Consider the following 57671-nt stretch of genomic DNA (forward strand, 5'->3'; position numbering starts at 1 on the left):
GTTTTTTGTGTCATTTATTTTTACGAACGGTATTTTACCTTTTTCATAAAATATTTTATTTGTAGAATTTGGAGTTCCACCTTCTGAAGCAAAATTATAAAGATTTTTTGTCTTGTCTTGAAACCAAACAAGAGCAAAAAAAGCACAAATTTGTGCTTTTTGTGTATTTAGAACTTATTATATTGTCTAATCTAGTATTTGTTTTATTGTTTTAAAGTTTGTTTTTGCAACTTTAGAAATCTCTTCTTTTCCATAAAATTTTACAAATTCTTTTCCAAATTCAATAATTTTTGAACTGGCACCTAATGGAAAAGTTACATTATATTTTTGATTTTGTTTTTGCATTTCTAATAATAAAAAGTATCTAGCTAAAATACTTGCACAAGCTATGCTTAATACTTTATCTTCAGCTTTTGTTTCATAAATTACTTCATGTTTTGGTAGATTAAATCCTAAAGATGTTTTTAGTAATTTTTGTTCGTATTTTTTAATTGAGTTAATAGTTGAAAATTGATCAATAAAAGCTTGTTTATCGATTTGTTCTTGTAATTTATTAATGTTTTTGTAGTGAAACAATAATTTAATTTCATTAGCATTTAAAAATTTAGCAAGATTATTGTTTCCTTGTTGAGTCAAAATCATTTTAGAATATTTAGTTAATTTTTGAATTTGCGGTGCAATTTCTAAAATTTTTTTATCAGTGATTTTTTTTGAGTCTTTGACTCCTAAATTTATTATTTTTGAATAATTACTTTCCTCAATGTAAGCGGCAACAAAAACTATTGGTGTAAAAAAATCACCAACTCCAGTTTCATCACAACCTATGTAGTCACTATTCTTCATTAAAATGATCAGCTCCTACAATTTGTAGTCTTTCTTTATCTAATTCATTGTGAAATTTTTTAGCTTTTTTAATAAACTTATCAGGGTTATTTAAGAATTTTTCCATAAAATAACCTACAGCTCCATCTTTGTTTGTTTTTTTAGATAAATCACTTGCAAGTGCTTTGATGTAATCTTCAGCATTTGCAGGTGCCATTCCAACATTCGCAATGCTAAACATACTTGCATCGTTAAAACTATCACCCATAGCAACTGTATCATCGATATCAATATTGTAATAACGCATCATTAATGAAATAACATTTCCTTTTGTAACTCCTATACTTGTAATATCAAATACAGGGGTTAGTCCTTCACCTTTTGATCAACTAGAAAATTCACCTAAGTCTCCATAACGACGTTTTAGATAAATTAATAATTCAGTTACATTTGTTTCTGGTTTAACATCAAATACTATTCCTGTTGGTTTTAGAGGAAGTTTTGTTAGTTCAATACTTTCTCTAAATTTTGTTGCGCTATTGAAGTTAAAAACTTTTTCTAATGCTTCATCACGATATTTTAATTGGACTCAATCAGGCCCTTCAATTGCATAGTTTGAAATTTCTTTTTCTACTTTCGGATCACCTAGAATATATAAAACTTCATTTAAATCTAAATAACTTATAGTAGGTATAAAAAATGGATCATCAGGTGAATGAATGTGCGCTCCATTATAATTTCCAACAATTGAATTTAAACCAAGTTTTTCATAAATAGGTTTTGTTGATCTTCAAGGTCTACCGGTAATAATTGATACAATATGACCTTCTTTTACAGCTCTTTTAATTTGTTCTTCTGTTTTTGGGTGAATAGATCCGGTAGCACTGTTTGCAAGTAATGTTCCATCCAAATCTATTGCGAATAAAAATCTTCTTTGTTTTGAATCTCTATCCATATTAACTCCTTAAATATTTATTAAATTATAAAGGAAAGTTGAAAAAATGCAACTTATTTTATAAAAATATAAAATAAGCTTTCTACTTTAAAAAATATTTAATTAATTTATAATTTTAAATATGATTAATATAGTTTTATATGAGCCTGAAATAAGTCCCAATACAGCAAACATCATAAGAACATGTTTTAGCACAAATGCAAAATTACACATTATAAGGCCTATTGCTTTTGATTTACACCCACATTGAATGAAAAGAGCAGCTGCAGGTCGTTTTTTAAGTGATATACAGCATGAAATACATGCTTCGTATGCAGATTTTGAAAATAAGTATGGTAATAAAAACATTTATTACATTACAAGATATGGATTAGAAACTTATACTGATGTTAATTTTAAAAATGAGTTTAATTCAAATGAAGAAATATGATTAATGTTTGGAACTGAAAGTACAGGTATACCAAAAAAAATATTGCAAAAAAATGTACACAATTGTTTAAGAATTCCTATGACACCAGCTGCTAGAAGTATTAATTTAGCAAATAGTGTTATAGTTGTTTTATATGAAGTTTTAAGACAACTTGATTTTGTTCATTTATCAAAATTTGAAGTACAAAAAACAAAAGATTATTTATTAAAAGAGGATTAGTGGCTAAATATTCAATAGAACAAATTCAAAAACATAAATTCAATGCTACTTTAAATGGATATAATCCAGAAGAAGTAGATATTTTTATTGATGAATTGATTGAAGATATAAAAGAATATCAACAAATTATTGCTAAATTGCAAGAAAATAAGTAGGTAAACATGATTAATTGATTTCCCGGACATATGAAAAAAGCTTTTGACATTATCAAACAAAAACAATCTTTGTTTGATATGTTTTTAATTGTTTTAGATAGTAGAATTCCAATTTCATCATATAATCATGAATTTGATAAAATAGCGCCGCAAAAACCTCGTATTTTTGTTTTTACAAAAACAGATTTAACAAATTTAAATCGTTTTAATGAACTTAAAAAACTTTATAATAATGAAAATGATATTTTAGTTAGTGTAAATTTAAAAAATGCTAGTAAATCATATCAATTGATTACAAAAGCAATTAAAAAAGTTACTATGAATATAGCAAAAAAGAACTTAAAAAAAGGTTATAAAACCCCACCACCCAAAATAGGGGTTTTAGGTGTTCCTAATAGTGGAAAAAGTACATTAATTAATATTTTAGCACAACAAAAAGTAGCTAAAGTAGGAAATGAAGCTGGTGTTACAAGAAGTGAACAGTGAGTAAATTGTAAAGATCAATTTTTTGTTTTAGATACGCCTGGCTTACTTTGACCAAAATTTGAAAATCAAGATATAGCTATAAAACTTGCTATTATTGGTTCAATTAAAAAAGATAGTATCGATTTAAAAGAATTTGTTTATGAAGCATATAAATTAGTAAGTAAATACAAACCTGAGGCACTGAAATTTTTAAATTTAGAAGCTTCTGAAGATGAAGAAAAAATTTATGAAAATATCATTACTTTAGCAAGAATGAAAAAATATATTAATAATGATAAACAAGTACAGTTTAATCAGGTTTATGTGTTTTTGGTAAATTATTTTAAAAATTTAAATAATGTTATATACGATTAGGAGTTTCTATGAATTTACAAAATGAATTAGAAGACAAAAATGAAATAAAATTTGATTATTTTGAAATTAACAATAATCTAAATTACCTTGCTATAGGTGATGAATTTTCTGGTGGATTTAATTCAAAATTTGGTTTTTTGAGTTTAGGGAAATTTAACAAACAAGAAAATAAAATTATAGGATTAAGTTATCCAGCATTTTTTGCCAGAATAATTAATAATTTAAATCCTGGTTATTTAAAAGAATTTGATAATTTTAGTTTACCTAATATAAAAATTAAACAATATATTGAATTAATACAAAACACTAATTTGAGTCAAGATACTCAGAGAATTTTAAATTTTGCAAATATTTTTAACAATGAAAAAACTAATCCTTTTAAAAATCAATATGATCATTATTTAACAAACTTAACTAATATTCAAACAAAAATTAAACAAGCAAACCTAATTACAATTAATTTAGGAATGCATGATTTAATTAATTTTTTTCCACTTCAAGATTTAAAAGAACTTCAAAATCAAAAATCAAAAGAAAATATTGAAAAAGCACTTGAACAGCTTAATGCTTCATTAGCTTTAAGAGCTTCAAAAATAACAAAGTATATGGAAAATTTAATTAATGTAATTAAATCATTCAATTCTCAAACAAATATTGTTGTTATGGGATATTCTAAACCGTTTATTCATTTTGAATATTTAGTAAATGAAATATTTTTGAAAAATAAAATTCAAGATATTTCTATTATTGATATTTTTATGCAATATTTAAATTCAGCTTTAAAATTAGCTGCAAATAAAAGTGCTTGTATGTATATTGACAATGATGAATCAGATTTTCTATCAAAACACAAAGAATTTTTATATGAATCATATTTTGATATCCACCCTACTGAAAAAATGTATAAATTTATTGCACAAAATATGATTGTAAAATTAGGATTAGAAAATAAATTTGTAATAGATTCATATAAGAATAATAAAGAAAAAGTGTTGCATTATTTAAGAAGTATCAATCAGTACAAAAAAGATTATTTATCACACCGAAAAATATTAAATTTAGGTGATGATATGTCAGTTTTGGTGATGACATTAGGAATAAATCGTACTGATCATTTATTTTTAGATGATTATTATGAAACTGAAGTTTTAGATATATTAAAAAATAAAAATCAAATAGCTTGATACATAAGTCACTTAGAAAGTGATCTAAATTTAAATATTAAACAAGTAATTATTCAATTTATAGAAACTAAATTTTCTTCGCCAAATGAAAATTATAAAACAAAGGACTTATTGTTAGATTATTTACAGGAAAAAAAATGAGCTCAACAAATCATTTTACATATTTTAGCAGGGCAATCAGTTAATAATTTTTTAAATGCACTGCAAAATAATTTAAATACCTTGCGAAAATTTAGTAATCATTTTTCAATTGAAGATTTTCAAAATGCAAAACACAATACAATTAAAAATCAAAAATTAATTTATGCAATTATAAAAAATTTATTTAGTGCTTCTTTTATTTTGGAATCAAAAATTGAATTAAAGCAAATAAACTACACTTTTCTTACTGAACTTTTAACTACTTCATTGCTTGAAACATTAGTAAATCATAAATTAGATGAAAGATATAAATATTTAAGAAATTACTTATCAAAATTAGAAATTTTTAAAGAATTTGCAGACTTTTTATTTATGAATTTTTCAATAAATTTAAAAAATTATTCTGAGCTTAATATTTTTGATGAAGCATGAGAAAAATGACTAATTTTAAATCACTATAAAATAATTTATTATTTTGACAAAATTATAAGTGAAGTAAGTAGACAAGAAAATCAAAAACAAACAATAGAATTTATTAAATTAAGTATATTGTTAGTTTATAAAATTTTTGAAAACGATAATTTAGATACAAAAAAATTAGAACTAAAAATAGATAATATTATTTGATTAACTAATGAACATAAAGAAATATTAAATAAATACTTAAAAATACTTTTAAAAGAATTTCAAACATTTAGTATTTATGATTTCATATTTTCAAATGCTAAAGAACAAACTAAAAAAGAATTTAAGTTAAGATTGTTTAAAAAAATAAGATATGTAAACGTATTAAGAAAATTTATGTTAGCAATTTTTAGCTTAAAAGTAGAAATAAAAAATTTAAAAAAGCAACAAAAAATACAAAGTGAGAATAAGTAATGAAAGTTTTTTCAAAATCTATTAATATTTATAATGTTTTAAATTCAAATCATTCATTAGTTTCAACTAATTCTCCACACATAGGTTGAGATGAAGTAAAAAATGCCAAAAGCTATGCTGTATTAATGTTTGATCATGAAGCAGCGGGGGTTGTTGGTCTTAGTTTTGTTCACTGAGGTATTTTCAACATAAAAGAAAATTTTATTTTAGAAAATAGCTCAATTCTTGATAATAAAAATTATTTTCAAATTGAAAATTCATTATCACAGCATCCACAAAATCCTGTTTTGGATCATAATTTTTTGCGTAAAAATGCAAATTTATATACCGGACCTTTTCCGCCTGATCAAGACCATGTTTATATTTGTCGGGTTTATGCACTTGATTTTGAAGATGTTAAGGAATTATGAGACATAACTAAACCAATGTATATAAGTGATTTTTTAGAAATTATAAATGATCACACAATTGATCAAGGAGTTTTAACTTTTTCAAGCCCCCAAGCATATGTAGAAGATGGCAGAAATTATCAAAAAGAATCAACAACACACGGTTTATTTTATGTATATAATGAACACGATGAAATCTCAACATTAAAAGTAAATATTAAGGATATGATACTCGATGAAAATATTTATTATTTACCAAAACCATATTATTATGATGATGAAACTATTCAAAAAATAAATTTTAAGATTTCAACACCACAAATAAAAATCAAAAATCCTAAAAATGTTAAAGAATATGCGATTTTTATTTATGATTCTAATTCATTTGATGAGTGAGGAATGGTTGTTAATGAATTTAGTTGTTTAGGAATAAAAGCACAAAATAGCGATTGAACGCTTTTAAATAAAGATGATTTAATAAAATCTGACAAAAACAAGATTTTTATTAATAATTCATATTGAAACAATTTAAAAATTCCAGAAAAAACTAAAAAACTTATTCAATCAAAAAAATATCAATGGTCATTGTTTAAATCTAAAAAAAATGCTTCATATGAAAAATTTCATTGGATGGAAATTTATGCTTTAGATCAAAAAATTATTGATAAAGAAAAAATTAGTAATGTAGCAGATGCCTATCGTCATATAAAAAACAAGGTTATTGCTGAAAAAATTATTAAATTTAAATTGAAATAAAAAGATGCTTTATGCATCTTTTTATTTTGCTTTTATTTAACTACATTAGTTTTTAATTTCAATATTTTTGTTCAAAATAAACAAATTGAAAATGGTAAGGTAAATCCTACAACAATAAATAAAATATTTAAAACAATTTGTAAGCCTAATTGTTTGCCATGATAGAAAAAGGGATTTATAAAATCTAAAAATCCATAAATAACCACAGCGTTTTGTTGATTGTATTTGAAATAGTAGGTTGTTAAGTATAAAATTAAAGCAAAAATGAAATAAATCATGACATATATAACTACATAATATTTATCTTTTTTATTAAATAAAAGTTTATCTTTTCATATGAAAGCAAATATAAAACATATAAGTGGATTAATTAAATGTGTATGTAAAGATTTATATGATTCAAAAATATTTTTTCAATTAGATTGTCAAGATATTAATGATCAATAAATTAAAAATGTAATAGTTATTAAGACAATAGAATGAAAAAATAATTGTTTAATTTTATTATTTTCTTTTATTGCTAATGCAAGTAATGTTATTAAAGAAAATAAATTAGTTAAATTTGTAAAATAAAATATATTTGCATATCTTAAAAAAATATTTTCTAGTCCTTGACTCTTGGTATTGTTATTTATTTTCGTTTCGTCAACTAAACCAATATAAATTGCAATTATTGTTATAGTAAAAATTAATAAAAATGCAGTGATTGCAATTGTTATTGGTTTTCTATTTTGTTTAATTTTGTTTAAAAAATAAGTGTTTTTTGTGTTCATGATGGTAAATTATACTAAATAAATAAAAATTTACAACCATAAAAGATTGTAAATATAAATTTTTAAAATAGATTGCTTAATCCACCTATATTTCCTAAATTAAATCCACCACGACCACTTGACATTTCTTTCATTTGTTTTGCCATTCTTTCATAGTCTGTTACAAGCAAGTTATATTCACGAGCAGATCTTCCTGAACCTTTTAAGATTCTTTGTTTTCTTTCTGCTATTTTTAGCAATTTAGGATTTTTTCTTTCTTGTTTTGTCATTGAATTAATAAGAATTTGGTATGTTGTGAATTTTTGTTCTGCTTTATCTATTTGTTCTTCATTAATTTTGTTAGAAAGTCCAGGTATCATTTTTATTATCTTAGTCATTTTCCCTAGTTTTTTAATTTGTGCCATAGTTTCCATTAAATCATCTAAAGTAAATTGTCCAGATAAAAATCTCTGTGATATTTTTTTAGCTTTTGTTTCATCTATGTTGTTTTCAGCTTGTTCAATTAAACTTAAAACATCACCCATTCCCAAAATACGGTTTGCCATTCTGTCAGGGTGAAAAATTTCTATTCCAGAAATTTTTTCGCTTGTTCCTATAAATAAAATTGGAATATTTAATAAGTGAGTAATACTCAATGCTGCACCACCACGAGCATCAGAGTCTAATTTGGTAATTATTGTTCCATTTATTTTTAAATTTTCATTAAAAGTTTTCGCAACATTAATTACATCTTGTCCACTCATAGCATCAATTACTAAAAATATGTAATCTGGGTTTGTTTTCTTTTTAATTTTTATTAATTCATCCATTAAAGTTTCATCGATTGCTAGACGTCCAGCTGTATCTAGTATTATTGCGTCGTTTTTGTTATCCTTTGCTATTGTTAATGAATTTTGAGCAATTTGTACAGCATCATTGATTTTTTCAGTATAAAAATCAACGCTTATTTGTTTTGATAAACTTTCTAATTGATCCCTTGCTGCTGGACGATAAATATCAGCACCAACTAAAAGAGGATTTTCTATAATTTTTTTCTTTCTTAAATATGCTGCTAATTTCGCAGATGTTGTTGTTTTTCCACTACCTTGTAAACCAATCATCAAAATTGTTAGTGGTTTTTTTGTTACTTCAATTGAAATAGTTTTTTTTCCTAAAATATTAATTAACTCTTCATTAAATATTTTAATAACTGTTTGTTGAGCGTTTAAATTACCAATTTTACCACTTTCAAGAATTTTTCTTTTTACTTCTTTTGTAAAAGCTTTTACTACTTCTAGATTAACGTCAGCTTCTAACAATGATAACTTAATTTCTCTGATAATTTCTGTTATATCATCTTCAGTTATAATGGTTTTTTTATTCATTTTTTCAATTGATTTTTGTATTTTATTACCTATAAAGTCAAACATATTTTAATTATATTATATAAAAAGAAAAAAATCTTTTTCAAATGTTAAAAGTTTGTATTTTTTCTTTAAATTTTGCAATAAAAAATATTAAAAATAGCACTATTTTAAAAAGAAAAACTTATTGTTTTCAAAAACTTATATCTTATGATATAATATAAAATTATTTTGCTAATGAGGTACTATGTTAAATAAAGATAAAAATATTCAAGAAATAATCAATCATTTAAAGGTTTCAGGGTTTGTTTATCAAGACTCTGAAATTTATGGTGGAGTAATTAATACATGAGATTATGGTCCGCTTGCCACAAATATGTTAAATGCTTTAAAAAATCAATGAATTCAAAGCTTTATTTTTGAAGAAGAAAACAATTATCAAATCGATTCAAAAATTATTATGAATCCAATGGTTTGAAAAGCCAGTGGACATTTAGAAAATTTCAGTGATTTTTTAATAGAAAATAAAGTTAATCAAAAAAGATACCGTGCAGATCATATTTTAAAAGATCTTTTCAAAGATTTAGATGTCGAAAAAATGACTCATGATCAAATGGAACAAAAAATTAAAAATGAAGTTTTAGAATATGATGGAGTTAAATGTGATTGAACAGAAATTAGACCATTTAATTTAATGTTCAAAACACAAGCGGGAGCAATAGATAATACTGCAAGCACAACATTTTTAAGACCAGAAACAGCACAAGGTATTTTTGTTAACTTTAAAAATGTTTTAAGAACTATGAGGCCTAAATTACCTTTTGGAATAGGACAAATAGGAAAAAGTTTCCGTAATGAAATAACTCCAAGAGATTTTATTTTTAGAACAAGAGAATTTGAACAAATGGAATTAGAATTTTTCTGTTTTGAAAATCAAGATGAACATTTTTATAACTATTATATTCAAAAATGTTATGACTTCTGTTTAAAAAATGGATTAAAACAAGATTCAATTAGAGTTAGAGCACATGAAAAAGAAGAATTAAGTCATTATTCAAAAGGAACAAGTGATATTGAGTTTTTATTTCCGTTTGGATGAGGAGAATTAATGGGGATAGCAAATCGTGGTAATTATGATTTAAGTCAACATATTAAATTCTCAAACGAAAATCTATATTACTTGACTGATGAAGGTGAAAAAATTGTTCCTTATGTAATTGAACCTTCAATGGGTCTTGATCGTTTATTATTTGCTATTTTAGTTGATGCTTATGAAGTAGAAACATTAGAGAATAATGAATTGAGAACAGTTTTAAAAACAAAATATAAAGTAAGCCCTTATCAAGTTTGTGTTATGCCACTTGTTAAAAAACTTACAGATGAAAGTAAAAAAATATTTAAAAATTTAAAATCAAAAGGTATTCGTGTTTCATATGAAGAATCAGGTTCTATTGGAAAACGTTATAGAAGACAAGATGCAATTGGAACATATTTTTCAATTACATTTGATTATGATTCACTAGAAGATAATAAAGTAACAATCAGACATAGAGATACAATGCAACAAGAAAGAATTAGTATAGATGACATTGAAAAATATTTAGAAAGTTATAATGACAGATAATAACCAAAATATTTGAAAAAGTGTATTAAACCAAATAAATATAGTTGATATTATCTCTGAATATTGTAATTTAACTAAATCAGGAAAAAATTACAAAACAAATTGTCCATTCCACAATGAAAAAACCTCGTCTTTTATTGTTAGTCCTGAAAAACAAATATTTACCTGTTTCGGTTGTCATAAAACAGGAAACGCAATTAAGTTTTTAGAGTATAGATTAAATCTAACACCTATTGAAGTTTTAAAAAAAATCGCTTCTAAAATTAATTTTGATATTTCAAAGTTAAATAGATTTTCAACAAATACAACACAAGAACAAACAGAACTTTTTGAAGCAACAGAAGCTGCAAATAATTTATTTCAATATGAATTTCATAAATTTAAAAATCAAAATAATAATTTAAAAGACGTTATTTTAAAAAGAAAAATTACTGATGAAATCCAAAATCACTTTAAATTGGGGTTTAGTTCAAGTGAAATAAATTCTTTTCAATATTTACAAGATAAAGGATTTGACGAAACAACTTTATCAAAAATTTCAATTTCAAGTTCAAATAATAAAAATATTAATTTTTTTAATAATAGGTTGATATTTCCCATCTATGATTCAAAACTAAATTGTGTTGGTTTTAGCGCAAGAACAGTTGATGGTGATGATGTTAAATATTTAAATACTTCTGAAAATGAAATATTTAAAAAAAATTCTTTATTTTTTAATTGAAATAATGTAAAAGAAAATATAGCAATTGATAGGGATGTTTACTTAGTCGAAGGACAATTTGATGTTGTTGCTCTTTATCGCGTTGGTATCAATAATGCTTTAGCAGTTATGGGAACAACATTAACAGAAAATCATTTGTCTTTATTAAAAAAATGTACGATAAATTTATTTTTTGATGGTGATTTACCTGGTAAGAATGCAACAATAAAAAATTTAAAAATAATATTAAATAATTTAAAAAAATATGAATTAAATGTAAAAATAGTCAAAAATGATACAAAAAATGATCCAGATGAAATTTATTTTTTATCACAAGATGGTTCAATGTTAAAGGAAACAATTACAAAAAAAATAGGTTATTTAGATTATATTTATAATTTGATTTTTGAAAACCCAAATTATGGTAAATCATTAGAACAAAAGCAACTATTATTGGGAGAATTTAATGAATTCTGAAAGATTTTAGGTCAATACGACCAGGAAATTTTAAAACAAAAAGCAATTTTACAAAACAAATTAGACAGTGATTATTTCAAAAATCTTCAATTATTTTTAATACAAAATTATCATAACAATATGTATGTAGTTAATACAAAAAATAATTTACATATTCAGCGAAAAAGAAATTTTGGAAAAGTTATGGTGAAAAAAGATACACCACGAGCAGATTTTTATAAACTAGCAAGTTATGTAGCTGTGCAGATATTAAATAATATTACTTATTGGTATAACTTTCGTGAAGTTATTAGAAGTTCAAATAGTAAATGAAAGAAAATGATTTTAGATTTTGATGATACTAAAATTAATAAAAAGTCGCGAATAACAACATTAAAACAAACTAAAACAACAACTGATAAATTTACTAAAGATTTAAAAGATTTTATTAAATTACTAGATCCTAATGAAGTAATAGAAGAAAATTATTTAAAAGATAATTTATTTAAATTTAAAGATTTTTATAGCAATTTTCATAACGATTTAGATGAAAACAATGAGCAGATTAATGATGAACAAACATCATTTGATCAGCTTATGAAAATAATAGAAAAAACTCAAGAATAAAAAGGAGCAAAAATGAGTACAATAAAAGAAGATGAGCAAAAATCAGTTAAAGATTTAATAAAGGCATTTAAAAAATTATTAGCACAAAAACAAAAAACTGATAAAAGTAAAAAAACCCTAACACATGAAGATATCTATAAATTTTTAGATGACAATAAATTATTTTTAGACGCTGATGAAAGTGTGGAGATTTTTGATCTTTTAATTCAAGAAAATTTATTAGAAGATAATCTTTTAGAAGATGATGAAGAAGAAATAACAGAAAGTGATTTAGAGGATGCATTTCGTAAAGATTCTATAAAAAATAAATTAGAATTAGAAGACAGTGATGATTTAGATGATGAAGAACCTTCTGAATTTGAAGATTCTGATGACTTAGAAGATGATTCAGAACTTAATATTGATGAATTCCACGATGATTCAACAGTAAAAAAAGATGAAGATGATGATTCATTAGATGCAGATTTTTATGATGATACTGAAAAATATGTTGAATTTGAAGAATCAAATGACGATTATGATGAAGATGATGATGTTGTTAATTTATTAAAAGATTATGATGAAGATGATGATTATTATGACAAAGATTCAATTGAAGATGATTCACTTTCTAATAATCTTTCTGAAACAAATGATATTGTTAAATGATACATGCGTTGAATTGGTAAATATGGAAAATTATTAACACCAAAAGAAGAAAAAGATCTAGCTATAAAAATGGAAAAAGCACTTGAAGAAGGCAACGACAGAAAATACAAAAAAGCGCGTAGTACTTTAATTAATCGTAATTTACGTTTAGTAATTAATAATGCTAAACGTTATAAAAATAGAGGATTAAGTTTTATTGACTTAATTAGTGAAGGTAATGCGGGAATTTTAAAAGCAGTTGATAAATATGATTATCATAAAGGATTTAAGTTTTCAACATATGCTACATGATGAATTCGTCAAGCTATTACTCGTGCAGTAGCAGATCAAGCAAGAACAATAAGAGTTCCAGTACATATGGTTGAAACAATTAACAAAATTATTAAAATTGAGCGTGAATTACAACAAGAAAACGGAAATACACCAACAGATGAAGAAATTGCTATGCGTTATGGTGGCGATATGGATGCTGAAAAAGTAAGATATATTAGAAAAATAAATATCGACCCAATTTCTTTAGATAAATCAATAGGAAAAGAAGAAAATTCAAATTTTAGTGATTTTGTAAAAGACGAAAGCGTGATTAATCCAGTTGATTTTTCTTCACAAGAGGAATTATCTGTAATTATTGATGACATGCTTGAAAATTATTTAGATGAAGAAGATAGAGTCTTAATAAGAAAACGTTTTGGTGTTGGCAAAGACGAAAACGGTATACCATATAGAGCATATACTTTAGATGAACTTGCTCGTGAAAAAGGAATTTCAAAAGAAAGAGTAAGACAAATTGAAACAAAAATCTTAAGAAAACTAAAACACCCTCAAAAACGCAAAAAACTAAAAGATTTCTTTACAAGTTAAAATGAGAACAAAACACTTAATTGATAATTTATCAAAAGATATTAATTTAAATCTTAAAGAACCTTGAGATCCTGTGGGATTTTCTATTCCGCTAGCAGGGAAAAAGAATTTAAAAAATGTTTTAGTTTGCCATGATGTAACTTCAAAAGTTATTCAAGAAGCAATAAAAAATGATTGTAATTTAATAATTTCTCATCATCCCTTCATTTTTTATGAAAAAACAAAGGATTTTGAAATATATCCTTATAAAAAAAATCTATATAAAACATTAAAAGCACATAAAATTAATACTTATAGTTTTCATACTGCTTTCGATAAAAGTGATTTTTTTACAGTAAAAGGAATATTAAAACTTCTTAATTTAGATGATAAAGGTTTTAAACAAATAAATAGTGAATTTTCACTGAAAATAAACTGAAATAAAACACCCTTAGAACTTATAAATTTATTAAAAAACAAGGCAAATGTAAAGAATATTCAAACAAATATTAAACAACACGCTTTAGAAACAAAAATAAATAATTTTATACTTTTTCCAGGTTCTGGTTTTGTAGGTGATATAAATAAATTCAAAGGTGAAACTGATTTGATAATCACAAGTGATGCAAAATGAAGTGATTTTATAAATTATGATGAAATGAATATAAACGTTATTAATGTTTCTCATAATTTAGAAAAAGGTTTTATTTTCACAATGGTTGAATTGCTAAAAAAATATCTTGATGCAAATAAAATTTTTAGTATTTTCGAAGAAGACAAATTTTATAATATTTAAGGAGTAGTTATGATTAAAATAGGGAGTCATATTTCATTTAAATCTCCTAATTATTTAGTTTCTGCAGTTGAAGAATCTATAAAAAACAATGCAAATTGTATGATGATTTATTTAGGTGCACCACAAACATCAAAAAGAGTTGCAAAAGAATTATATAATTTATCTGAATATACTAAAAAATATCATGATGTAATAAAACCTGAAGACATTGTAGTTCATGCTCCATATATAGTAAATCCATCAAATCCTGAAAAATCTTTATTTGCTATTAATTTTTTAATTGAAGAGATTAACAGAATGAACTATATCGGAGCAAAATACTTAGTTTTACACTCGGGTGCATACACAAAATTTTCTTTACAAGAAAGCTTAGAAACTTTAATAAATTCTTTAAAACAAATAATTTCTTTAACGAAAGATGTTGTAATTTGTCTTGAAACAATGAGCGGGAAGGGTACTGAAATTTTTACTAATTTTAAAGATATGAAGTATATTTTAGAAACTTTAAATAGTGATAGAATACAAATGTGTCTTGATACATGTCACATTTGAGATGCAGGTTATGACATAAAAAAATACGAAGATTTTAAACAAGAATTAAGAGATTTTGATTTATTAAAATATATAAAAGTTATACATTTAAACGATTCATTAAATGATTTAAATTCACACAAAGACAGACATGCAAATATTAATCAAGGTTATATAGGGCTAAAAACATTACAAAAATTTGTATTTGATAGTGATTTTGATAATGTTCCCATTATTTTAGAAACACCTATCCCTGAACAAGGTCCAATTTATGATATTGAGATTGCTATGTTATTAAAACAATAAAATCAATTGAAAATATTTTTTTTAATTTATAATATAAAAGATATTTACTAAAAAAATTAACAGGAGGAAATATGCCAAGAGAAGGATTAATTTTAAGATGTGAACAATGTAAAATGGAAAATTACATTACAAAGAAAAATAAAAAATTACACCCTGAAAAAATGGAAACTAAAAAATATTGCCATAAATGTAATGACCATACAAATCACAAAGAAAAAAAATAATAAGGAAATAAAATGTTAAAACAAGAATTATTAAAGTCTTTTGATGAATATAATGTTGATGTAATTATTTCAGAAGCCCCAGAAACAAGATTATGAATGGCTGAAGTTTCAACAACTGATGGATATTTAGTAATTGAAAAAGAAACAGCTTATATATTTGTTGATGGAAGATACATTGAATATGTAACAAAAAATGCTAAAAATGTTGAAGTTAAATTATTAAAAGCTAATTCACTTAGTGAATTTTTAAAAGAAAAAAATTACAAAAAAGTAGGAATTGAAAAAGATTATTTAAAAGTTGAAACTTTAGAAACTTTTAAAAAAATATTACCAGAAGCAGAATTTATTTCTGTTGTAGGTCAACAATTCCGTATTAAAAAAGATTTACGTGAAGCGTCAATTATTGAAGAAGCATGTAAGATTTCTTTAGATGCATTTAATGAAGTTAAAAAATATTTAAAAGTAGGAATGACCGAAAAAGAAGTTAGTCATAAATTAGGTTATTTGATGAGACTTTTTGGTGCAGAAAAAGAATCTTTTGATTCAATTGTAGCTTTTGGAGCTAATGCAGCTGAGCCTCACCACCACCCTACAAATACTCAATTAGCTGATGGAGATATTGTAAAAATTGACTTTGGAGCTGAGTATTTAGGGTGAGCAAGTGATATTACTAGAACATTTTTCTTTGGAACACCAAAAGATAAAAAATTAGTAGATATTTTAGAAATTGTAAAAGAAGCCCAACGCTTAGGACGTGAAGCTGTTAAACCAGGAATCACAACTACAGAAATTGATAAAATTTGTCGTGACTACATCGTTGAAAAAGGATATGGTGAATATTTCACTCACTCAACTGGACATGGAGTGGGGATTAATGTTCATGAATTACCATATGTAAATTCTGTAAAATCAACAGTTTTGGAACCAGGTATGGTAATAACTGTTGAACCTGGAATCTATATCCCTGGTTTAGGCGGAGCAAGAATCGAAGATACAGTTTTAGTAACTGAAACTGGAGCTAAAGTTTTAAGTCGTCCTGAAGAAAATAATTAAAGTGCTTAAAGCACTTTTTATTTTGCAAAAAAATAACAACAAAAAACCCATTAAAAATGGTAAAATTTTCATATGAAATTTATTGACGAAGTAAAAATAACAGTAAAAGCAGGAAACGGTGGTAATGGTCTTATTAGTTTTAGGCGAGAAGCGCACGTTGAACGCGGTGGGCCAGACGGTGGAGATGGTGGAAAAGGTGGTGACATTTATTTTGTTGGAGATAGCGGAATAAATACACTTTTAAATTTTCATTATAAAAATAAAATTACAGCACAAGATGGTGAAAATGGCAAAAGAAAAAATGCTTATGGCGCAAATGGTCAAGACACTTACATAAAAGTTCCCTTAGGAACATTAGTATATAACTACGATAATTTAATTGCTGATATTGTTGATTCAAAACCATATTTAATTGCTAAAGGTGGTAGAGGTGGTAGAGGGAATGTTAAATTTAAGACTTCTCGTAATACTGCACCTAGATTATCAGAAAATGGTGAACTAGGTGAAAATCTAGATATAAAATTAAGTTTAAAAGTTTTAGCGGATGTAGGTTTAATTGGAAAACCTAGTGCAGGTAAAAGTACATTATTATCACAAATTTCAAATGCTAAACCTAAAATTGCTGAATATGAATTTACAACATTAGTTCCACAATTAGGCCTTGTTAAATACTATGATGATAGTTTTGTTATTACTGACTTACCAGGTTTAATTAATGGAGCAAGTGAAGGAAAAGGATTAGGGATTCAATTTTTAAAACACATTGAAAGATGTAAAATATTATGTCACGTAATTGATTTTGGTTCTGAAGAAAAAAATCCTATTCAAGACTTTGAAGATATTAATAATGAATTAATTAAATATAATATAAAACTTGAAAATAGACCTCAAGTAATAATTGCTAATAAATCTGATTTAAAAGCATTTGAAGATCATAAACAATTATTTAAAGAAAAATATCCTAATGTAAAATTAATTGATCATAGTTTAGAAACTTTAGAAAATACATTAGAATTAATTAAAAAAGAAATTTATGAAACTTTAAAAGAAGCTGAAAATATTTTAATAAATGAAGTAAGTAAAAATGAAGTGACAATTACATTAGAAGAAGATGACTTTGAAATTATTAGAGTTTCTTTTGATACTTATGAAATAAAAGGTAAAAAGATTAAAGAATTATACAATCGTATTCCTTTAATAAGTTATGATAACTTAATGCGTTTTAATAATAAATTAAAACACTTAGGAGTATGAGAAGAATTGTTAAAAAAAGGAATTGTAGCTGGTGATACAGTTCGTATAGAAAACTACGAATTTACATGAGATAATGAAAATTAATTTTTTTTGCAAAACTTAAAAAAATTGTGTATAATTATAAAGCAACTTAAATAAATGAGAAGTGGAGAAGTAGCTCAGCTTGGTAGAGCACTTGACTTGGGCTCAAGCGGTCGCAGGTTCGAATCCTGTCTTCTTCACCATTTATGGGGGGGTAGCTCACCTGGCCAGAGCGCCTGCCTTGCACGCAGGAGGTAGTGGGTTCGAGTCCCATCCTCTCCACCATGGCTCTGTAGCTCAGTTGGTTAGAGCGTCCGGTTCATACCCGGAAGGTCAAGAGTTCGACTCTCTTCGGAGCCACCAATTAGAATAGATTAGGACCTATAGCTCAGTTGGTTAGAGCAACCGGCTCATAACCGGTCGGTCACAGGTTCGAGTCCTGTTGGGTCCACCATGGGCAATTACCCAAGAGGCTGAAGGGAGCAGTCTTGAAAACTGCCAGGGGCTTCACGGCCCGCGGGGGTTCAAATCCCTCATTGCCCGCCATATATTTATAAAGTTATACCACTACTTTATAAATACCTAACATAGCGGAGTGGAGCAGTCGGCAGCTCGTTGGGCTCATAACCCAAAGGTCACAGGTTCAAGTCCTGTCTCCGCAACCAAATGGTCCAGTGGTAAAGTGGTTTAATACGTCTCCCTGTCACGGAGAAGATCGCGGGTTCAATTCCCGTCTGGACCGCCATGGCTCTGTAGCTCAGTTGGTAGAGCAACGGACTGAAGCTCCGTGTGTCGCTGGTTCGATTCCTGCCGGAGCCACCATATCAAGCTGATCGACCCCTATTGGGGTTTTTTATTTTTTTATGTAAAAATAAGTCATTTTTGTCTTAATTTGACATTTTTTCCTAGTTTTTTCCTATTTTCGGGCCTAAATGAACAAAAAAATCATTTTTTATTTTTATAATAAAAGCGGGGATTAGTTATAATCCCAATTGACTATTTTACGCTAGAGGTAAATATGAAAATATCGGAAAATAGACTTATAGACAGTCTTACACAGACTTTATATTCAAGGATAATGGTATATAGACAACAATGTGCATTATCTAAAAAACTATTTCACCAAGAAATAACAAATAATAAATTAAAAAGTCAAGATACAAAAGAAGAAAGTAAATTTAAAACATACCTTCCTATCATGGATTATTTCAATGAAGGTTTAACTTTTGAAGAAAGATTAATATTTTTTAACGAAATATGAAATGTTAATCCAAATAAAAAGTGATATGAAGAATATTTTTCAAAAACAACATATTATAAATATTTACACAGTGTATTAGATAGTTTGTGTATTTTTTTAAATGATTAATTACACATATAATATAAATCAGCAAGAAATCATAAAAAATTATCGTGAAAATCTTTATTTAAAAACTGAAACAAAAATTTTAGATGATTCTTTAAATCCTAATAATTTATTGAAACTAAAAATAAAAAGACATGTGCATAACGATGCAACTGTTTTAGAAATTAAATATAAACACACAACAAATCAAAAATTAGTTATAGGTATATTTATAAATAATAAACCACTACCTATTTCTCAGGTTTTTAATAATGAAATTAATTTTTCATTAATAACAGGGCTAAATAAAATTCCTAAATTTGATTTTGAAGAAATTAACCATGTAGCAATTACTGTATATAAGATAAATAATAATAAAATGAGTGAATATTTACACAGTCATGTCGAAATAAGACATAGTGATATAATAAAAACCTTTAATATTAGTAATTTTTACCAAGCATTTGATATTCCTTTGGAATTAGAATTTGAATTATATAGTGGAAATTACGAATGTGTAAATGATGAAAAAATTATAAAAAATATTAAGTATGCAAGAATAATTTTAATAAATGAAAAACCTAATCCTTATAAAAATTTAAAAAACATTTATTACTTAGCTGCTAATATAATTGATAAAAATAATAATATTTCAAAAATTCCAGTTGCAAATTTATCAAATATAAAAGCAAAAATAATGGCTCTTCCAGATATAAGCGATGCAATTGATTGTAATTTTAATTTAGAAACAAATGTTGTTAAATTTCAAGGTTATGATATTATTGGAAAATTAACATTAAATACTCACACTTATTTTGATTTTAATTTAAATAAAACAATTCAAGGGTTTAGTTTATACTCAAAAGATGGTTATGTTATACCTTATAACTTTAAAGGTTTATTTAGTCCTATATTAATAATTTCAATAAATAATAAGTATAAAAATATAGTTTTGTCTAAGATATATAATATAAAGCATCCTCTCTTAAATCAACAAGATGGTAGTGTTAAACTACAAATTTTAGAGGATATAAATATAAAAAATAGGTTAAATTGAATGACATTTGATAATATTGCAATTTTAAACATTATTGAAAACCAATATAGTTTAGATCAATTAATTGCACTTTCACGAGAACCACTTAATAAAATTGAAGAAGATATCGAAGTCTTATAAAAAAATATTTTTTTTGATTATTGTTGTATTATCATTAACGGGTATAATCACTCTAAGTGTAATTTACATGAGAAAAAACACACAAATTTCTAATATAACACACATTAATAACTCAACAAGCACAACAAATAAAAAAGAAAACACAAACTTAAAAACTGACACAAAAAACAACTCAGAAATAAATCTCACATCCGAAAATATTTTTCCTTCAGTAAATTTTACTGATTATTATTCTAAAATAAAAATTATTAATTCTGAACCTGTCATTGATGAAGATATGGTGGCATATATAATTCAGGATATTATAAAAAAAGTATCTGTAAATTACGGAAAAATTGATGTTGGTTATTTTCAACCTAAAAAAAATCAACTTCAATTAAAATTTATATGAAAATCAGAAAATCAAATTATTTATAAAAACTATTTTTTTAATTTATTTGATGATAACTTAAAAATATAGTAAAAATAATGGAACTATGAATTTGTCAAAAGTTCATAGTTTTTATTTTTTTCAGTACAATAATCAGTATTTTTTTAATATTTTTTAAATTTTTTTATTTTTTATAAAAATTAATTAAAAATTTTAAGCACTTTCCTTTTATAAAAATTATTAAATTATTATATAATAATAAAATTATGGAAAAGACAATGTATCAAAGCTTATTAGCGATTAAATCTAAATATGAAGATATTCAAAATTCATTACAAAAACCAGAAGTATATGAAGATATAAAAAAATATAATTCACTACTAAAACAACAAAATTCAATTAAAGACATTTATAAACAATTTTCAAATTATTTAGAATTAGAAATGAGTTATACTCAAGCAAAAGAAGTTTTAAAGACTGAAAAAGATCATGAATTATTAGAATTAGCAAAAATAGAAATGGATGAAACTCAAGAAAAAATGGCAGAATTAGAAGAGGAATTAAAAATTCTTCTATTACCTAAAGATGAAAATGACGAGCGCGATGTAATCATGGAAATAAGAGGAGCAGCTGGTGGTGATGAGGCCAATATTTTTGCAGGTGATTTGTTTAAAATTTATCAAAAATATTGTGATTCTGAAAATATGAAAATAAAAGTAATTGATTCAACTTTTGGTGCTGCAGGTGGATTTAGTCAATTAGTTTTTAGTGTGAGTGGAGAAAAAGTTTTTTCTAAACTAAAATTTGAACGTGGAGTACATAGAGTACAAAGAATACCTGCAACAGAAACTCAAGGTAGAGTTCACACCTCAACAGTTACAGTTACTGTTTTACCTGCTGTTGATGATGATGTTGAAGTAGAAATTAGAACTCAAGATTTAAAAATAGATACATTTAGATCTTCAGGGGCTGGTGGACAAAGTGTTAATACCACAGATAGCGCTGTAAGAATTACTCATATTCCCACAGGAATTATTGTAACTTCACAAGATGAACGTTCACAAATAGCAAACCGTCAACAAGCAATGAATTTATTAAAAGCAAAAATTTATCAATTAGAAGTTTCTAAAAGAGAAGCTGAAGAAAGTGCATTACGTAAATTAACAGGTAGCGGTGACAGAAGCGAAAAAATAAGAACATATAATTACCCTCAAGATCGTGTTACTGATCACAGAATTTCATTTAATGCTTCTTTAAAAAGTGTTGCTGATGGCAAATTGGATTTAATTATTGATGCTTTATTAAGTGAAGAAAAAGCACAAAAAATTAAAATGATTGGTGAAAAACAAGCAAATGATTAATAAAGAAGTTTTATTAAGAGAAAAATTAAGGTATGACTTACCGCTTGAAATTTCCAAACGTGAATTAAAATTACTAAAAAAAGATTATCCTGTGCAAAGAATTATCGGGTATTGTGAAATGCAATCTATCCGTGTTTTTTTAAATAAATTTACTTTAATTCCTAGATATGAAACAGAAGAAGTTATTTTAAAATGTTATGAATTTTTAAATCAAGATTCAGAAGTTTTAGATTTAGGGACAGGTACTGGTTTTATTGGTTTAGCAATCAAAAAAAATATCAATTGTAAGGTAACTTTAATTGATAAAAACAAAAAAGCACTAAAAATGGCTAAAAAAAATGCTGAATTTAATAATTTAGATGTAGAAATTTTTAAAAGCAATTGATTTTCTAATGTTTATAAAAAATATGATTTAATTGTTGCAAATCCTCCTTATTTAGATAAATCAAAACTAAAAAAACAAGATAGGCCAAAATTTGATCCTTCTTATGCTTTATATGCTAAAAATAATGGTTTAAAAGATTACATAAAAATTTTAAAAGATTATAAAAAATTTTTAAAACCTAACGGAATTTTAATTTTTGAAATTGATGATTTTGTTGCTCAATATTTTGAAAAATATTATCCAGATCAAGAAATTATTAAAGATATTAATAATAAAAAAAGAATTATTGTAATAAGATAATTTTTAGCACTCTAAACATTTTTGTGCTAAAATTAAGACTATGAGTAAAAAACGAGATTATTATGAAATTTTAGGTATTTCTAAAAATGCAACTGAAAAAGATATAAAAAGCGCTTATCGTAAATTAGCTATGAAGTATCACCCAGATCGGAACAAAGAAGCTGATGCAGAAGAAAAATTTAAAGAAGTTTCTGAAGCTTATGAAGTTTTAAGTGATGCAGATAAAAGAGCTAAATATGATAAATTCGGTCATGCAGCATTTGAACAAGGTGGTGCAGGAGGATTTGGTGATGCTTCTGATATATTTAGAAGCTTTTTTGGAGGATTTGGTAAAAGCTTTGGTGAGTCATTTGACTTTGGCGATATTTTTGGTTCTTCAAGAAACACAGGACCACAAAAAGGAAGTGATATTGAAAATCAAATTACCATTGAATTTTTAGATAGTGTTTATGGTAAAAAGATTGACGTAAAATTACCAAAAATTGAAACTTGTTACAAATGTAAAGGGACTGGAGCGGATACTCCGGAAGATTATGTAACATGTGATAAATGTTCTGGTTCAGGACAAGTAAGTGCTTCTATGTTAGGGTTTTTCCAAACAGTTACTACATGTGATAAATGCTCTGGTTCGGGTAAAATTGTTAAAAAAGTATGTTCTGTTTGTAAAGGACAAAGAATTACAAAAGAATATGAAACAAAAGAAATTAATATTCCAGCAGGTATTTTTAGCGGACAAACCATCGTTATTTCAGGATATGGTGCACCTTCAAAAAATAATGGACCTAAAGGTGATTTACATTTAGTTATAAATGTTAAAAAACACCCTTATTACAGAAGAGTTGAAAATGATATTATTATGGAAGTTCCAATTTCTATTAAATCAATAATTGCAGAAGAAACAATTGAAATTCCAACACCATATGGTAAAAAACCTTTAAAAATCCACTCTGATACAAAAGATGGTGATAAATTAATAATTAAAGATGCGGGTATTAAGTATTTAAATCGTAACATGATTGGTAAAATGATAATTATTGTTAAAACATACATACCTAAACTTTCTAAACAAGAAAAAAATTCCATTTTAGAAGCTTTAGAAAATAATAAAGATAAACATTACTCAAAATGAGTAGAAGATGTAATTAAAGGTTAATGTTAAAAACAGAGTATTTCTGTTTTTATTTTTAACGGGTTTTCTTTTTTTATTTTTATGTAAAATATCTTATAATAAGATATTATGATTAGCAGAAAAAAATATTGACAGGAATATCGGGATGAATTGAATTCACCCGTTTCACTTCAAAATGCAATAAAAAAAGAGAATAAAAATTTTAATAAAAAGAGCCAACAAATTCTTAATAATATTCCTGATCATGAAAAAATGTTAGAAGAATTAAATGGTGAATTAAATTTAAATTTTTTTTCAGATAATCATAGTTGAAATCATGAATGAAATTTTTCAGATGATGTTAAAATTGCTTTTTCAATTGAAAAAATAAAAGAAATTGAAGACCAAATTAACAAAATTATTAATGAACCATTAAATAAAAACGAACTTATAATTAAGGTTAAAAAGTTGATTTTAAATAATGAAATTTTAGTGATTCAAAATGATTTGAAACAAGAATTAGAAAATATAAAAAGAGGGATAAAAAATGACGAATAAACGAATTAACATAGCAATAGACGGTCCATCGGGTGTTGGAAAAAGTTCGGTAGCCAAATTGCTTGCAAAACAATTAGGGTTCTTTTTTATAAGTAGCGGTTCACTATATAGATTATCTGCTTTACTTGCAATAGAAAATAATGTTGATATTAATGACGCTGAGAAAATTATTTCATTATGAAATTTTGAAGATGTTAGAGTTGATTCATCAGAAAATTGATTTTATAAAGAAAGAAATGTTACATTAAATTTACGAGATGATGAAGTTTCAACGGTAGCTAGTAATATTGCAATTTTTCCTGTTGTAAGAGAGAAAATAGTTAAATTTTTACAATGATATTCTGAGTCATTTAAGGGAGTTATTATTGATGGGCGTGATGCAACTTATCGAATTTTGCCAAATGCTGAACTTAAAATATTTTTATGAGCAAAAGCAGAAATTAGAGCACAGCGTAGAATGTTACAAAATTTAGAACTTGGTCATTTATCAAATTATGAAGAAGTTTTATCACAAATAAAAGCAAGAGATTATCAAGATTCAACGAGAAAAGAAGATCCATTAAAAATTTCAGAAGGTTCAATTGAAATCGATTCAACAAATATGAGTATTTTGGAAGTATATGAAAAAATATATGAACTTGCAATAAATAAAATAAATGAGGTTAAATAATGAAAGATCTTGTCGCGATAGTAGGAAAACCAAATGTAGGAAAATCAACCTTATTTAATAAGTTAATTAATAAAAGAAAATCAATTGTTGATGATGCTCCTGGAGTTACTAGAGATAGAATTTACGATGAAGCATACTGAACTGGAACAACATTTAGAATAGTAGATACTGGTGGAATTACTGTTAGTGATGATGATAATATGCAGTCACAAATAACTATACAAGCACAAATAGCAATTGAAGAGGCAAGTATTATTATTTTTATTTTAGATGCTACTCATGATTTGACTAAAGAAGATTATTATGTTGCTGATTTACTTAGAAAAAGTTCAAAAAAAATTATTGTTGCCTTAAATAAATTAGAAGGACAAAGAGGTGAATTTGATCCTATTTTCTATAGCTTAGGTTTTGATGACATATTCCCTATTAGTAGCATTCATGGTGAAGGTATTGGAGAAATGTTAGATAAAGTCACTTCTTTAATTGATAATTCTAATAATAATGATTCAAATATTTTTAAACTTTCTATTATTGGAAAACCAAATGTAGGAAAAAGTTCACTTTTAAATGCACTAAGTGGCAAATACCGTTCAATAGTTTCTGATGTTAGTGGAACAACTCGTGACAGTATTAGCGAACTAATTGATATAAATGATGAACAATTTGAAATAATAGATACAGCGGGTATAAAAAGAAAATCTAAATTAGTAGAAAGTGTTGAACATTATGCACTTATGCGTGCAATGCAGAGTTTAGAAGATAGTGATTTAACTATTTTGATGTTAGATGCAACTGAAGATATTCATCATTTTCACTTAAGAATTACAGGTTTCGCATATGAACAGAGAAAACCATTAATCATTGTTGTTAATAAGTGAGATTTAATTGAAAAAGAAACTAATACAATGATGCAATTTAAAAAGAATTTATATGAAAAATTTAAATTTGTTGATTGGGCTCCAATTGTCTTTATAAGTGCTAAAACTACACAAAGATTAGAAAAACTAAAACAAAAAATTGTTGAAGTTAAAGAAAATATTTCAAGAAAAATACCAACAAATAAATTAAATAGTTTTTTAGTTGATATTCAGATGCTAAAACCTGCCCCCTCTTTTAAAGGTAAAAGATTAAGTATTTCGTTTATCCAACAAGTTGAAGCAAAAATACCAACATTTGTAATGTATGTAAATAATCGAGAATATGCGCATTTTAGTTATTTGAGATACATAGAAAATCAAATTAGAACATATTTTAATTTTGAAGGAACACCTATAAATTTATTATTAAGGAATAAAAATGAAACAAAATACTAGTGAAAACATTACAATTATTGGTTCAGGTTCAATGGGAACCGCTCTTGCAAAAGTTTTATTTAATAATGGACATAATGTAACTATTTATGGAATAGATTCACAAGAATTATCTGAATTAAAAACAGGTAAAAATACAAAATATTTTCCCGAAACAACATATTTACCTTGTTTTAAAACTACAAATAACTTGCAAGAAGCTTTAAAAAATACAAATTATGTTGTATTTGCTGTGCCTTCAAAGTTTATGGATGATGTTTTTAAAAACACAATGGAAAATCTAAGTTCAAAAGTAATACTTATAAATGTTGCAAAGGGATTTTATCCACAAACAATAACTCCATTACACACACAATTTAAAAATTTAACAAAAGATAATCAAGATGTTTTAGGTGTAGTTTCATTAATTGGACCTAGTCATGCTGAAGAAATTGTTAAAGATTCAATTACTGTTGTTGATGCCGTTGATGAAAATCTAGAAATTGCAAAAAAAGTTCAAAAGTTATTTTCAAATAATTATTTTAGAGTTTATACTCAAAAAGACGTAATTGGTGCTGAAATAGGAAGTATTTTTAAAAATGTTTTAGCGATTGCAAGTGGAATTTTATATGCAAAAAATTATGGAATTAACACAAGGGCTGCTCTTATTACAAGAGGTCTTGTGGAAATGAAAAAATATGCATTATATAATGGCGGAAAATTAGAAACTTTATTCGGATTAACGGGTATAGGTGATTTAATTGTTACTGCATTTAGCGAATTTTCACGTAATTTTAGTTTTGGAAAATTATATGGTGAAATAGGAAAAGAAGCACTTAATACTCAAAAAACAGTTGAAGGTCTTACTGCGCTTAAAGCAATTTATGATAATTTAATTAAAACCAATGTAATGGAATTACCTATTACAAATAGTTTGTATCAAGTAATTTTTAATGATCATGATATTAATGAGATGTTAAATAAATTAATTACAAGAGATTTAAAAGACGAATAGCATGAATAAAAAACAATTATTGCAGGAAACCTCAAAAAGGTTAAATTTAAATTATCAAGATGTTGTGGATATTTTTGATACTATTGAAGAAATTATTTTAGAAGGTCTTAAAAAGAATGAAAAAATTGCAATTAGCGGTTTTGGCACATTTACTACTCAATTTAAAGATCGGAAAGAAACAATCAATAAATTTTCACACAAACCATTAACTGTTCAAGCAAAATATGAACCCAAATTTAAATTTTCAAAAGTAGTTAAGCAAAAAATTAATTAATACAATTTATATAATCTAAAATACCTGGAAATATCAAATGGATTTTTTTGGAAATTTTTGTCGCTTCCTCAAAAGAAAGCGACTTTTTATTTTTTCAAATTTTGTCCATTTCTAAACAATTTATATACAAAAAACAGTCAAATTGTTTAAAAAATATTATATAAAAACCAATTCCACCAAATTGTGTAATGTCTAATAAATATTTATGTTGATGTTTTTTTATGTTACTTAATGAAAATAATTTTGAATCTGTTTCCTTTGCCTCAAAAGCAATAAATTTACCTTTATAGACACCATAATAATCTACTGTACTTTTAGAAAAAATTTTTGCATCCTTAAGTTGTAATTTGTCATTTTTATTTAAGACTTTTTTAAACTTGATATTTAACTCTTTTTTTTGAAAAAAAGCAACCTGATTTAAATAATATCTTTCATTTGTTTTGTTAATGATGCTTTCTAGTAACATTCCGCGATTTTTTTGCATTTATCCTCCTTATTATTAAAAGTAAAAAGATAGAATAAAATATAAATATTTTATTAAAGTAGCCCCAAAAATTAAAAATAATTTATAATTAAAATATTATGAATAAAGTTGGAATAGATATCACTTCAATTAGTAGATTTTTAAATAAAACTGATGAATTTGCAAAAAGAATTTTATCTAACGAAGAATTTACAGAATATCAAAAAATTAATAATAAAGGCAAATATTTAGCTACAAGATGAGCAATTAAAGAAGCGATTTTTAAAGCTGATAATGCATTTAATACTTTTTCCAACATAAATATAAAAAAAAATCAAAAATACTACTTTGATAATTTCGACATTTCAACAAGTAGTGAGGGTGATTTTGTAATTGCGATGGCAATTAAACTTAAGGAGAAATAATGAATATAAAAATAAAAATGATTTTGTTTAGTCCTCTTTGATTATGAAGATTTTTTAGAATAATTTCAAGATCTAATACTTATCGCCGTAACCCAACATTGTATGGTGCACAAGAAAGACATGATTATGTTTTAAAAAGAGCTAAAAAATTAATTAAAACTTTAAACATTAAATTGGATATTAAAGGATTTGATAAATTACCACAAACAGCAATTTTGTACCCAAATCATGTATCTAATTTAGATCCTTTAATAATTTTAGCTGCATTAGAAAAACAAAATAAGGATAAATCAATTAAAAATAAAATTGTAAATTTCTTAGCAAAGCAAGAATTAGAAAATGATTGAAGAACAAGAATACCTTCAAATTTCATCGATACATTTTATTTAAATAGACAAAATCCAAGAGAAGGCTTAAAAACGTTAGACTCATTCGGAACATTTATAAAAGAAAATAAATCATTAGGTGTTATTTTCCCTGAAGGTACAAGATCTCATGATGATAAACTTTTAGATTTTAAACCTGGAGCATTTAAAATACCAAAATCTAAATTTGTATCTATTGTACCCGTGACAATTAATAATGCAGGTCAAGCATTAAATCCAAAAAGATCTAAAAAATTAATAGTTGAAGTAATTTTCCACGATCCAATTGATCCATTTAGAATACAAAATTTAGAAACATATCAAATTGCACATATTGTAAAAAATACAATTGAATCAAAATACAAAAATCAAGAAGTTTATGTTTCTAAAAAATCTTTAGAACCTAAAAAAGTTTCAAATAAATTAACTTACGCAGAAAAAAGAGCTAAAAAACAAGCAAAATTAGAAGCCAAAGCAAATAAATATAAGGATTTTTAGAACATGCAAGAAACTCCTAATCAAAATTTTGAAATTACATTTAATTTAAAAAATTTTAATGGTCCACTTGATTTATTAGTTACTTTGATAAAAGAAAAAAACGTTGATATTTTTGACATAGATTTATCTGAACTTGCAAGCCAATACTTAAAAATTATTGAAAATTTAAACAAAATTGATTTTGATATAGCAAGTGAATATTTAGTTATGGCTGCTAATTTAATTCATTTAAAAGCAAGAATAATTTTACAAAACCCTCAAGAAGAGGAAGAAGTAAAAAAAGAAAAAGTAAGGCTTTTAAGTCAAATTGCTGAATATCAAAAATTTAAAGAAATATCAGTGACATTAAGAAGTCAAGAGCAATTAAGAAAACAATTATTTCAAAAAGCCCCTAGTGATTTAACATCTTTTGTTAAAAAAATTGATGAAAGTGTTTTAGATGGCCATTCTTCTTCAACCAGATTAACAATAATTTTAAGAAAAATGTTTGAAAGAACATATGCTGAAGCTTTAAAAAATATTTCTCTTCAAACTAAAAATATCAGTCCTGAAGAAATGAAAAAAGTTATACTAAATTTATTTAAAGATAAAGATATCTTAAGTTTCGAAGAAGTGTTTAGTGTACCAAGTATGGGTCACTTTGTGATTAGTTTACTTGCTTTACTTGATTTATCCAGACAGCAAAAAGTTGTTATTGAAGCAAATAATGAATCAGAAATTATTACAATTTCAAAAGGTATAAAATATGAATAATTACACAAAGATAATTGAAGCATTGATATATGTTCAAGGTGATGAAGGATTGAGTAGTAAACAATTAAAAGAATCACTTAAATTAGAATCAATTACTTCAGCAAGAACATTATTAAAGAAATTTGCAGATGAATTTAATAATCAAGATAGAGGAATTAAAGTTCATGAATTCAATGATATATTTAAATTTTTAACTACAGATGAATCTAAAGATGCTATTAGTGAATTAGTGACAGTTGCAAGAAGACAAAATCTTTCACAAGCAGCAATTGAAACAGCAGGGATAATAGCATATAAACAACCAATAACAAGATCAATGATAAATAATATACGAGGAGTTGCAAGTGATCACATTGTAGTCACACTTTTAACTAAAGGTATAATTGAAGAAGTTGGAGTTGCTCAAACTCCTGGACAACCTATTCTTTATGGAATTACAGATAAATTTTATGATTATTTTAAAATTAAAAGTTTAGCGGAATTACCTCCTTTTCCTGAATTTAATAATTATTCAGGTGAAGGAAATTTAAATGAAGAGGAATTTGATTTATTTAACAGTCAAAGACAAACAGAAAATTCAGATGTTGAACAACTATCACAAGAAATGGAAGAACATGAAACAATTTAAAGCAACAGCAAATGATCAAGGACGTACATTATTTAAATTCATTGTAAAAAGAGCAGATAATGTACCTATTTCTAAAATCGAAAAGGTATTTCGTAAAAAAGATATAAAAGTTAATAATATAAGAATAAACGATAAACAATATAAAATCCAAGAAAATGATGTTGTTACTGTTTATGGAATTGAAGATACTACAAAAGATAGTGAATCAACATATAAAAAAGCCAATATAACTTTTAAAAAAGTGTATGAAGATGATGATATTTTAATTGTTGATAAAAAAGCAGGAATAGCTATGGTTAATGAAGAAAATTCATTAAATGATCAGGTTTTAACATATTTAAAATTTAAAAAAACCGATAGTTTTGTACCAGATTCAATTGGTAGATTAGATAAAGTTACAAGTGGATTAGTTATTTATGCTAAAAATTATCAGACACTAGTAGAATTTAAGGAAAAGCAAGAAAATTTTATAAAAATATATCAATTTGTAAGTGATATAAATGAAGATAAACTTGTAACAGTTAAACTTGTAAAAGACATAGAAAAACAAAAAATGAAAGTAACAGAAGACAAAAAAGGTGTCAAAGCAGTAACAAGATTTTTTGTTGAAAATAACAAAAAATATGCAGAAATTAAAACTGGTAAAAAACATCAAATTAGAGCAACACTTGAGCATTTAGGTTATCCAATTTTAGGTGATACAAAATATGGAGCAAAAAAATCTCATCGAGTTTTTTTGCATGCATATAGCATTACTATCAGAAATTTAGATAAAAAATGAGATCACTTAAATGATCAACAATTTATAAGTTACCCAAAATGATAGGAGAAAATAATGGAAAAAGAAAAAATGATTAGCCTAGCACGCAATCTTCTTTTTGAACCCAAAGAAGAACTTTTTCAATTCATGAGTCAAGAGCACGAAGAAATTAAAAAACAATTAGCATTGCTTGATAAGTTTGATTTAACAAATATTAAACCTATGACACATATAAATGAAGAATTAATAAGTTTTGATTTTTTAAGAGATGATATTCCCTCAAAAGGTTTAGATAAAGAAAAATTACTTGCAAATGCTAAAATCCATGATGAAAATTTTGTGATTATAAGAAAGGTTATTAATGATTAAAAAAGGAAACTTAGATAAAGCTATTTTGGATGCAAAAAATGATGATAATAATGCTGTTTCTTATGTTTATGAAAATGCTAAATTAAATAATAATGGTGTGCTTGCTAACACCGTTTTTAGTTTAAAAAATAATTATGCAACTAAGGACTCTGTATCACATGCATCTAGTTGTTTTTTAGAAAATTTTTATCCTAATTACGATGCAACTATTGTTTCATTGTTAAAAGAAGCCGGTGCAACCTGTGCATTTAAAACTCATTTAGATGAGTTCGGATTAGGTGGAACTGGTACTTTTTCTCATTATGGACTTATTAAAAACCCTTTAAATAAAGATCACTATGTAGGTGGTTCAAGTTCAGGTTCAGCTGCGACTTTAAACGATAATCTTTCATTTGCAATTGGTTCAGATACTGGTGATAGCGTTAGAAAACCAGCAAGTTATGTAGGAAAAGTTGGATTTAAACCTTCTTATGGAGCGGTAAGTAGGTATGGATTATTTGCTTTTGCTTCTTCACTTGATACTGTTGGATGAATGACCCACAATGTAAATGACTCATTTAAAATCGCCAATGTGCTTTTTAAACAAGATTTCAAAAATGATAATACATCAAAAAATTTAGAATTTTTAGCAAGTGAAATTATCGAAAAAAAACCTGAAGTTGTTTCTTATCTAGATTGTTTTGATTTTCTAAATAAAGAAGTTGCTAATAGTTACAAAAAATTGCTAGAAAAATTAAAAGCAGATAATATTCAATTACAACCTATTGCAGTTGATGAAGATCTTCTTAATTCAATTGCTGTTGTTTATCAAATCATTGCCTTTACAGAAGCTTCTTCAAATTTGGCTAATTTAAGTGGAATTCATTTTGGAAAACAAATTTCAGATGATAATTGAGAACAAACATATATAAAAACCCGCCAAACAGGGCTTGGATTAATGGTACAAAGAAGAATATTATTAGGTAGTTATTATTTAGAAAAAGAAAATCAAGATAGATATTTAAAAAAAGCGCAAAAAATGCGTCGTTACATTGTAAATTATTTTACAAACATTCATAATAATTGCGATATTTTTATTTATCCAGCAACAAAATCATCAGCTCCTGCTTTTAATCAAAAATTAGAAATTAGCTTTATGGATGATATTTTAACAAATGCTAATTTAACAGGTAATCCATCAATTACAATCCCACTTGGAAAAGAAGAAAATAATCTTCCTTTTTCAATTTCAATAGATGCAAAAAAATTTGAAGATGTAAAAATGCTACAACATGCTTTATATGTTGAAAAAATTATAGGAGATAAATAATGAATTATTCAGATTATGAACCAGTTATTGGAATTGAAATTCACCTTGAACTTTCAACAAAAACTAAGATGTTTTCATATGCTGAAAACAATTTTAATTTAGAAGCAAATACATCTGCTAGTGTTGTTGATCTTGCTTATCCGGGTACATTACCACTTTTAAACAAGCAAGCTGTTATTTATGGAATAAAATTAGCAAAAGCTTTAAATATGGAAATAGACCATGAACTACATTTTGATAGAAAAAATTATTTTTATCCAGACCTTCCAAAAGGTTATCAAATTACTCAACAATTTAGACCAATTGGAAAAAATGGAATCCTTCCAATTGAAATAAATAATAATATAAAAAATATTGCAATTGAAAGAATTCACTTAGAAGAAGATACAGCAAAACAGATTCATGAAGGTGATAAAACGTTTTTAAATTACAATCGTGCGGGTGTTCCTTTAATTGAAATTGTTTCCTATCCAGTAATGCGTAGCGCAAAAGAAGCTGCTGAATATGTAAATACAATTAGATTAGTTGCTCTTAGTTTAGGGATTAGCGATGCAAAAATGAATGAAGGATCTTTGAGAGCTGATGTCAATATTTCTGTTAGAAAAAAAGCTGATGAAAAGTTTAACACAAGAGTTGAAATAAAAAATTTAAATTCTATTTCAAATGTTGAAAAAGCAATTGAATATGAATTTAAATGACAAGTTGAAAAATTAGAAAATAATGAAGGTTTTGAACAGCAAACAAAACGTTTTGATGAAACCACACAAACAAACAAAAAAATGCGTTCAAAATCTTCTGCAATTGATTATAAATATTTCCCAGAACCAAACATTCCTATTATTCAATTAACAGATGAAATTATTAATTCAATAAATTTAGAAGAGTTACCATGACAAAAAAAATCTAGATATATTGAAAATGGTTTAAATAAGGTTCAATATGATCAACTATTAAAAAACTTAGAGTATGCTGATTTTTTGGATAAATTATCTGCAAAGTCACAAACAAATTTTAAAAAAGTTACAAATTTATTTTTTAGTGATGTTGTAAGTTTTTTAAATAACCATAATTTAAATATTAAAGATTTAAAAATATCATTAGACAGTTTATCAAATACTATTGATTTTATTGATCAAGGAAAAATTCAAAAAAATTCACTTACTGTTATTTTAGATAAAATTCAAAGTAATCCTTCTTTAGATATTGAAACAATAGTTAAAGAAAATAATTTAAAACTAAAAGATTTAAGTAGTGAAATAGAAATATATATTGATAAATTAATCTTAGAAAAACCAGAAATTTTTGATGAATATAAACAAAATTCTGATAAGGTTACTAAGTTTTTAGTTGGTCAAGTTATGAAAAACTTCAAAGGACAAGCAAATCCTATGATAAGCAAAGAAATAATTGAAAAAAAATTAGATAAATAACATGTTAAAAAAACCAAAAACAGGCTGAAGCAAGCACAAAAAAATCAAATTTCAAAAAATTAAACATAATATTAATTTGTTAAAATTTAATTCATCTTCAAACTGAATAGAAAAAATTATAAGGTTTGTAATTTATTTTATTTTAAAAATTTCACTTAAAAAATACTTAAAAAACGAAAATGAAAAAACACATTCAATTGTTCTAGAAACACATAAAAAATTACATAGTCATGAATTTGCATTTATTCCTTCGGGTTTTTCTTTATATTTATTTATGAGCTTTATTCCTATTCTTTCGATTATTTCATCAATAGGATATATAAATGAAGAATATAATGATACTATTCATTTTGTTTTGGGTAAAATAATTCCAGGAATTGAAAATATTATTCCTAATTTCTTCGGAACTGGAAATTCAGTTTCTAATACTGATATTTTTGTTGGGGTATTTTTTATCATATCTGCATTTTGAATTTCTAGTGCGGGATATTCAAAATTTGTACAATCAAATAGTATTTTATATGAACACAAAAATTTAGGAAATTGAGCTAGAAATAGATTAAAAGGTTTATGGATTGTAATTTGCATGACAATATTGCTGTTTTTGGTTTTTTTAATGTTTGTGTCATTTTTAACATTTCTTAAAAAAAGTGCGGGATATTCATTTTCAGATTGACAATTTAGTTTAACATTTTATTTAATTTTGCCTTTTTTAATTTTTAGTTTCTTTTTCGTTGTATATATTTTACTTTATCATTATGCGCCTTTATTTAGACTAAAATATGCATATATTATGCCAGGTGTGTGAATTAGCACAATACCAACTAGCATATTTGTAATTATTTTTGGATTTTTAACTTCACTTTTTAATTACAAAAAATTTGGATTAATATCTTCATTTATGTATATTGAATTATTTTTAATAACAATGAGTTATTTTACTTATACAGGGGTGTTGGTTAATGTTTCATTTTATAAAACATTTATTTCCACGCAAACAATTGACAAAAAATTAAATAAAATCAAAAAACATAGTTAATATGTTAATTTATATATAAATTTTATATAATTTTAATATATTAAATTTAAGGAGTATTTATGGATAAAATTCCTGGCGGTGTAAAACATTATATTAGTTGATTAAAAAGTCAAACACACATTAATTTCAGCAAATGAAATTCAAAAAAGATAGCTTTTGTTGGTGTTTTAATTGCAATAAGTGTTGTTTTTTTTATCATTAGTGTACGTATTGTTCCTATAAGTGCTTTACCAAGTTTTAAATTTTCTTTCATTGGTTTACCAGTAAAAATTACAGGATTTTTATTTGGTCCTTTTATAGGTGCTATTACAGGCATTTTAGCAGATTTAATAAGTTTTGCTTTAGTACCTACTTACTATAATGTTTTATATACTCTAGCAGTTGCAATTGCCGGGATTATTCCTGGCTTAGTTGTATGATACTTCTTTAATTTAGGTGGATTATTATTTAATTACCGTTACAAAATTTATAAATATAAACAAATTATTTCTTTTTATAATAAAAAGCATAATGATGCATTAAATGCTGGTAATTTTAACGATGCTCAAGCATATTCAGAAAAAATTGCTTTTTATGAAGTTAAGTTAATTTTAATTGAATCAAAATCTAAACCAACAAGTTTGATTAATTTTTCATATATTTCAACAGTAATTATTCTTTGTATTCAAGTTTTAATAATTGTTATTACTTTATTAAATATTTCAGATAGTGTTTTTCAAAATAATAGATTTGTTAAAAATAAATGATTTTATATTATTTTAACAACAAGTGGTTTTGCTTCTATGATTTTAGGGGTAAGTATTTATAGATTCTTTTTAAGAAGAAAATACCAAAGATTTATGGATATGATGGCCATTGTAACATTTTGTGGAATTTTAGAATTTACTAATGTTATTTTGTTATCATGAGGAGATTATCAATCATTAAAAACAGATTTTTGAATCAATTTAACTTCACATACTCTATTAAGTCCTGTCAAAGTTTGGTTTAATTTAATTGTTATTTTTACAGCTTATCGAATTATTGCACCATTAATAAACACAAAAACAATTACAGGTTATTAATGAATCTAGATAAAAAAATTATTCTGGAATCGATAAGTTTAGCTAATTTTGATAAAAAAAATCACCAAATATATTTTGATGAGCTTGATTTTCAACTAAGACAAAATAGCATTTTGTCTTTAGTGAATAAAAATAATCATATTCAAAATAAAATTTTCAAAGCCTTGACATTTGAAAATAATTTTCAAAATTACCAAGGTTTTTTAATTTATGATAATAATGTTTTAAATACTAATAAACAAAATGTAAAGAAGTTTTTAAATGATATAAGTTATGGATTTCATTTTGATATTATTGAAAATAATTATTACAACAGAAGGTTAAGAGAATATATTGAAAAAAGATTTGATTTACTTATTCAAAATAAACCTAACCTGCAAACTGAATTTAACAAAAAACATCTAGAAATTATTAAAGAATATCACGATGATCTTGAACTAATTTATTTAAATTCATTAACAACATTTTTTAAAAATGAAAATAAATATATGGGTGATTTTTTAGAAAAATACAACAAGTTTGAGTTTGCTTTAAATTCTACAAATTTTGATGAGTGATTAAATATTATGAATATTTTAATTACAAAATCTATTAACAATATTCAAGATATTGAACAAAATTTAATTACAAACTATAAAAATTACCGTAATTTAATAAATAATAATATCTTATTTTTTAATCGTCAAGAAATTTTAAAGCTAAAAACTACCATTACAGAAAATCAAAATAATGAACAAAAATTTATATTTAAATGAAAAAAATACTTAACATTTAGAAAACAAGTAAATATAAATAACTATAAAAAAATAAAAGTTTTAACTAAGACAGTGAATGATATTCAAATAAAAAAATTAACTTATTTGCACAAATTTAAAATTGCTACTCAAGTAGATGAAAAAGAATATTATCAAAAAAAATACATATCCTTAAAATTATTATGAAAATTTTTAATATGAAATGTTTTTAAATTCCGTTGATTGGAACCTGAACAAATTAGACAATTTTTAGAAGAATTAAAAAAATTTATAAGTGATTTTGAAACTTTATCGATTTTTGATAAAAAACAAAAGCGTAGTAAAAAAATTCAAAAACAACTTATTTTTTCAATGAAAAATCAAATAATTACAATTTTTGATGAGTATAACAAAATTGCGCAAAAAAATAAAAAAGATTATTTTAATTCAAGAAACGCAATATTTTTAACACTTCTCTGAAATTGGTTTAAAAATATTTTTAAAAAAACAGATAATATTTGAAATTTTAAAAATAATACTGAAATACACAAACAGCAATTACAATTAAGAGAATTAGAATTAGATTTCGAATGAAATAAAGAACAATTTGAAATAAAACATAGTAGATTTAAAGAAAAAATAGAATTTCAATTAAGAAAAGAATCTAATTCATTTACTAAAAATTATGAAAATATTCAAAAAATTGTTCAAAAATTTGAAGTAAAATTCAATAATTGATTATTAAAAAATAAACAAATAAAAACTGAAGAAGTTTTAATAAAAAATTTAACAAAAAAATATTTATATCTAAAAAAGCAAAAAGAACATTTAATTTATTATCGAGAAAATCTTTACAAAATATTTGATGTTATAAATAATAAAAAATCATCACAGGAACCAGAAAAAGTTTTTTTACTAAAGCAATTTATTTATGACTTTTTAGATAAATATAAACTTCCTAAAAACATTTTAGAAAAAAGAATTCCAAATATAAATAATGATGTGTTAATAAATTTAGAATTATTTGAACTTTTTTATTTAAAACCCAAAATAATATTAATTGGAAGTTTGATAAATAATTTAAAACAATCAGAAAAAGAATATGTTTTAACAACTACAAATAAATACATTTTAGATAACAAGATATCAGCAATGTATTTTTTAGATGATATTAATTTAGCATCTAAATATTCAATGGATACGGTTATTTTTGATAATGAACAAATTATAGAAAAAGGAAAAATTTCTGCAATTATAAAAAGTCCTATTCATCCCTTTACAAAGTACATTTTAAAAAATAACATAAATAAAGAAATTTTAAATAGTTATTTTTTAAACTCTAGTAAATTTTTATCTAAACAATTTTTTAGAATTGATAAAGGACATGAAATATTTTGTAATTGAAATAATTTAATTTCTTGATCAACACAAGAACAAATAAAAGATAAAAAAATATACAATCTTTTATTTAATGTAGAAAAAAAATCACAAAATAACATTGAATTTAAAGATGGCTATGAATTACAAGAAGTTATAATTGCTAATTTCAGTACTAAAGAACATGAGGAGAAACAAAAAAATATGGAAAAAGTATTTAATCATAAATTAGTAGAAAAAAATAGGTATGAAAAATGAGTTGAGTCAAAAATATTTGAAACTCATGATAAAACCAAACGGCCATTTACAATTATTTTACCACCTCCTAATGTTACAGGTGTTTTACATGTTGGGCACGCTCTTGATACTTATATACAAGACACTGTAATAAGATTTAAAAAAATGCAAGGTTATGATACTTTATTTTTACCTGCAAAAGATCACGCTGGAATTGCAACTCAATCAAAAGTTGAAAAATTATTACATGAACAAGGAATTTCAAAACATACTTTAGGTAGAGAAAAATTTATAGAAGAAGTATGAAAATGAAAAGATAAACATTCACATTTAATTGATGAGCAATGAAAAACACTAGGATTAGCTTTAGATTATTCAAGAGAGCGTTTTACATTAGATGATGAAGCAAATAAGGCTGTTTTAAAAGTATTTGTTACTTTATATAATAAAGGTTTAATATATAGGGGAACAAAACCAATTTATTGAGATCCAATTCAAAAAACTGCATTAAGTAATATTGAAGTTATAAATGAAGCAACTAATCAAAAAATGTATTACATTAAATATCCATTTAAAGATAACGAAAATGAATATTTAGAAATAGCTACAACAAGAATTGAAACATTATTTAGTGATGTTGCTGTTGCTTTTAATCCTGATGATTCAAGATATTTAAAATATTTAAATAAAACTCTTATTCATCCGTTAACAAAAAAAGAAATTCCAATTATAAGTGATGAATATATTGATATATCATTTGGTAGTGGTCTTATGAAAGTATCTGCTCACGCAGTTGAAGATATTAACATTATTGAAAAAAATAATTTACAAATTAATGAATGTATTAATGATGATGGATTATTAAATGATTTAGCCAATGAATTTAAAGGGTTAGAAAGAATTGCTGCACGTGAAAAAATAGCTAAAAAATTAGAAGAAGAAGGTTATTTAATCAAAGTTGAAGACACTGTGTCAAATGTTGGTATTAGTGAAAGAAGTGGGGCTGTAGTTGAAGTTTTAGTTAGATCACAATGATTTTTAAAGATGGAAGATATGTCTAAAATGTTATTAGAAAATCTTGAATCTGAAAATGCAGTTGAATTTATTCCACCAAGATTTAAAGAAGTAATTAAATCATGAATGGAAAAAACATATGACTGAACAATTTCAAGACAATTATGATGAGGACATAGAATTCCCGCATATTATAAAGGAAATCAAATTATTGTTTCATTAGAAAATCCTGGCGATGATTGAGTTCAAGATTCCGATGTTTTAGATACTTGATTTAGTAGTGGTTTAAGTCCTTTTGTATTTTTAGGATGACCAAATGAAACTGAAGATTTTAAATGCTATTTTCCAACTCAGCTTCTAGTAACTGGATATGATATTATTTTCTTCTGAGTTGCTAGAATGTATTTTATGAGTTTAGAATTTAATAAACAAATACCATTTAAACAAGTTTTATTACATGGATTAGTGCGTGATGCTCAAGGAAGAAAATTATCAAAAAGTTTAGGTAATGGAATTGATCCAATTAAAGTTATTGATGAATATGGAAGTGATGTATTAAGAATTTCTTTATTATTTAATTTAACTGCTGGTCAAGATATTCATTACTCAGATCAAAAATTAGAATCATCTAAACTTTTTGTAAATAAATTCTGAAATATTGCAAGATATGTTAAAGGTTTATCGATTGAAAATAATCAAGAAACAAAAAATGATGCTTATGATAATTGAATTTTAGAAAGATTAAAAGAATTTGAACAAAATCTAACAAACAGTATGAATAAATATGACTTTAGTGTAAGTTATAAATTTATTCAAAAATTCTTAGTAAATGAATTTAGTGGTTGATATTTAGAATTTGCTAAATTTAAACAAAATACTCAATTAATACACACAATTTTCAAAAAAATATTAATTTTAATGCATCCATTTTTACCTTTTACAACTGATTATTTATATGAAATAATGTATAATGAAAATATTTTAGAAATCGAAAATCCAAAAATTAAATATCCAAGTACAAAAAATACAAAGGCAGAAAAAATTATTGAAATAATTACTGAACTTAGAAAATATCGTGAAACTAAAAATATTTCTAAAGCAAAAGTTTTATTTTATGCAACTTCTTATTCTAAATTAACAAAAAATGATAAATTAATTATTGAAAAACTAGCTAATTTCCAATATAAAGAAAATTCAGATACTTTAATTCAAGCTTCAGATTTTACAATCAACATATTATTAGATCAAGAAACAAAAGACTTAGAAATTAATAGATTAAATGATTTAATTAAACAAAATAACATAGATATTGAATTTGCATCAAAAATGTTAAATAATCCAAAATTTATTGAAAAAGCAAAACCTGAAAAAGTACAAGAAATTAAAGAAAAATTAGCAATTTTTGAAGCTAAACATGCTTCATACACTGAAGAAATTAAAAAATTACAAAACTAAAATATAAAAAGTTCAAGGTTAAATCTTGAACTTTTTTATTATCTATAAATCCTAAAAACCGTTTTCAAATATAGCTGTATTAGTTTTTTTATCACTAAATCCTTCTGGGTATATTTTCTTTAAGTTTTGACGATATGAAGCAATTTGTGCTGGGTATTTGTCTTTATTAGTACCATCGATTAAATTGTAAGCTTTAATTGTATTATCTGCTAAAGTATAATCTTGAGAAAGGAGCAATGGAGTAAATGAAGCACTATAACTTAAATCACCATGCTTAACATTACTACTTACACCACTATAAATACCAATAATTTGTCCAAAATCATTATAAACCACTGAACCTGATGCTCCATAATATAAAGATGAAAAATTGATTGTATGAATAAATCCATAGAAATCAGCAAGTGTTTTACCAAATACAGTTGTATAAGGTTGAAAGTTATTATTTGTTACTTTTTCTTCATAACTTCTTGCTGCAAGTCCAAAAGCATCTTTATTTTTTGGTGCTCTTGAATTTCATTTTTCGTCACCATTTCTTTCAATTGGGTTATTTTGAGTTCAAGTTGAAAAATGTGATTCATAGGCGGGGTAACCACCGATATAAACGTTTTGAGAATTTGTTAGATTATTTGAAGCATCCTTTTCTGCACTCACATAATCAGTTGTTAGAGTATAAGAAGAAATATTTTTATCTTGATTTGGTGTTTTTGCTTCTTTATTTCTTTTAATATAATTATCTAAACTAATAATTGCATCTTTAAATCAATTTATATATTCTTGATTTTTTAATTTAGAAAAATCAATATCAATTTCAAAAACTGCAAAGTCTGTATAAAATGGTATGTATTCTTTTTTATCTAGTGTATTTTTAAGTATTCAAAGGTTACTGCTTTTGTCATTTATATTTTCAGAACTATTATTTTCTTGTTGTAATCTATTTAGTTGTTCTTGAACTTTTCTTTTTGCTTCTTCCTGAAATTTATTTATGTATTGATGATCAATGAAATCATAACCAGCAAAAATTAATTTAGGAGCTGATATAGCATCGTTTACAAATTCTGTTCTTATTGCATCTTCATCACTTTTGTGTAAAAATTTAAAATATGCATTATTAGCAATTCATTTTACTTTGTAATCTGAATTATTTTCATAAGCAAATTTATTTTCTTTAGCACTAAAATCGTTTATCTTGATATTTGTTTTTCCTATTGAAATAGAATTTGCTGTATATTCTCTTTCATCCTCATAATTTAGTTTTTTTGCAATTTCGGGATCTAGGGTGTTTGATAATAAACCTGCTACGTGTAAATTAGTTGCAAAAAATAATTTGTATTTATTGTCATTTTCTTTGTGATAATCCAACAATCAGCTTGTTCCCGCTGAAGTTGCCAAGAATGAGTCATCCTTATTCGGTTCTAAATTTACACCAAATTTAATTGCAAAAGTTCTATCGTAAATTTCTTTATAAATATTTTGTGCTTCTAATTTTTGATATTTAGATACATCGTGAGAATATTGATGATTTGATTTGTTTAAATTACTGAAAAAATCAGGCGGCAATGAAGGAAAATTTGGATTGAAATTTTGATCGTTTTTGTTATCTTCTTGTTTTTTATTTTCAGTTTCAGTTTCTTTATTTTCTTCTTTGGTATCTTTTGCAATATTTTCATTTCCATTGTTATTTTCATTATTATTTGTAGAATTATTGTTTGGATTTGAATTTGTATCAGGAGTATTGTTTTTGTTTTCTTGAGTATTTTTTTCAGTATCTTTGTTTGTGTTTTGTTTATGAATTGTGTTTGCATATGAATCTTTTTTATTATTTAAATCAGTTGTTTTATTATATGAACAAGATACAGTAGTTATTGCAGGAATTGTTGTAATAAGTAAAATTGGTAATATTTTTTTATATTTCATCATCTTTCTCCTTGTGATTTTGTCAATTTATTTTATTAATTTTATATCAAAATTGGATTTTAAAAGTAATTTTATATTTTTTGATAAATTTATTAATATTTTTGTTGTATTTTAACTATATTTTATATAAAAAATATCAAACATGAATTTGCTGTTTGATTATTCAATAGTTATATTATCTTTATGAGTTTTTAAATAATTTTCAATTTCTGTTACTTTATTAGTTCTTTCTCAAGGTAAATTTAAATCATCTCTACCAAAATGTCCAAAATAACTAGTATCTCCAAAAATAGGTTTTTTAAGATCTAGTTCTTTTATTATTGCCTGTGGTCTTAAATTAAAAATATTTTCAATAATTTCTTTTATTAAAGATACATTTCTATTATTATCTGTTTTAACATTTATTGAAACTGGTTTAGCAATTCCAATTGCATATGAAACTTGAATTTCAATTCAATTACATAATCCTTTTACTGCAATAATGTTTTTTGCGATTCAACGACAAGCATAAGCTGCTGAACGATCAACTTTAGTTGCATCTTTACCACTAAATGCTCCACCACCATGACGACCATATCCACCGTATGTATCAACGATAATTTTTCTACCTGTTAAACCAGTATCACCTATTGGTCCACCAATTACAAAACGCCCTGTTGGATTGATTAAAATTTTATTAGGTGTTTCTAAATTAAATTTATTTAAAACATATTTTATAATTTTTGTTTTTATAAATTCTTTAAATTTAAAATCATCGTAATTTTCATCGTGTTGTATTGACATTAAAATTGTATCTACTTTTAGATGTGTTGAATCGTTTTCATCATATTCAATTGTTACTTGACTTTTCATATCTGCTTTTGCTCATTTAAATTCACCATTTTGACGTAATTTATCAGCACATTTTACAAGTTCATGAGCTAGCGTTATACCTAATGGCATAAAGTTTTTTGTTTCATTACTTGCATATCCAAACATAATACCTTGATCACCTGCACCAATTTCTTGATCTGCTAAAATAACTCCTTGACTAATGTCAGGACTTTGTTTTTTTATGTCTGTTATAAATTTAACATTATCAATTGGATAATTTAATTTTTGAAATACTTCTTTTGCAATTTGTATAGCGTCTACATTAGCATTGGATGAAACTTCGCCTGCAATTAGTACTATATTTCCAGAAGCCATTGTTTCAATTGCGGTTCTTGAGTTTGGATCTTGTGCTAAATAAGCATCTAAAATACGATCTGATATTTGATCACAAACTTTATCTGGATGACCTTGTCCTACACTTTCTGATGTAAATAAAATTTTATTTTCTTTATTTTTTTGCATATAAAAACTCCTTATGAATAACATAAGGAGTTTAAAAAAGTCAAACATGTTGGAAAAATTCCCTGACTTTCCACCTTCCAAAAAAATGGGGTTGGCATGCCTCAACGCTGTCAAGCTAAGCAACTCGATATGTTATTTTGATACAATTATACACTATTTATAATAGTTCTATAAAAGTTTTGATATTTTAAAATTTAATTATAAAAAATAGCAACTTATTATTGCTATTTTTTAAATTATTTATGTATTTTAATTAAAATGATTCAATTAATTTTTTGAATTCATCAGCGCGTGTTTTAGCATAAGCTTTTGTATCTCCGTTTGCTAAAGGAGGTACTTTTGTTCCATTAACTTGAATGAAGTTAATTGATTTAGCTCCTACAAATTTAAATACTGAACGTAATCATTGAACTTGTAATGATTCTGTGTTTTCAGTTTGCGGACTACCTTGTGATGTAACTAAAACAACATTTAAATTATTTAATAATCCAACTGGATTTCCATCTTTTGATTGTTTGTATGAGAATGTTAAATCTGCGACTGCAATAGCATCAATAAAGTTTTTAACTAATGTAGGAGTTGTATAGTTAACTACTGTTGATGATAATACTAAAACATCTATTTCTTTTAATTTATTAATTAATTCAACTGCTCCAACTTCATTTCAGTATGTTGAAATATTTGTTTGTGATAAATGAGTTTTATTGAATACTGAATCAGAAAGGTTAATTCTTTCTGGTTTTTCCATAATTTCATGGAATTCATTCATTAATGCTGTTGTATATGAGTTTTCATTTGTGAAAAATGATCCGTCTACAAATAATGCTTTTTTCATTTTTATTCCTTTCTTCTTGGCGAATTATTATTTTATATTATATAATAGAATGAATTTTTCTTTCAAATAAAATCCTTTTTAAATTTCACATTTTAATAAATATTCAAATTAAGATTAAATAGTAAAAACGCTCTGTAAAATAACTTTTATTAATTTAAAAAATAATATAATTATTAAAGTAGATTAAAAGGATATATAATGAATGAAAAACTAAGAGAATATTTAGAAAAAACACCAAATAAAGAGGGATTTTTTGGAGTATACGGAGGATCTTATCTTCCTGATGATCTGCAAGTATTATTTAATGATATTGCAAATAAATATTATGAAATTGCACAAACAGAAGAATTTAAAACTGAATTAAAAAAATTACGAAAATATTTCCAAGGACGTCCAACACCAATATATTATTGTGAAAATTTATCAAAAAAATATGGTAATGCTCGAATCTTTGTAAAAAGAGAAGATTTAAATGAAGGTGGAAGCCATAAAACAAACCATTGTTTAGCAGAAGCTTTATTTGCAAAAATGATGGGTAAGAAAAAAATAATCGCAGAAACAGGAGCAGGTAGTCATGGTGCTGCAATTGCTCTAGCAGCAGCTCATTTTGGTTTAGAATGTGAAATTCATATGGGTGCTGTTGATATTAAAAAACAACAACCAAACGTTGAAAAAATGAAAATTTTAGGTGCTGAGGTAATTTCAGCAAATCATGGTTCACAAACATTAAAAGAAGCTGTTGATTCTGCATTTGAATCTTATAAGAAACAATCTGACGTAGCAATTTATGCAATAGGTAGTGTGGTAGGACCCCATCCTTTCCCTATGATAGTTAGAAATTTTCAAAAAATTATCGGTGAAGAAATTAAACAGCAATTTAACAGTGAATATAATAAAAACCCCGATTATTTAGTTGCTTGCGTTGGTGGTGGTTCTAATGCAATTGGAGCATTTACAGAGTTTTTATTTTCAGAAACTAAATTAATAGGTGTAGAACCACTGGGTCATGGACCAAAAAGGGGTCAACATGCATCAACATTAGGTTTTGGAAAATTAGGAATATTGCATGGGTTTAAATCACTTATTCTTTCAAATGAACAAGGTGAACCAGATGAAGTTTATTCAATTGCTTCAGGATTAGATTATCCGGGTGTAGGGCCTGAACATGCTCATTTAAAGCAACAAAGATTAGTTGAATATGTTTCAATAAATGATAATGAAGCATTGGAAGCATTTTTAATTATGTCTTCAACTGAAGGGATAATCCCTGCGCTAGAATCATCTCATTCTATAGCTCAAGCAATAAAAATAGCAAAAGAAAACAGTAATAAAAACATTGATATTGTTATAAATTTATCTGGACGCGGTGATAAAGATTTATCATATGTTTTAGCAAATTACAAAAAAGAAATTGAAGAATTTAGAACTAAAAACAATTTAAAATAGATAACAAAAAATCCGGAAAAACGGATTTTTTAATTTACATAATATTGAATTCTTTGTTGTACTAAGATTTTTTTGTCTTTTGAAACAAAATTAAAATCAATAACTAGCAAATTACGTTCATTTTTTACTGTATATTTTACATAATCTTCATTATCTGATTTGGTAATGTCATAATCTTTTTCAGGGAAAAGATTTGGTCTATTTTGATTTGCTATTTTTTTAAATCATTCAAAAACATTGTTTTTAAATTCTTCTGAACTAAAATAATTATTTTCACTTGATTTAGGGCTTAAAATTATATCTTTTAATTCTGATTTATATTCTTCAAATGTTTCTTTTAATTTTTGATCATTTTCATAATTAAATGAGTTATTTCAAATAGGTATTTTTATGTCTGTTGCTTCTAATTTTTTGAATTTATGTTTTTTATCTTGAACACTATAATTTACCATGATGTGTTGTGAATCATCTTCATTAAATTTTAAATCAGTAAATAAGATGTCGATATTTTGTACTTGTCTTGGTGTTAAATTAATATTAACGTATTGTAGTACAAAGTTATTTATAATACCTTTAGGATTTTTTTCTTTTCAATTGTTGAAATTATTAAAAATTTGTTGTGCAGATTGGGAATTTGCATAAGATGAAGGGCTTAATTTTATTTCATTTTGATCTTTTTCATATTCTTTTTTTGAATACTTTTTTAGGTGAGTTATTTTTGCGTTGTAATATACATAATAAACAACACCAGAAACAGCAGCAAGAGAAAGAAGGGAAATTAAACCTATTATTAAATATTTTTTATTAAGTATTTTTTTCATATACTATGATTTCTTTTTATAAAATCTTCTCTTTTGTGGAGCTGTTTCATCTGATTTTGTAAATTTACATTTGGGAAAATTTTCACACCCTATAAATCTTTGTTGATTTGATTTTTTGTATCTAAATAATAATTTATTACCACATAATGGACAATTTTCACCTGTATATTGAATATCTAAAGTACTTATTTCTATATTTTTAGATGCTTCATCAAAAGTTTTTGTAAAACTTTCTCAAAAACTTATCATAAGATCATTTTTGTGTTGTTTACCTTCTGCAATTTCATCTAATTGTTTTTCAACTTGACTCGTGTATTTTTCATTAATTATTTTTTTAAAATTAGTTACTAGTTTTTGATTAATAACTTTTCCAAATTCTGTAGGTTTTAAAATATTTTTTGTACTTTCAACAAATAAACGTTTTTTAATAACATTAATAGTTGTTGCAAAAGTAGAAGGACGGCCTACCTTAATGTCATCTAATGTTTCAATAAGTTGACCTTCACTATATCTTGCAGGTGGTTGAGTTTGTTTTTTTTCATGAACATATTTTTGCACTGGAATTTTTGAACCCACTTCATAAACAGGGATGCTTTTTGAATCTTCTTCAGTTTCTTTTATAATACTATAACCTTTAAAAATCATTTTTGTAAATGACATTTTGTAGCTAAAAGCATTATCTAAAAGATCATATGAATAAATTTCTCTTACTGGTGCATTCATAAGTGACATAATTGTTTTTTTATAAATTAATTCATATATATATGCTAAATAAGTATTTAATTCATATTTAACTTTTGCTTCTTCAGGAGTTAGTTCTAAATCAGTTGGTCTTATAGCTTCATGGGCATCCTGAGAACCAGAAAATCCTTTTATTTCTTGCGCAACAAATTCTTTTCCATATTTTTTTTCAATAAATTCTTTAGAAGAAGATACAAATTTATCATTCATTCTTGTTGAATCTGTTCTTGGGTATGAGATAAGTCCATATTCAAAAAGTTTTTGTGCTGCATCTTGTACAATTTTTGAAGAATATTTAGCTTCACGATAAAGAGCAGATTGTTTAAAAGGAGTAATTGTTGCATCTTTTCTAGTAGATACTTTATAGTTTACAACTTCTAAGAAATTACTTTGTGATTTAATTGCTTGGTCTGCAATTTCAGGTGTTAATCATGTATTTTTTGCTAAAATAGCAGGTTTTAAATAAAGTTCAGCGTTAACATTTTCTGAAATTTGTGCTGTTATAGTTTCATATTTTGTGGGTATAAAATCTTCAATTTCTTTTTCACGATCACAAACCAGTTTTAATGCGATTGATTGCACACGACCAGCACTTGGATTAGTTGGTCTATTCTTTGTAGTTTTAACCATAAGTTTAGATAATTTAAAACCAATAATTCTATCAAGCATTCTTCTTGCTTTTTGTGCTTCTACTAAATTTTTATCTACTTTATGTGGATTATTTATTGCGTCTAAAATTGCTTGTTTTGTGATTTCATTATATGTAATTCTATGATATTTATTTTCTATATCCAAACAATCTATTAAATTTTGTGCAATTGCTTCACCTTCACGGTCGGGGTCAGTTGCAATCAAAACATCAGAAGCTTCTAATGCAGCTTCTTTTAAATTTTTTATGATAGTTTTTTTATTGCTTTCAATTTCATATTTAGGTTCTCATGTATCAAAATCAATACCAAATTGTTCTTTTCCTTTGGTGGATAATTTTAATATATGACCTTTTGAGGCCAACACTTTATATTCAGATCCTAAATATTTTTGAATTGTTTTTTCTTTGTTTGGTGATTCGACGATTACTAATTTATACATAATATAAATATTATTATATTTGCAGCTTTTTTTGTGAAAAAAAACAAAATAAAAATAGCTTTTATCAAATAGCTATTTTCGTTATATCTAAAAACATACAATAAATTATTATTTTGTGTTTTTAATTTCTTTAAGTCTTGCAGCTTTACCTTTAAGATCTCTCATGTAGAATAATTTAGCTCTACGAACTTTATTTTTTCGTGTAATTTCAACATGTGAAATTAATGGTGAGTTGTATTTAAATACACGTTCAACACCAATTCCGTAACTATTTTTACGAACTGTGAAGTTTTTAGCAGTTCCTTCTCCACTTAATGCAATAATTAAACCTTCAAATACTTGAATACGTTCTTTGTCACCTTCTTTAATTCTTACGTGAACTCTAACATTGTATCCAACTTTTAATTCTGGTAGATCATTTCTAATTTGCTTTTGTTCTGCTAGTTCAATTAATTTATTTCTCATTTTTAATCCTTTCAATAAGATCTGGTCTATTTTTTAAAGTCTTTTGATATTTTGCTTCATCTCTTCATGCTTTAATCTTTGCATGATCTCCATTTAATAACACCTCTGGTACTTTAAAACCTTTATATTCACTAGGTCTTGTGTATTGAGGAAAATCTAATAATCCATCACCTTCAAAGCTTTCTTCAAGGTGTGAACTTTCGCGTATAACACCAGGACTTAACCTAGCAATAGCATCAACTATCAACATAGCAGGAATTTCTCCCCCCGTTAAAACATAGTCACCGATACTAATTTCCTCATCAACAAAATTTAAAATTCTTTCATCAAAACCTTCGTAATGCCCTGCTACTAATGTAATTTCATTTAGTTTCGCAAACTCTCGTGCCATTTTTTGAGTAAATGTTTTTCCTTGAGGACTTAGTAAAATTTTTTTACCTCCAACCGTTTGCAATGCTAAGTCTATTGGTTGAACTTGTAAAAGCATTCCTTGACCTCCACCATATACTTTATCATCAACTTTTTGATGTTTTTCGGTTGAAAAATCTCTTCAATTAACGATATTTATTTCAATATGGCCTAATTCTATTGCTCTTTTTATAATAGAAATTTGCTTGAAACCTTCAAAATATTCTGGAAATAAAGTCAAAATATTAAATTTCATACTTATTTACTACGATTTTTTGTGTAATTTTGATAGAAATTATTTGTTTTTAAAAGTGTTCTAACTGTATCGCTAACTTGAGCACCTTGATCTAATCATTTTGTTATCAATTCTTCGTTTAATTTAATTTCTTTGCTGTGTGGGTTATAAAATCCTACTTCTTCTATAAAACGTCCATCACGTGGTGAACGTGAATCAGCTACAATTATTTTGTAAATGGCATTAAATTTTTTACCATTTCTTTTTAATCTTAATTTAACCATACTTGGTCCTTTCTTTTTGAATGTCTTTAAATAGTAATTATTATTTTACCACAAAATTTTAAATGTCAAGCAAAAATGCTTGACACTTTTTAAATTAATAAAAAAGCCAGTAATGACTATTTTATTAATTCTGGTTTTAAAGTTCCTATGTATGGAATATTTCTCATTTTTTCATTTCAGTCAAAACCAAATCCAACAATAAATACATTAGGTACAACAAATCCGCAATTATCAACTTTAAAATCATTTGTTCTACCTGCTGGTTTATCTAATAATGTAAGGACTTTTAATGATTTAGGATTTCTGTTTTTTAAAATGTCAATTGTTTTAGAAATTGTTCTACCTGTATCCACTATATCTTCAATTACTAATACGTCTTTATTTTCTATTTCATTTGCTAAATCTAAAACAACTTTAACTGAACCAGAAGATTTTATGCCCCCATTATATGAACTAATTGTCATAAAATCTAATACAAAGTCAACATTAATAGTTTTAATTAATTGTGCCAAAAACGGAATACAACCTTTTAAAATACCAACAATAATAAGATCTTTAGAATCTTTATATGTTTCATTAACTCAATAACTTAATTCTTTTATTCTTGTTTCTAATTGTTCTTGGGAAAATAAAATTTCATCCATTCTACTATCTATTTCCATACATCTATCCTTATTTAAATTTTTTTGCTTGTTGATCAATTATTTCAATTACTTTTTCGCTTAATTCTTTTTCATTTAAATCATTTGCATCAATGACAATATGATTTAAATTAAATTTTTCAACTAATTCTGAAAAAATTTCATAGTAATGGGTGTGAAGTTTTTTAAAATATTCGATATTTTTATCTCAGTTGTCAACTTCTGTCTCTCTTCCTCTTTTAAAAATACGTTTTTTAAATGTATCAAAACTAATATCTAAAAATATTGCAAGATCAGGTAATTCTTCTTTTGTTATTAATTTCTGAAATAAAGCATCATAAGCTTCTAAATATTTACCTTGTTTTTCTTTTAAAATAATTTTGGCAAAGATATAATGTTCGATGCTGAACCTATCTAAAAAAATATGATCATTTGAAATCTCTAAATTTTCTTTTTTGTACTCTTCTAAAATTTCTGCGAATTTAGCTGAGTGATTTTCAACTATGTATGATTGAAAACCTATTGTAAGATTAGGTTTTTTTTCATATAATCATTTTAAAAAAGTATTAAACACTTCATCATCTTCTTCGAATTCATGCAACATTTTTGATGTTTTATAATGTTTGTGTAATTTTTCTGATAAACTAGTTTTTCCACTAGCAATCATTCCACTTATACCTATAATCATTTACGTACCCCTTTTTATTATTGTTTTTATTTTACTAAAAAATTAATCTATTTCCAATAAAAAAATGATTTTAATAAATTAAAATATTTAGTTTAAAAAAACTCCGTTTTAGGAGTTTTGCAAATTAGTTAATTTCTTTGATTATAATTTCATATTTTTTATCAACATCAACTTCAACATCATCACCTACTTTATGACCTAAAAGAGCTTTTGCAAGTGGACTGTTATTTGAAATTTTTTGTTCAAAAGGATTTGCTTCTAATGAACCCACAATTTGTAAAGTTTTTTCAATGGATTTATCATTTTTCATTTGAAAAGTTACGGTTGAACCAATTTGTACCACTGATTTTACTGAACTTTCATCAATAATTTGATAGTTGTCTAAAATATGTTGAATTTCAGTAATTCTTGCTTCTATTTGTCCTTGTTTTTCTCTGGCTGCATCATATTCAGCGTTTTCTGAAAGATCACCTTGGCTACGAGCGTCACGAATTTCTTCAATAACTTGTGGTCTAACAACATTTTGTAGGTATTCTAATTCTTTTTTATACTCTTCTAGTGATTGTTGAGTTAAATAAATTTTTTCTGTGTTATTCATTGTTTTTCCCTTTTGGTATGTAATTTGTAATTAAAATCAAATTAAATGATTTTATTTTGTATTTTTCAAATTTATATATTTTTTTGTCATAAAGATAATTAAAAATATCATTTACTTCTTTTTTATTGTACTTATTATATAAGAAAATACACATTCCGTTTTTATTTAAAAAATTTAAATTATTTTTTAAATAATTAATTGGATCAGATTTTTGTTTAAGTAAAATAATCATATCATTTAAATTTTTGATTTCATAATTATAAATAAATTTATCTTCTTTATTTAAATTCTTGTTACTAGTTGTTATTTTTTTATTATTTGTGCTTAATGAAAATGTTTTTGCAAAGTAATTATCATATGGATCATCAATAAATACACTTTGGTAGTTATTTACAATAAAACTATTTAATAAAAAAGCAGTTAAAATTGGATTTGCTAACGGATTTTTGGTACTTTTTTCGAGTTCAGTGACAATAGTTCCAAAATTTTCGTTATTTTCAGAAGCTTTTAATAAAATTTCATTTTCTTGTTCAAGTAAGTATTTTTCTTTGATTTTTTTTACTTTTTTATGCAAGTATATATAAGAAAATACTCCAATAAAAAACACGATAAACACTGAAACAAGTAAAATAATTTTTCAAGTTGGTCAAGATGTGTTTTCTATTTGTTGATTTAATTCAAATAATATTGTATTATCAAGCATCAATTTCATTATTTTCTAAAAAATCTTCAAATATTTCTTCAACGATATCTCATTCATCTTCAGGGATTTCAATGTACATATCGTTTTGTTTTTTTAGTCCAACAACAGTTTCTTGGTCATTTAAAACACCAAGTAAGTATGTGTCACCATTTTCTTCAAAATCAAATAAAATGGTAATTTCTGTTTCTTGACCATTATCATCTTCTATTGTAATTTTTCTTGTTATATCATTTAAATTTATTTTCATAGTTATTTTTTAAAGTGGTAGTTTAAATAATCTTCTAAAATTAATTGCGCTGCCAATTTATCCTTAACTCCTTTTCTTTTTTTTCTTTTAAAACCAGCTTCTATTAAAATGCTTTCAGCCGCTATAGTAGATCCATATTCATTAACTAAAACAACATCTAAATTAAATTGATCTTCTAGCACTTTTTTAAAATTTTCAACCATTTCTGTACGTTCTGATTTAGTCCCATTACTTCTTAACGGATGTCCCAATACTAGCGTATCAATAGTTTTATATTGTTTTATATATTCAGTTATTTTATTTATTACTGCTTGAAAATTATTTTCTTCAAAACGAAAATTTTCTAATCCTGTTACGATGATATTATCATCATCAGTAATTGCAAATCCACAAGTTCTAGTTCCTAGATCAAGTGCTAGTTTGCGCATAAAATATTTTCCTTAATGTCATTAAATATATCTTCAATTGTATAATCTGTTGTAAAACTTCCTTGACTCACAATTGCATTTCCTCCACCCTTACCTTGATATTTTGTCAGTATTTGCTTCAATAAATCATTTGAATTATAAATTTTTGAAGCAACAACTATAAAACATTTATTATTGTCTAATGTTGCTGTAATCACAAGAGCATCAGTGAATTTTTCTCTTAATTCTATTGCTGCTTTTTTGGTATCCTGCATACTGTTTATTTGCAGTAAAATAGTTGGTTTGTTATTTACTGTTTGTGGGTTAATATCTTCTAAATTTAAATTTGTATTTTGAGATTGTTTAAATAAAATTTTAAATTCTTCTCTTACTTTATTTTCTAAATCTTTTAAATTGTCAATTTCTTTTTCTAATTCACGATTAGATTGATCTAAATTAATGTTTGGTAATTGAAATGAATAATTTTTGTCAAGTTCCTTGTTTTTTAAAATAACTGAATTAACTATTTCTTGATATTTTTCAATTTCTTTTAATAAATAATTACGAACCAATATATTTGAAGTTACAACTCTTAAACGATAAATTCCTGTACCTTTATTTTCTACACCTGTAATTTTAAAATCTTCAATAAATGCGGTATTTGGTGAGTGGGTACCACCACATAAATCTTTTGTTATTGGATCAAAAATAACAACTCTAACTGCTGATTGATCATGGTATTCATTTTCTTCAATTGTCATGAATGCACCAATTTCTTCAGCTTCTTTAATTGTCATAATTTTGTATTGTCTTTGGACGTTATCTTTAATATATTGATGCATTATATTTTCAATATTTTTTATTTCTTCTGGAGTTGGTTTTTTATCATGTGGAAAATCAAATGTAAAATATTCAGGCATAATACTTGAACCTAATTGTTCGATTTTTTCATCTTGATAGGTTTTTCTTAATGCACTAAACATAATATGGGTGGAGCTATGGTTACGCATATAACCTTGTCTTGCCTTTTCATCTACAAAACAATCTACTGGCATGTTAGCTTGGATTTTACCTTTAACTTTGTGAATATGGTTTCAGTATTTATCTTTAAATACATCTAAAATTTCAATATCATTATCACCTTGTTTAATTATTCCAAAGTCATGGAATTGTCCACCACTTGTTGCATAAAATGGTGTTTTATCTAAAACAACATAAGAAACATCGTCATCATTGTTTGTTTGTTCAATTTCTTCAAAATCATTTAATAGATAAAGAATTTTAGCATTTTGGTGAGTTATTTCTTCATAACCTGTAAATTCACTAATTTGTTTATCAATTAAATCCAAACTATTAATTACTTTATCCATCGCGTTTCCAACATTACCACGAGATTTTTGTTTGTGAATTTCTAAAAATTTATTAAATTCATTTTGATCAATATGAAGATTTTTTTCAGCAAGTATTTCATTTGTTAATTCAATAGGGAATCCATAAGTATCAAACATTTTAAAAGCAATTTCAGTTGAAATATTTCCATTTTTTTCAATTTCACGTTCAAGTAATTTTTCACCTTGATTAATTGTTTTTGAAAATAGTAATTCTTCTTCTTTAATAATTTCTGAAACTAAATTTACATCAATATCATAAATTAAAGATTGCTTTGTAACATCAACTAATTTATATAAAAATGCAGATTCTTTAATACCTAATTTAAGCATTGAACGATATGAACGACGAATTAATCTTCTAATGATATATCCTCGACCTACATTTGAAGGTTTAACACCATCATTTATAGCATTTACACAAGCTCTAATGTGGTCAGCGATGATTTTAAATTGAGTATTTATTTTAGTTTGATTTGGTTCCTTTGTAAAGTAATTATTAATATCATATTTGTACTCTGTATATTTTTCAATCTCTTTAATAATTATTTGAAATAAATCAGTATCAAAGTTAGTAGGAACATCTTGTAAAATGCTTGAAATTCTTTCTAAACCAGCACCCGTATCAATGTTTTTGTGTGCGAGTTCTGTGTAATTATTTTCACCATCATTATTAAATTGACTAAATACTATATTTCAAATTTCAATAAAACGATCGTTTTCAATGTCATCTTTAATTAATTCAATACCTCTTTTGTCATATTTTGGACCACGGTCAAAAAATATTTCTGTATCAGGTCCACAAGGTCCTTGACCTACATCCCAAAAGTTTGTATCTCTTGTTCCTTCAATCATATGATCTTTTGAAATACCTAATTTTAGTCAATATTTAAGTGTATCAGTATCTTCAGAATAATATGTTATATAAATATCATTTTTTGAAAATTCAAGTTCGTTAAAAATAAATTCATATGCAAATTCAATTGCTTCTTTTTTAAAGTAATTTCCAATACTAAAATTTCCTAGCATTTCAAAGAAAGTGTGATGTCTAGTTGTTATCCCAACATTTTCAATATCATTTGTACGAATTGACTTTTGCGAGTTTGTTATTCTTGGATATGGAGGTATTTTTTTACCACTAAAATAATCTTTTAATGTAGCAACACCACTATTAATTCATAAAAGTGAAGGATCATTTACAGGGATTAAACTTTTTGATTCTACCACTAGGTGATCTTTTGATTTAAAAAAATCAAGTCATAATTGTCTTATTTGTTTAGAAGTTAATTTTTTCATAATTATTCCTCATATAAAAATGTTTTTTCTTGGTTATCTAAAAATATTTTATCAATAATTGCTCCACCAACAACCTTATTTCCATCATATATTACAACTTCTTGTCCAGGAGTTACTGCTTCAGTTAAAGGGTAAGTAATTTCTAAAGTATTTTCATCTATAAATTTAATATTTACTTTAATATCGCTTTGACGATATCTAAATTTTGCAGTTAAATTATCATAATTAAAATCATGCGCGATTTTATTAAAGTTAATTGCGATCATTTTGTTTGATTTGAGATAATGATCAGCATCGTTATTTGCAACATAAATTATTTTCTTTTTAATGTTATGGCCTACTACAAAATATGGTTTTTCAAATCCACCTAAATTTAAACCTTTTCTTTG

The 57671-nt window shown here is 25.1% G+C and carries 57 protein-coding genes and 8 tRNA genes (1 of these 65 running past the window's edge); 44 read left to right on the forward strand and 21 right to left on the reverse strand.

Translation table 4 applies throughout. The annotated features are described in order from the left end of the window. Positions 1-186 precede the first annotated feature (186 nt). Positions 187-843, reverse strand: a complete 657-nt coding sequence (locus tag N8G13_RS01110) for a ribonuclease HIII (RefSeq protein ID WP_262289114.1) — start codon at positions 841-843, stop codon at positions 187-189. Beyond that, positions 833-1777: a Cof-type HAD-IIB family hydrolase gene (locus N8G13_RS01115; protein WP_262289115.1), complete on the reverse strand. Its 945-nt coding sequence runs from the start codon at positions 1775-1777 to the stop codon at positions 833-835. The genes N8G13_RS01110 and N8G13_RS01115 overlap by 11 nt, the downstream gene beginning before the upstream one ends. Before the next feature lie 121 nt (positions 1778-1898). Between N8G13_RS01115 and N8G13_RS01120 the strand changes: the two genes are divergently transcribed. The 5 genes from N8G13_RS01120 to N8G13_RS01140 are packed head-to-tail and all read left to right on the forward strand — an operon-like array spanning position 1899 to position 6770. Further along, complete coding sequence (locus N8G13_RS01120; protein WP_262289116.1) at positions 1899-2426, forward strand: tRNA (cytidine(34)-2'-O)-methyltransferase; 528 nt, start codon at positions 1899-1901, stop codon at positions 2424-2426. Next, complete coding sequence (locus N8G13_RS01125; RefSeq protein ID WP_262289117.1) at positions 2426-2581, forward strand: DivIVA domain-containing protein; 156 nt, start codon at positions 2426-2428, stop codon at positions 2579-2581. The genes N8G13_RS01120 and N8G13_RS01125 overlap by 1 nt, the downstream gene beginning before the upstream one ends. 6 nt (positions 2582-2587) lie before the next feature. Next, the gene (gene ylqF / locus N8G13_RS01130) at positions 2588-3421 is read left to right on the forward strand and encodes a ribosome biogenesis GTPase YlqF (protein WP_262289118.1); all 834 of its coding nucleotides are present in this window, start codon (positions 2588-2590) and stop codon (positions 3419-3421) included. 8 nt (positions 3422-3429) lie between these two features. Then, positions 3430-5625: an SGNH/GDSL hydrolase family protein gene (locus N8G13_RS01135; protein ID WP_262289119.1), complete on the forward strand. Its 2196-nt coding sequence runs from the start codon at positions 3430-3432 to the stop codon at positions 5623-5625. Beyond that, positions 5625-6770 carry a YbhB/YbcL family Raf kinase inhibitor-like protein gene (locus N8G13_RS01140; protein ID WP_262289120.1) on the forward strand — a complete coding sequence of 382 codons (1146 nt, stop codon included), beginning with the start codon at positions 5625-5627 and terminating at the stop codon, positions 6768-6770. The genes N8G13_RS01135 and N8G13_RS01140 overlap by 1 nt, the downstream gene beginning before the upstream one ends. A gap of 32 nt (positions 6771-6802) precedes the next feature. Here the strand turns inward: N8G13_RS01140 and N8G13_RS01145 are convergent, their stop codons facing one another. Beyond that, entirely contained in the window at positions 6803-7543 is a 741-nt protein-coding gene (locus tag N8G13_RS01145) for an MAGa3780 family membrane protein (protein ID WP_262289121.1), read from the reverse strand. A gap of 62 nt (positions 7544-7605) precedes the next feature. Continuing rightward, positions 7606-8952 (reverse strand): signal recognition particle protein, encoded by a 1347-nt coding sequence (ffh, locus tag N8G13_RS01150; protein WP_262289122.1) that lies wholly within the window; start codon positions 8950-8952, stop codon positions 7606-7608. A 181-nt stretch (positions 8953-9133) separates the two neighbouring features. Here ffh and N8G13_RS01155 point away from each other — a divergent pair, with 181 nt between their 5' ends. The 27 genes from N8G13_RS01155 (at position 9134) to N8G13_RS01285 (ending at position 27818) form a co-directional block, all read left to right on the forward strand. Beyond that, positions 9134-10510, forward strand: coding sequence for a glycine--tRNA ligase (locus N8G13_RS01155; RefSeq protein WP_262289123.1), 1377 nt, complete (start codon positions 9134-9136; stop codon positions 10508-10510). Next, the gene (dnaG, locus tag N8G13_RS01160; RefSeq protein ID WP_262289124.1) at positions 10500-12293 is read left to right on the forward strand and encodes a DNA primase; all 1794 of its coding nucleotides are present in this window, start codon (positions 10500-10502) and stop codon (positions 12291-12293) included. Before N8G13_RS01155 ends, dnaG begins: the two co-directional genes overlap by 11 nt. Positions 12294-12305: 12 nt before the next feature. Continuing rightward, a complete protein-coding gene (locus N8G13_RS01165) occupies positions 12306-13802 on the forward strand; it encodes an RNA polymerase sigma factor (protein WP_262289125.1) in 1497 nt (498 codons plus the stop codon). 1 nt (position 13803) lies between these two features. Continuing rightward, a complete protein-coding gene (locus N8G13_RS01170; protein WP_262289126.1) occupies positions 13804-14577 on the forward strand; it encodes a Nif3-like dinuclear metal center hexameric protein in 774 nt (257 codons plus the stop codon). Positions 14578-14586: 9 nt separating this feature from the next. Next, positions 14587-15414, forward strand: a complete 828-nt coding sequence (locus N8G13_RS01175) for a deoxyribonuclease IV (RefSeq protein WP_262289127.1) — start codon at positions 14587-14589, stop codon at positions 15412-15414. Between the two features lie 71 nt (positions 15415-15485). Continuing rightward, the gene (gene rpmG, locus N8G13_RS01180; protein WP_216489053.1) at positions 15486-15638 is read left to right on the forward strand and encodes a 50S ribosomal protein L33; all 153 of its coding nucleotides are present in this window, start codon (positions 15486-15488) and stop codon (positions 15636-15638) included. Positions 15639-15650: 12 nt separating this feature from the next. Further along, complete coding sequence (locus tag N8G13_RS01185; protein WP_262289128.1) at positions 15651-16691, forward strand: aminopeptidase P family protein; 1041 nt, start codon at positions 15651-15653, stop codon at positions 16689-16691. Between the two features lie 72 nt (positions 16692-16763). Continuing rightward, the gene (gene obgE / locus N8G13_RS01190) at positions 16764-18029 is read left to right on the forward strand and encodes a GTPase ObgE (RefSeq protein WP_262289129.1); all 1266 of its coding nucleotides are present in this window, start codon (positions 16764-16766) and stop codon (positions 18027-18029) included. 63 nt (positions 18030-18092) lie between these two features. Then, positions 18093-18169 (forward strand) — tRNA-Pro (locus N8G13_RS01195). Between the two features lie 5 nt (positions 18170-18174). Then, positions 18175-18251, forward strand: a tRNA-Ala gene (locus N8G13_RS01200). 1 nt (position 18252) lies between these two features. After that, a tRNA-Met gene (locus N8G13_RS01205) sits at positions 18253-18329 on the forward strand. A 14-nt stretch (positions 18330-18343) separates the two neighbouring features. Then, positions 18344-18420 (forward strand) — tRNA-Ile (locus N8G13_RS01210). 1 nt (position 18421) lies between these two features. After that, positions 18422-18512 (forward strand) — tRNA-Ser (locus tag N8G13_RS01215). A gap of 43 nt (positions 18513-18555) precedes the next feature. Next, positions 18556-18631, forward strand: a tRNA-Met gene (locus tag N8G13_RS01220). Positions 18632-18634: 3 nt separating this feature from the next. Beyond that, positions 18635-18711: transfer RNA gene (locus N8G13_RS01225), tRNA-Asp, on the forward strand. Position 18712: 1 nt separating this feature from the next. Further along, a tRNA-Phe gene (locus N8G13_RS01230) sits at positions 18713-18788 on the forward strand. Between the two features lie 196 nt (positions 18789-18984). Then, positions 18985-19335 carry a hypothetical protein gene (locus tag N8G13_RS01235; protein WP_262289130.1) on the forward strand — a complete coding sequence of 117 codons (351 nt, stop codon included), beginning with the start codon at positions 18985-18987 and terminating at the stop codon, positions 19333-19335. Continuing rightward, positions 19328-20488: an MHO_1580 family protein gene (locus N8G13_RS01240; protein ID WP_262289131.1), complete on the forward strand. Its 1161-nt coding sequence runs from the start codon at positions 19328-19330 to the stop codon at positions 20486-20488. The genes N8G13_RS01235 and N8G13_RS01240 overlap by 8 nt, the downstream gene beginning before the upstream one ends. A 67-nt stretch (positions 20489-20555) precedes the next feature. After that, positions 20556-20948 carry an MHO_1590 family protein gene (locus N8G13_RS01245; RefSeq protein ID WP_262289132.1) on the forward strand — a complete coding sequence of 131 codons (393 nt, stop codon included), beginning with the start codon at positions 20556-20558 and terminating at the stop codon, positions 20946-20948. 176 nt (positions 20949-21124) lie between these two features. Further along, the gene (gene prfA, locus N8G13_RS01250) at positions 21125-22219 is read left to right on the forward strand and encodes a peptide chain release factor 1 (protein ID WP_262289133.1); all 1095 of its coding nucleotides are present in this window, start codon (positions 21125-21127) and stop codon (positions 22217-22219) included. Beyond that, positions 22212-22904, forward strand: a complete 693-nt coding sequence (locus tag N8G13_RS01255; protein WP_262289134.1) for a peptide chain release factor N(5)-glutamine methyltransferase — start codon at positions 22212-22214, stop codon at positions 22902-22904. The genes prfA and N8G13_RS01255 overlap by 8 nt, the downstream gene beginning before the upstream one ends. Positions 22905-22944: 40 nt before the next feature. Further along, positions 22945-24057 (forward strand): molecular chaperone DnaJ, encoded by a 1113-nt coding sequence (gene dnaJ, locus N8G13_RS01260; RefSeq protein ID WP_262289135.1) that lies wholly within the window; start codon positions 22945-22947, stop codon positions 24055-24057. 84 nt (positions 24058-24141) lie between these two features. Beyond that, positions 24142-24570 carry a hypothetical protein gene (locus N8G13_RS01265; protein ID WP_262289136.1) on the forward strand — a complete coding sequence of 143 codons (429 nt, stop codon included), beginning with the start codon at positions 24142-24144 and terminating at the stop codon, positions 24568-24570. After that, a complete protein-coding gene (gene cmk, locus N8G13_RS01270) occupies positions 24560-25240 on the forward strand; it encodes a (d)CMP kinase (RefSeq protein WP_262289137.1) in 681 nt (226 codons plus the stop codon). Before N8G13_RS01265 ends, cmk begins: the two co-directional genes overlap by 11 nt. After that, complete coding sequence (der, locus tag N8G13_RS01275; protein ID WP_262289138.1) at positions 25240-26553, forward strand: ribosome biogenesis GTPase Der; 1314 nt, start codon at positions 25240-25242, stop codon at positions 26551-26553. Before cmk ends, der begins: the two co-directional genes overlap by 1 nt. After that, entirely contained in the window at positions 26537-27544 is a 1008-nt protein-coding gene (locus N8G13_RS01280; RefSeq protein WP_262289139.1) for an NAD(P)H-dependent glycerol-3-phosphate dehydrogenase, read from the forward strand. Before der ends, N8G13_RS01280 begins: the two co-directional genes overlap by 17 nt. Before the next feature lies 1 nt (position 27545). After that, a complete protein-coding gene (locus tag N8G13_RS01285; protein ID WP_262289140.1) occupies positions 27546-27818 on the forward strand; it encodes an HU family DNA-binding protein in 273 nt (90 codons plus the stop codon). Here N8G13_RS01285 and recU read toward each other — a convergent pair. After that, on the reverse strand, positions 27811-28302 hold the full coding sequence (gene recU, locus N8G13_RS01290; protein ID WP_262289141.1) for a Holliday junction resolvase RecU: 492 nt from the start codon (positions 28300-28302) through the stop codon (positions 27811-27813). The two genes, N8G13_RS01285 and recU, sit on opposite strands and share 8 nt — an antisense overlap. Before the next feature lie 98 nt (positions 28303-28400). Between recU and N8G13_RS01295 the strand changes: the two genes are divergently transcribed. From N8G13_RS01295 to N8G13_RS03315, 11 genes are read left to right on the forward strand one after another with little or no spacing between them, the layout of a single operon-like run. After that, complete coding sequence (locus tag N8G13_RS01295; RefSeq protein ID WP_262289142.1) at positions 28401-28706, forward strand: holo-ACP synthase; 306 nt, start codon at positions 28401-28403, stop codon at positions 28704-28706. Continuing rightward, on the forward strand, positions 28706-29569 hold the full coding sequence (locus tag N8G13_RS01300; RefSeq protein ID WP_262289143.1) for a lysophospholipid acyltransferase family protein: 864 nt from the start codon (positions 28706-28708) through the stop codon (positions 29567-29569). The genes N8G13_RS01295 and N8G13_RS01300 overlap by 1 nt, the downstream gene beginning before the upstream one ends. A gap of 3 nt (positions 29570-29572) precedes the next feature. Next, positions 29573-30322: a segregation/condensation protein A gene (locus N8G13_RS01305; protein ID WP_262289144.1), complete on the forward strand. Its 750-nt coding sequence runs from the start codon at positions 29573-29575 to the stop codon at positions 30320-30322. Beyond that, positions 30315-30950 carry an SMC-Scp complex subunit ScpB gene (scpB, locus tag N8G13_RS01310; RefSeq protein ID WP_262289145.1) on the forward strand — a complete coding sequence of 212 codons (636 nt, stop codon included), beginning with the start codon at positions 30315-30317 and terminating at the stop codon, positions 30948-30950. Before N8G13_RS01305 ends, scpB begins: the two co-directional genes overlap by 8 nt. Further along, positions 30937-31776, forward strand: coding sequence for an RluA family pseudouridine synthase (locus N8G13_RS01315; protein WP_262289146.1), 840 nt, complete (start codon positions 30937-30939; stop codon positions 31774-31776). Before scpB ends, N8G13_RS01315 begins: the two co-directional genes overlap by 14 nt. A 9-nt stretch (positions 31777-31785) precedes the next feature. Next, positions 31786-32079, forward strand: coding sequence for an Asp-tRNA(Asn)/Glu-tRNA(Gln) amidotransferase subunit GatC (locus N8G13_RS01320; RefSeq protein WP_262289147.1), 294 nt, complete (start codon positions 31786-31788; stop codon positions 32077-32079). Continuing rightward, entirely contained in the window at positions 32072-33388 is a 1317-nt protein-coding gene (locus tag N8G13_RS01325) for an amidase family protein (RefSeq protein ID WP_262289148.1), read from the forward strand. The genes N8G13_RS01320 and N8G13_RS01325 overlap by 8 nt, the downstream gene beginning before the upstream one ends. Next, entirely contained in the window at positions 33388-34818 is a 1431-nt protein-coding gene (gene gatB, locus N8G13_RS01330) for an Asp-tRNA(Asn)/Glu-tRNA(Gln) amidotransferase subunit GatB (RefSeq protein ID WP_262289149.1), read from the forward strand. The genes N8G13_RS01325 and gatB overlap by 1 nt, the downstream gene beginning before the upstream one ends. 1 nt (position 34819) lies before the next feature. Then, positions 34820-35857, forward strand: coding sequence for a YhjD/YihY/BrkB family envelope integrity protein (locus tag N8G13_RS01335; protein ID WP_262289150.1), 1038 nt, complete (start codon positions 34820-34822; stop codon positions 35855-35857). 59 nt (positions 35858-35916) lie between these two features. After that, positions 35917-36921 carry an ECF transporter S component gene (locus tag N8G13_RS01340; protein ID WP_262289151.1) on the forward strand — a complete coding sequence of 335 codons (1005 nt, stop codon included), beginning with the start codon at positions 35917-35919 and terminating at the stop codon, positions 36919-36921. Continuing rightward, positions 36921-41738, forward strand: a complete 4818-nt coding sequence (locus tag N8G13_RS03315) for a valine--tRNA ligase (RefSeq protein WP_316043855.1) — start codon at positions 36921-36923, stop codon at positions 41736-41738. The genes N8G13_RS01340 and N8G13_RS03315 overlap by 1 nt, the downstream gene beginning before the upstream one ends. Before the next feature lie 51 nt (positions 41739-41789). Here N8G13_RS03315 and N8G13_RS01350 read toward each other — a convergent pair whose 3' ends face one another. The 3 genes from N8G13_RS01350 to N8G13_RS01360 form a co-directional block, all read right to left on the reverse strand. Next, a complete protein-coding gene (locus N8G13_RS01350) occupies positions 41790-43658 on the reverse strand; it encodes an MIP family Ig-specific serine endopeptidase (protein ID WP_262289152.1) in 1869 nt (622 codons plus the stop codon). A 156-nt stretch (positions 43659-43814) separates the two neighbouring features. Next, positions 43815-44990, reverse strand: coding sequence for a methionine adenosyltransferase (metK, locus tag N8G13_RS01355; protein ID WP_262289153.1), 1176 nt, complete (start codon positions 44988-44990; stop codon positions 43815-43817). A gap of 253 nt (positions 44991-45243) precedes the next feature. Next, complete coding sequence (locus tag N8G13_RS01360; protein ID WP_262289154.1) at positions 45244-45825, reverse strand: FMN-dependent NADH-azoreductase; 582 nt, start codon at positions 45823-45825, stop codon at positions 45244-45246. Positions 45826-46023: 198 nt separating this feature from the next. Here N8G13_RS01360 and trpB point away from each other — a divergent pair, with 198 nt between their 5' ends. After that, complete coding sequence (gene trpB, locus N8G13_RS01365) at positions 46024-47271, forward strand: tryptophan synthase subunit beta (protein WP_262289155.1); 1248 nt, start codon at positions 46024-46026, stop codon at positions 47269-47271. A gap of 29 nt (positions 47272-47300) precedes the next feature. Here trpB and N8G13_RS01370 read toward each other — a convergent pair whose 3' ends face one another. From N8G13_RS01370 to mnmA, 13 genes are all read right to left on the reverse strand, one after another. Then, positions 47301-48092 (reverse strand): hypothetical protein, encoded by a 792-nt coding sequence (locus N8G13_RS01370; protein WP_262289156.1) that lies wholly within the window; start codon positions 48090-48092, stop codon positions 47301-47303. A 3-nt stretch (positions 48093-48095) separates the two neighbouring features. Continuing rightward, positions 48096-49922, reverse strand: coding sequence for a type I DNA topoisomerase (gene topA / locus N8G13_RS01375; RefSeq protein ID WP_262289157.1), 1827 nt, complete (start codon positions 49920-49922; stop codon positions 48096-48098). A gap of 108 nt (positions 49923-50030) precedes the next feature. Then, positions 50031-50387 carry a 50S ribosomal protein L19 gene (rplS, locus tag N8G13_RS01380; RefSeq protein ID WP_216488991.1) on the reverse strand — a complete coding sequence of 119 codons (357 nt, stop codon included), beginning with the start codon at positions 50385-50387 and terminating at the stop codon, positions 50031-50033. Further along, positions 50377-51051, reverse strand: a complete 675-nt coding sequence (gene trmD, locus N8G13_RS01385) for a tRNA (guanosine(37)-N1)-methyltransferase TrmD (protein WP_262289158.1) — start codon at positions 51049-51051, stop codon at positions 50377-50379. The genes rplS and trmD overlap by 11 nt, the downstream gene beginning before the upstream one ends. A 2-nt stretch (positions 51052-51053) precedes the next feature. Continuing rightward, positions 51054-51314, reverse strand: a complete 261-nt coding sequence (gene rpsP / locus N8G13_RS01390; RefSeq protein WP_216488987.1) for a 30S ribosomal protein S16 — start codon at positions 51312-51314, stop codon at positions 51054-51056. 116 nt (positions 51315-51430) lie between these two features. Continuing rightward, positions 51431-51976 carry a hypoxanthine phosphoribosyltransferase gene (gene hpt, locus N8G13_RS01395; RefSeq protein WP_262289159.1) on the reverse strand — a complete coding sequence of 182 codons (546 nt, stop codon included), beginning with the start codon at positions 51974-51976 and terminating at the stop codon, positions 51431-51433. Between the two features lie 10 nt (positions 51977-51986). Further along, positions 51987-52643, reverse strand: coding sequence for a deoxynucleoside kinase (locus tag N8G13_RS01400; RefSeq protein ID WP_262289160.1), 657 nt, complete (start codon positions 52641-52643; stop codon positions 51987-51989). Positions 52644-52767: 124 nt separating this feature from the next. Continuing rightward, the gene (greA, locus tag N8G13_RS01405; protein WP_262289161.1) at positions 52768-53241 is read right to left on the reverse strand and encodes a transcription elongation factor GreA; all 474 of its coding nucleotides are present in this window, start codon (positions 53239-53241) and stop codon (positions 52768-52770) included. Further along, on the reverse strand, positions 53234-53944 hold the full coding sequence (locus N8G13_RS01410) for a BC85_0335 family putative methyltransferase (protein ID WP_262289162.1): 711 nt from the start codon (positions 53942-53944) through the stop codon (positions 53234-53236). Before N8G13_RS01410 ends, greA begins: the two co-directional genes overlap by 8 nt. After that, a complete protein-coding gene (locus N8G13_RS01415) occupies positions 53934-54191 on the reverse strand; it encodes a DUF1292 domain-containing protein (RefSeq protein ID WP_262289163.1) in 258 nt (85 codons plus the stop codon). The genes N8G13_RS01410 and N8G13_RS01415 overlap by 11 nt, the downstream gene beginning before the upstream one ends. A gap of 2 nt (positions 54192-54193) precedes the next feature. Then, positions 54194-54619: a Holliday junction resolvase RuvX gene (gene ruvX / locus N8G13_RS01420; RefSeq protein WP_262289164.1), complete on the reverse strand. Its 426-nt coding sequence runs from the start codon at positions 54617-54619 to the stop codon at positions 54194-54196. Further along, positions 54607-57282: an alanine--tRNA ligase gene (gene alaS, locus N8G13_RS01425; protein WP_262289165.1), complete on the reverse strand. Its 2676-nt coding sequence runs from the start codon at positions 57280-57282 to the stop codon at positions 54607-54609. The genes ruvX and alaS overlap by 13 nt, the downstream gene beginning before the upstream one ends. A gap of 2 nt (positions 57283-57284) precedes the next feature. Beyond that, positions 57285-57671, reverse strand: the final stretch of a protein-coding gene (gene mnmA / locus N8G13_RS01430) for a tRNA 2-thiouridine(34) synthase MnmA (protein ID WP_262289166.1). It continues 732 nt past the right edge of the window; only the last 387 of its 1119 coding nucleotides appear in the window; the start codon falls outside the window, past its right edge; its stop codon occupies positions 57285-57287.

This window comes from Mycoplasma zalophi, assembly GCF_025486335.1.
Taxonomy (GTDB): domain Bacteria; phylum Bacillota_I; class Bacilli_A; order Mycoplasmatales; family Metamycoplasmataceae; genus Metamycoplasma; species Metamycoplasma zalophi.